Origin of the sequence: Mycobacterium sp. OTB74, assembly GCF_029892685.1 — a bacterium.
Lineage (GTDB): Bacteria > Actinomycetota > Actinomycetes > Mycobacteriales > Mycobacteriaceae > Mycobacterium.
This window is the reverse complement of sequence record NZ_JARXVD010000011.1, coordinates 57,672-115,342: the sequence shown is the minus strand read 5'-3', so window position 1 is coordinate 115,342 and position 57,671 is coordinate 57,672. Positions and strand designations below refer to the sequence as shown.

Annotated in this window: 50 protein-coding genes and 1 pseudogene (1 of these 51 only partly in view); 24 read left to right on the top strand and 27 right to left on the bottom strand. The window is 64.6% G+C overall.

Going from position 1 to position 57,671, the window contains the following annotated elements:
• Positions 1 to 50 precede the first annotated feature (50 nt).
• From M2432_RS16220 to M2432_RS16210, 3 genes are all read left to right on the top strand, one after another.
• Positions 51 to 893, top strand: a complete 843-nt coding sequence (locus M2432_RS16220) for an alpha/beta hydrolase (RefSeq protein WP_280827839.1) — start codon at positions 51 to 53, stop codon at positions 891 to 893.
• A 638-nt stretch (positions 894 to 1,531) separates the two neighbouring features.
• Positions 1,532 to 2,350, top strand: a complete 819-nt coding sequence (locus M2432_RS16215) for a cutinase family protein (protein ID WP_280827838.1) — start codon at positions 1,532 to 1,534, stop codon at positions 2,348 to 2,350.
• A gap of 165 nt (positions 2,351 to 2,515) precedes the next feature.
• Positions 2,516 to 3,544, top strand: a complete 1,029-nt coding sequence (locus M2432_RS16210; protein ID WP_280827837.1) for a D-cysteine desulfhydrase family protein — start codon at positions 2,516 to 2,518, stop codon at positions 3,542 to 3,544.
• Between the two features lie 24 nt (positions 3,545 to 3,568).
• On the opposite strand, the gene M2432_RS16205 is transcribed toward M2432_RS16210, so the two are convergent.
• Positions 3,569 to 4,219 (bottom strand): TetR/AcrR family transcriptional regulator, encoded by a 651-nt coding sequence (locus M2432_RS16205; protein WP_280827836.1) that lies wholly within the window; start codon positions 4,217 to 4,219, stop codon positions 3,569 to 3,571.
• Positions 4,220 to 4,389: 170 nt separating this feature from the next.
• On the opposite strand from M2432_RS16205, the gene M2432_RS16200 reads away from it, so the two are divergent.
• Positions 4,390 to 6,174 carry an alpha/beta fold hydrolase gene (locus M2432_RS16200; protein ID WP_280827835.1) on the top strand — a complete coding sequence of 595 codons (1,785 nt, stop codon included), beginning with the start codon at positions 4,390 to 4,392 and terminating at the stop codon, positions 6,172 to 6,174.
• Between the two features lie 33 nt (positions 6,175 to 6,207).
• Here M2432_RS16200 and M2432_RS16195 read toward each other — a convergent pair whose 3' ends face one another.
• The 11 genes from M2432_RS16195 to M2432_RS16145 form a co-directional block, all read right to left on the bottom strand.
• Positions 6,208 to 8,679, bottom strand: coding sequence for a phosphoketolase family protein (locus M2432_RS16195; RefSeq protein ID WP_280827834.1), 2,472 nt, complete (start codon positions 8,677 to 8,679; stop codon positions 6,208 to 6,210).
• 246 nt (positions 8,680 to 8,925) lie between these two features.
• Positions 8,926 to 10,605, bottom strand: a complete 1,680-nt coding sequence (locus M2432_RS16190; RefSeq protein ID WP_280827833.1) for a hypothetical protein — start codon at positions 10,603 to 10,605, stop codon at positions 8,926 to 8,928.
• 28 nt (positions 10,606 to 10,633) lie between these two features.
• On the bottom strand, positions 10,634 to 11,500 hold the full coding sequence (locus M2432_RS16185; RefSeq protein ID WP_280827832.1) for a hypothetical protein: 867 nt from the start codon (positions 11,498 to 11,500) through the stop codon (positions 10,634 to 10,636).
• Positions 11,493 to 12,533 (bottom strand): ABC transporter ATP-binding protein, encoded by a 1,041-nt coding sequence (locus tag M2432_RS16180; RefSeq protein ID WP_280827831.1) that lies wholly within the window; start codon positions 12,531 to 12,533, stop codon positions 11,493 to 11,495. The genes M2432_RS16185 and M2432_RS16180 overlap by 8 nt, the downstream gene beginning before the upstream one ends.
• Positions 12,534 to 12,634: 101 nt before the next feature.
• Positions 12,635 to 13,456: a TIGR03621 family F420-dependent LLM class oxidoreductase gene (locus M2432_RS16175; protein WP_280827830.1), complete on the bottom strand. Its 822-nt coding sequence runs from the start codon at positions 13,454 to 13,456 to the stop codon at positions 12,635 to 12,637.
• A gap of 26 nt (positions 13,457 to 13,482) precedes the next feature.
• Positions 13,483 to 14,721, bottom strand: coding sequence for an Nramp family divalent metal transporter (locus M2432_RS16170; RefSeq protein WP_280827829.1), 1,239 nt, complete (start codon positions 14,719 to 14,721; stop codon positions 13,483 to 13,485).
• Positions 14,722 to 14,815: 94 nt separating this feature from the next.
• Positions 14,816 to 15,574, bottom strand: a complete 759-nt coding sequence (locus M2432_RS16165; RefSeq protein WP_280827828.1) for an evbL — start codon at positions 15,572 to 15,574, stop codon at positions 14,816 to 14,818.
• Positions 15,575 to 15,894: 320 nt separating this feature from the next.
• Positions 15,895 to 16,659 (bottom strand): LuxR C-terminal-related transcriptional regulator, encoded by a 765-nt coding sequence (locus tag M2432_RS16160; RefSeq protein ID WP_280827827.1) that lies wholly within the window; start codon positions 16,657 to 16,659, stop codon positions 15,895 to 15,897.
• A gap of 418 nt (positions 16,660 to 17,077) precedes the next feature.
• A complete protein-coding gene (locus M2432_RS16155; RefSeq protein ID WP_280827826.1) occupies positions 17,078 to 18,154 on the bottom strand; it encodes a diacylglycerol kinase in 1,077 nt (358 codons plus the stop codon).
• An 8-nt stretch (positions 18,155 to 18,162) separates the two neighbouring features.
• The gene (locus tag M2432_RS16150) at positions 18,163 to 18,954 is read right to left on the bottom strand and encodes an SDR family oxidoreductase (RefSeq protein ID WP_280827931.1); all 792 of its coding nucleotides are present in this window, start codon (positions 18,952 to 18,954) and stop codon (positions 18,163 to 18,165) included.
• A 191-nt stretch (positions 18,955 to 19,145) separates the two neighbouring features.
• Positions 19,146 to 19,946 (bottom strand): Ku protein, encoded by an 801-nt coding sequence (locus M2432_RS16145; protein ID WP_280827930.1) that lies wholly within the window; start codon positions 19,944 to 19,946, stop codon positions 19,146 to 19,148.
• Positions 19,947 to 19,985: 39 nt separating this feature from the next.
• Here M2432_RS16145 and M2432_RS16140 point away from each other — a divergent pair, with 39 nt between their 5' ends.
• On the top strand, positions 19,986 to 22,235 hold the full coding sequence (locus M2432_RS16140; protein ID WP_280827825.1) for an ATP-dependent DNA ligase: 2,250 nt from the start codon (positions 19,986 to 19,988) through the stop codon (positions 22,233 to 22,235).
• A 1-nt stretch (position 22,236) separates the two neighbouring features.
• On the opposite strand, the gene rnhA is transcribed toward M2432_RS16140, so the two are convergent.
• The 3 genes from rnhA to M2432_RS16125 are packed head-to-tail and all read right to left on the bottom strand — an operon-like array spanning position 22,237 to position 23,896.
• Complete coding sequence (gene rnhA, locus M2432_RS16135; protein WP_280827824.1) at positions 22,237 to 22,692, bottom strand: ribonuclease HI; 456 nt, start codon at positions 22,690 to 22,692, stop codon at positions 22,237 to 22,239.
• Positions 22,689 to 23,321, bottom strand: a complete 633-nt coding sequence (locus M2432_RS16130; RefSeq protein ID WP_280827823.1) for a glyoxalase — start codon at positions 23,319 to 23,321, stop codon at positions 22,689 to 22,691. The genes rnhA and M2432_RS16130 overlap by 4 nt, the downstream gene beginning before the upstream one ends.
• Positions 23,318 to 23,896: a TetR/AcrR family transcriptional regulator gene (locus M2432_RS16125; protein ID WP_280827929.1), complete on the bottom strand. Its 579-nt coding sequence runs from the start codon at positions 23,894 to 23,896 to the stop codon at positions 23,318 to 23,320. The genes M2432_RS16130 and M2432_RS16125 overlap by 4 nt, the downstream gene beginning before the upstream one ends.
• A gap of 95 nt (positions 23,897 to 23,991) precedes the next feature.
• Here M2432_RS16125 and M2432_RS16120 point away from each other — a divergent pair, with 95 nt between their 5' ends.
• Both M2432_RS16120 and M2432_RS16115 read left to right on the top strand, forming a co-directional pair.
• Positions 23,992 to 25,152, top strand: a complete 1,161-nt coding sequence (locus tag M2432_RS16120) for an acyl-CoA dehydrogenase family protein (protein ID WP_280827822.1) — start codon at positions 23,992 to 23,994, stop codon at positions 25,150 to 25,152.
• A 117-nt stretch (positions 25,153 to 25,269) separates the two neighbouring features.
• Complete coding sequence (locus M2432_RS16115; RefSeq protein WP_280827821.1) at positions 25,270 to 25,623, top strand: DUF5709 domain-containing protein; 354 nt, start codon at positions 25,270 to 25,272, stop codon at positions 25,621 to 25,623.
• Here M2432_RS16115 and M2432_RS16110 read toward each other — a convergent pair.
• From M2432_RS16110 to M2432_RS16100, 3 genes are read right to left on the bottom strand one after another with little or no spacing between them, the layout of a single operon-like run.
• Positions 25,610 to 26,827 (bottom strand): MFS transporter, encoded by a 1,218-nt coding sequence (locus M2432_RS16110; protein ID WP_280827820.1) that lies wholly within the window; start codon positions 26,825 to 26,827, stop codon positions 25,610 to 25,612. The genes M2432_RS16115 and M2432_RS16110 overlap by 14 nt on opposite strands.
• Positions 26,828 to 26,863: 36 nt before the next feature.
• Positions 26,864 to 27,733, bottom strand: coding sequence for an LLM class flavin-dependent oxidoreductase (locus M2432_RS16105; protein WP_280827819.1), 870 nt, complete (start codon positions 27,731 to 27,733; stop codon positions 26,864 to 26,866).
• Positions 27,734 to 27,754: 21 nt separating this feature from the next.
• Positions 27,755 to 29,008 (bottom strand): diiron oxygenase, encoded by a 1,254-nt coding sequence (locus M2432_RS16100; protein WP_280827928.1) that lies wholly within the window; start codon positions 29,006 to 29,008, stop codon positions 27,755 to 27,757.
• 119 nt (positions 29,009 to 29,127) lie between these two features.
• Between M2432_RS16100 and cobF the strand changes: the two genes are divergently transcribed.
• Complete coding sequence (cobF, locus tag M2432_RS16095; protein ID WP_280827818.1) at positions 29,128 to 29,874, top strand: precorrin-6A synthase (deacetylating); 747 nt, start codon at positions 29,128 to 29,130, stop codon at positions 29,872 to 29,874.
• Positions 29,871 to 30,254, top strand: a complete 384-nt coding sequence (locus M2432_RS16090; protein ID WP_280827817.1) for a phage holin family protein — start codon at positions 29,871 to 29,873, stop codon at positions 30,252 to 30,254. Before cobF ends, M2432_RS16090 begins: the two co-directional genes overlap by 4 nt.
• A gap of 59 nt (positions 30,255 to 30,313) precedes the next feature.
• Here M2432_RS16090 and M2432_RS16085 read toward each other — a convergent pair whose 3' ends face one another.
• Positions 30,314 to 32,092 (bottom strand): FUSC family protein, encoded by a 1,779-nt coding sequence (locus M2432_RS16085; protein WP_280827816.1) that lies wholly within the window; start codon positions 32,090 to 32,092, stop codon positions 30,314 to 30,316.
• Between the two features lie 94 nt (positions 32,093 to 32,186).
• On the opposite strand from M2432_RS16085, the pseudogene M2432_RS16080 reads away from it, so the two are divergent.
• Positions 32,187 to 32,429: pseudogene (locus tag M2432_RS16080) on the top strand (DNA-formamidopyrimidine glycosylase family protein); the annotation flags it as partial.
• A 147-nt stretch (positions 32,430 to 32,576) separates the two neighbouring features.
• The gene (locus M2432_RS16075) at positions 32,577 to 33,050 is read left to right on the top strand and encodes a zinc finger domain-containing protein (protein WP_280827927.1); all 474 of its coding nucleotides are present in this window, start codon (positions 32,577 to 32,579) and stop codon (positions 33,048 to 33,050) included.
• A gap of 1 nt (position 33,051) precedes the next feature.
• Here the strand turns inward: M2432_RS16075 and M2432_RS16070 are convergent, their stop codons facing one another.
• Positions 33,052 to 33,612, bottom strand: coding sequence for a chorismate mutase (locus tag M2432_RS16070; RefSeq protein WP_280827926.1), 561 nt, complete (start codon positions 33,610 to 33,612; stop codon positions 33,052 to 33,054).
• 76 nt (positions 33,613 to 33,688) lie between these two features.
• Here M2432_RS16070 and M2432_RS16065 point away from each other — a divergent pair, with 76 nt between their 5' ends.
• Positions 33,689 to 34,438: an SDR family oxidoreductase gene (locus M2432_RS16065; RefSeq protein ID WP_280827815.1), complete on the top strand. Its 750-nt coding sequence runs from the start codon at positions 33,689 to 33,691 to the stop codon at positions 34,436 to 34,438.
• 50 nt (positions 34,439 to 34,488) lie between these two features.
• On the opposite strand, the gene pgi is transcribed toward M2432_RS16065, so the two are convergent.
• Positions 34,489 to 36,165, bottom strand: a complete 1,677-nt coding sequence (pgi, locus tag M2432_RS16060; RefSeq protein WP_280827814.1) for a glucose-6-phosphate isomerase — start codon at positions 36,163 to 36,165, stop codon at positions 34,489 to 34,491.
• A 49-nt stretch (positions 36,166 to 36,214) separates the two neighbouring features.
• Here pgi and M2432_RS16055 point away from each other — a divergent pair, with 49 nt between their 5' ends.
• The gene (locus M2432_RS16055; protein WP_280827813.1) at positions 36,215 to 37,663 is read left to right on the top strand and encodes an NAD-dependent succinate-semialdehyde dehydrogenase; all 1,449 of its coding nucleotides are present in this window, start codon (positions 36,215 to 36,217) and stop codon (positions 37,661 to 37,663) included.
• A gap of 85 nt (positions 37,664 to 37,748) precedes the next feature.
• Here M2432_RS16055 and M2432_RS16050 read toward each other — a convergent pair whose 3' ends face one another.
• Positions 37,749 to 38,054: a chorismate mutase gene (locus tag M2432_RS16050; RefSeq protein ID WP_280827812.1), complete on the bottom strand. Its 306-nt coding sequence runs from the start codon at positions 38,052 to 38,054 to the stop codon at positions 37,749 to 37,751.
• Positions 38,055 to 38,286: 232 nt separating this feature from the next.
• Here M2432_RS16050 and M2432_RS16045 point away from each other — a divergent pair, with 232 nt between their 5' ends.
• On the top strand, positions 38,287 to 40,611 hold the full coding sequence (locus M2432_RS16045; protein WP_280827811.1) for a UvrD-helicase domain-containing protein: 2,325 nt from the start codon (positions 38,287 to 38,289) through the stop codon (positions 40,609 to 40,611).
• A 182-nt stretch (positions 40,612 to 40,793) separates the two neighbouring features.
• Here M2432_RS16045 and M2432_RS16040 read toward each other — a convergent pair whose 3' ends face one another.
• Together M2432_RS16040 and M2432_RS16035 are read right to left on the bottom strand one after the other, a co-directional pair.
• Positions 40,794 to 41,552, bottom strand: a complete 759-nt coding sequence (locus M2432_RS16040) for a hypothetical protein (protein WP_280827925.1) — start codon at positions 41,550 to 41,552, stop codon at positions 40,794 to 40,796.
• Positions 41,553 to 41,606: 54 nt separating this feature from the next.
• The gene (locus M2432_RS16035; RefSeq protein WP_280827810.1) at positions 41,607 to 42,725 is read right to left on the bottom strand and encodes a M23 family metallopeptidase; all 1,119 of its coding nucleotides are present in this window, start codon (positions 42,723 to 42,725) and stop codon (positions 41,607 to 41,609) included.
• Positions 42,726 to 42,995: 270 nt separating this feature from the next.
• Between M2432_RS16035 and sucC the strand changes: the two genes are divergently transcribed.
• The 3 genes from sucC to M2432_RS16020 all read left to right on the top strand — a co-directional run bounded on the left by sucC (position 42,996) and on the right by M2432_RS16020 (position 46,975).
• On the top strand, positions 42,996 to 44,159 hold the full coding sequence (gene sucC / locus M2432_RS16030) for an ADP-forming succinate--CoA ligase subunit beta (protein WP_280827809.1): 1,164 nt from the start codon (positions 42,996 to 42,998) through the stop codon (positions 44,157 to 44,159).
• Positions 44,160 to 44,174: 15 nt separating this feature from the next.
• A complete protein-coding gene (gene sucD, locus M2432_RS16025; RefSeq protein WP_280827808.1) occupies positions 44,175 to 45,077 on the top strand; it encodes a succinate--CoA ligase subunit alpha in 903 nt (300 codons plus the stop codon).
• Between the two features lie 368 nt (positions 45,078 to 45,445).
• Positions 45,446 to 46,975, top strand: a complete 1,530-nt coding sequence (locus M2432_RS16020; RefSeq protein ID WP_280827807.1) for an acetyl-CoA acetyltransferase — start codon at positions 45,446 to 45,448, stop codon at positions 46,973 to 46,975.
• Here M2432_RS16020 and M2432_RS16015 read toward each other — a convergent pair whose 3' ends face one another.
• Together M2432_RS16015 and M2432_RS16010 are read right to left on the bottom strand one after the other, a co-directional pair.
• Positions 46,976 to 47,293, bottom strand: coding sequence for a hypothetical protein (locus M2432_RS16015; RefSeq protein ID WP_280827806.1), 318 nt, complete (start codon positions 47,291 to 47,293; stop codon positions 46,976 to 46,978).
• Positions 47,294 to 47,405: 112 nt separating this feature from the next.
• Positions 47,406 to 48,257 (bottom strand): LLM class F420-dependent oxidoreductase, encoded by an 852-nt coding sequence (locus M2432_RS16010; protein WP_280827805.1) that lies wholly within the window; start codon positions 48,255 to 48,257, stop codon positions 47,406 to 47,408.
• Between the two features lie 283 nt (positions 48,258 to 48,540).
• Here M2432_RS16010 and M2432_RS16005 point away from each other — a divergent pair, with 283 nt between their 5' ends.
• The 5 genes from M2432_RS16005 (at position 48,541) to M2432_RS15985 (ending at position 54,153) form a co-directional block, all read left to right on the top strand.
• Positions 48,541 to 49,464, top strand: a complete 924-nt coding sequence (locus M2432_RS16005; RefSeq protein ID WP_280827804.1) for a DUF5336 domain-containing protein — start codon at positions 48,541 to 48,543, stop codon at positions 49,462 to 49,464.
• A 57-nt stretch (positions 49,465 to 49,521) separates the two neighbouring features.
• Complete coding sequence (locus M2432_RS16000; protein ID WP_280827803.1) at positions 49,522 to 51,054, top strand: DUF6350 family protein; 1,533 nt, start codon at positions 49,522 to 49,524, stop codon at positions 51,052 to 51,054.
• Between the two features lie 48 nt (positions 51,055 to 51,102).
• Positions 51,103 to 51,732: a phosphoribosylglycinamide formyltransferase gene (purN, locus tag M2432_RS15995; protein WP_280827802.1), complete on the top strand. Its 630-nt coding sequence runs from the start codon at positions 51,103 to 51,105 to the stop codon at positions 51,730 to 51,732.
• Between the two features lie 19 nt (positions 51,733 to 51,751).
• Positions 51,752 to 53,317, top strand: a complete 1,566-nt coding sequence (gene purH, locus M2432_RS15990; protein WP_280827801.1) for a bifunctional phosphoribosylaminoimidazolecarboxamide formyltransferase/IMP cyclohydrolase — start codon at positions 51,752 to 51,754, stop codon at positions 53,315 to 53,317.
• 95 nt (positions 53,318 to 53,412) lie between these two features.
• The gene (locus M2432_RS15985) at positions 53,413 to 54,153 is read left to right on the top strand and encodes a hypothetical protein (protein ID WP_280827800.1); all 741 of its coding nucleotides are present in this window, start codon (positions 53,413 to 53,415) and stop codon (positions 54,151 to 54,153) included.
• Between the two features lie 5 nt (positions 54,154 to 54,158).
• Here M2432_RS15985 and M2432_RS15980 read toward each other — a convergent pair whose 3' ends face one another.
• Positions 54,159 to 55,172, bottom strand: coding sequence for an alpha/beta hydrolase (locus tag M2432_RS15980; RefSeq protein WP_280827799.1), 1,014 nt, complete (start codon positions 55,170 to 55,172; stop codon positions 54,159 to 54,161).
• Between the two features lie 76 nt (positions 55,173 to 55,248).
• Here M2432_RS15980 and M2432_RS15975 point away from each other — a divergent pair, with 76 nt between their 5' ends.
• Positions 55,249 to 56,631, top strand: coding sequence for an ATP-binding protein (locus M2432_RS15975; RefSeq protein ID WP_280827798.1), 1,383 nt, complete (start codon positions 55,249 to 55,251; stop codon positions 56,629 to 56,631).
• Positions 56,632 to 56,651: 20 nt separating this feature from the next.
• A protein-coding gene (locus tag M2432_RS15970; protein WP_280827797.1) for a VWA domain-containing protein crosses the window boundary here: on the top strand, positions 56,652 to 57,671 show its 5' portion. Its footprint extends 948 nt past the window's final position; 1,020 of the gene's 1,968 nt are visible here — the first part of the coding sequence; it begins with the start codon at positions 56,652 to 56,654; its stop codon lies off the right edge, out of view.

Genomic DNA, 57,671 nt, shown 5'->3' with positions numbered 1-57,671 from the left:
GATGGGTTACGTAGGTAGAACGACCGTTCTTTCTACTTAAGGAGACCATTATGACCACCACCATCACCACTCACGAACAGGCTGAGATCGATCGGGCTAACGCCTCCGGCGCTCAACCCGTCGTCTTCGTGCACGGGCTGTGGCTACTCGCGCAGAGCTGGGACGGCTGGCGCGCACTACTCGAAGAGCGCGGATACGTCACACTTGCGCCCGGCTGGCCCGATGACCCGCAGACCGTGAGCGAGGCACGCCGCGACCTGTCCGTCTTCGCCCACAAGAGCGTCGGACAGATCACCGCCCACTATGCGGAGGTCATCAGTGCGCTCGACCGCAAACCCATCGTCATCGGACACTCCTTCGGCGGCCTGATCAGCCAGAAACTCGCCGGCATGGGGCTCGCGAAGACATCAGTGGCCATTGATCCGGCGCCATTCCGCGGGGTTCTGCCGCTTCCGTTGTCGGCGCTGCGGGCCGCATTCCCGGTGATCGGCAACCCGCTCAACTACGGCCGCGCGGTGGCGTTGACCCGCAAGCAATTCCGGTTCGCGTTCGGTAACGCGGTGTCCGAGGAAGAGTCGAACCGGCTGTACGACGAGTACTCGGTCGCCGGGTCGGGAGTGCCGCTGTTTCAGGCCGCAATCGCCAACTTCAACCCCGGTTCGCAGACCAAGGTCAACACCAAGAACCCGGAGCGCGGGCCGCTGCTGGTCGTCTCCGGCGAGAATGACCACACCGTCCCGCCGGCCATCGCCAAGGCGTCCTACAAGCGGAACAAGAAGAACCCCAACGTCACCGAGATTGTCGAGATCCCGGGCCGCGGCCACTCGCTGGTGATCGACAGCGGTTGGCGTGAGGTCGCGGAAACCGTGCTGGACTTCATCAAGAAGCACTGAGTGCCAAAGACTCTCGCTGGAATACCTGGGCCGCCTCGCCGTACGCGAGGTGGCCCAGGCGTTTGTGGGCCCAGTGCGTCGCCAGTGAAGTTGGCACGCTAGATCAATCGCACTACAAGATAATTCGTGACATCACCCCGATTACAGCCGGTACATCTCGCGCGCCATGGCGGCTTCTTCGAACATCGGCAGACGGTGACCGGGATAGTACGGTTCCCTCGGTCGGTGGGCGGGAAGCCGCCAGTGTGCGACGGCGTGTGCTGCGGTATCCATGGCGTTTCGTAGTCGAGCGCCAATATTGCTGCGCGGGAGGGGAATTGCCCATCCCAGAACGTCGCCGGTCATCGCCGGCCTCCTCGTATTTCGATCATGATCAGACGTTACGAATCAAGACCTGGGTGACACATCGTGCCGGGGGCGAGTTCGGGCCTCCTACCGGGGTATGACGTCGCCTCCGACCAGGCGAGCAGAGCAAGCACATTGGCGCGGCAGGGCATTCCTGGCTAGGAAAGTTTTCCGAGTGGCGTACATCACAGGATGGCCGAGGAATCGCAGTCCGCGGCAACCGCTTATACCAGGCAGTTGCCAATTCGGCAGGGGCCCGGATGGCGAGTAGAGCTAGCGACGGGGAGCACACCATGAGCAGCATCAAAGTTCGGGCAGCAAAAACCGGCAGCGTCATCCAGATGACATTGGTCGCAATATTCACCGCGTTGGCTTTGGCTACTGTGGCCGTGCCCACCGCGACGGCCAATGCCGCAGATGATGCCTGTGCCAATATCGAAGTCGTCTTCGCTCGAGGTACTTTCGAGGCGCCGGGCGTCGGCGACACCGGTCAGGCATTCGTCGACGCGCTGGGCGCGCGACTGCCCGGTAAGAGCGTGGACACGTACGGGGTGAACTACCCGGCATCGTTGGACTTCGGCCAGGCGGCCGACGGAATTGCTGACGCCAGCAACAGGATTCAGTCCATCGCAGCCATGTGCCCGGCCACCAAGATCGTGCTGGGCGGTTACTCGCAGGGCGCAGCAGTCGCCGGGTACACCACGTCCAGCAGTGTCCCAGCCGGTGTCACGCTGCCTGCCGGTATCAGCGGACCGATGCCTCCGGCAATCGCATCGCACGTCGCGGCAGTCGTTCTGTTCGGTACCCCGGACAGCTGGTTCCTGAGCCTGGCCGATCACGCCGCCCCGCCCATCTCCGTCGGGCAGCCTTACGTGGCCAAGACCCTGCAACTGTGTGCCCAGGGCGATCCGGTTTGCTTTCCGGGCGGGTTTAACCGAGCCGCGCACAGCGCCTACAAGAACAACGGCATGGCCGATCAGGCAGCTGACTTCGTCGTGCAGAAGTTGGGGGCGGCCGCTCGGTCGGCAACGGTGCTGCAGGCCTCGGGCACAGTCGACGACAACCAGGGCGCCGGTCAGCTCGCCGCTCCGGTGGTTGACCATGCTAACTGAATAGATCACAGAGCGACGGCCGGAAGCTGGTCCCCGTGGACCCCTTCCGGCCGTCGCTCGGTTGGCTGGGCAACGAAGGACATCGCGCAGCCGGTCCGGGGCAGGTAACGTCGACCGGCCACGTGCTCTGGGATTGGAGTGCGCCACATAGAGATTGGCGGAATCGTGTCAGGCGAGGGCCAGTTAGCTCAACTCAATACATTTGCCCGGCATCAGCTGATCGAGGGTGCCACACACATCCAGCGTCTGGATGGCCTGGCCTCCAGGGCGCCTGAGTTGCTCAGCGGTGTGAACGTTTTCGTCAAACGTGACGACCACATGGCGCTCGGCGGTGGCGGCAATAAGCTGCGCAAGCTGGAATTCCACATTGGTCGCGCGTTGGCGGAAGGCTGCGACACGGTCGTCACTGTCGGCGGGCTGCAATCCAACCATGCCCGCCTCACGGCGGCGGTCGCCGCGAAGGTGGGCCTGCACTGTGAGCTGGTCTTGTCACGCATCGTGCCTCGTGCTGACACGGACTACGAGAACAACGGAAATATGCTGTTGGATAAGCTGTTCGGTGCGCGAATTCACGTGCTCGACGGTTCGCAAGATGCGCTGACTCATGTACAGGAACGTGCGCAGACATTGCGTACCGAAGGCCACCGCGTCCTCGTGATACCGACTGGCGGCTCCACTGGGCTTGGTGCATTGGGCTATGTCCGTTGCGCAGCGGAGGTCGCCATGCAGGAGGCCGAGCTGGGTCTGCAGTTCTCTGAGGTGATCGTGCCGAATGGCAGCGGTGGTACTCAGGCGGGACTGATCGCTGGTTTCGCTACATTGGGTCGCGCGATCAACGTACGGGGCTTCAGTGTGCTCGCCGCTCGCGAATATGCGCAGGCTACGACGGCAACGCTGGTTCGGGAGGCCTGCGGTCTGCTGGGTATTGATGCGCCGCCGGTCGAGGTCGACGTTGACGATGCACAACTCGGCCCCGGATATGGTGTGCCCACTCGCGAACTGATCGACGCGGTGCAACTGCTGGCCCGGATCGAAGGATTGATGCTTGATCCCGTCTACAGCGGGAAGGCATTCGCCGGTCTGCTGGCCGACATCAAGGCTGGGCGTCATCAGGCTGGCGTGAACGTCCTGTTCGTCATGACGGGCGGCCAACCCGGGTTGTATGCCTACCCGACGACCTTTGACGGGCCGTAGACGCGGGAATCCGGAGTTTTCCACTCATCCGGGAAATACCCGAGACGCCGGCGGCGGCAAAGTGACGATCGCCGGCAACACGAACGTCTCCAGGTAGCGCCGAGCCACCGCAGGATCGCCGCTGCCGGGCACCACTTCCAACAGCAGGCTCAGCGCCGTCGAGATGATGAACTGAGCCAGGTCGTGCGGGTGTAGTCCGGCCCGGAACTGGCTCGGAGCGCCATTGGCGACCAGGCCTTCAACCATCGACTGCACCAATTGGGTCAGCGAGCCGTCGTTGGCGATCAGCGCCGCCACGGTTCCATCGGGAGTCTGAGCGGCGATGGTCTTGAGCAGTGGGTCGTGAACCAGTTGCGTCGCGACGATTACCAGGCTGTCGATCAGGAGGTCGACTGGCGTCGCGTCACTCGGCACCTGCTGCAGCATCTCGATCATGTGCCGCTGAGTTGTGCGCTGTACCAGCGCGGCCAACAGCTCCTGGCGGTTCGCGAACTGCCGGTAGACGGCGCTGCGTGAATAGCCGGCCTCGGTGGCGATGACTTCCATCGTGAAGGTCTGGTTGCCGCCGTCGACGAAAAACTGTTCGGCCGCATCGAGCAGAACGTGCCTGGCCTGCTCGGTGTTGTTGCCACCGCCAACAGGCCGCCCTCGAGGCCTGCGCTGTGGTGTTGACACTCGATTGTCCTGCCGGTGAAGGGGCGTTCGGGTGACCAGTATGGCGCAGGCCGATGGTCGTTGTCGGGAATTAAAGATACAAAGCACCAATTTTGTTCAATATCATCCGATGATCGTGAATCGGCGCTAGCGTGCCGTTGGCGGTGACCTAACGACACGGGGGGTGCGCAATGAAGCGTCTGGCCAGTTCAGCTTGGGCGTTGGTGGGTGCGGGATTCGTTGCGCTGTGGTTGCCGGTGGCACCCGCGGTGGCCGACTCCGGACATGATGCGGGCAATTCCAGCGGACATTCGTCTGGATCGACCAGCGGTGCGCAGCAGGGTCATTCCGATTCTGCAGACCACTCTGCGGGGGATAAGTCGAAGCGCACGACCGGCGCAAAGGCCTCGGACGGCAAGGTGGCCAAAGCGAAATCGGACAAGTCGACGTCAGCGACGAGGTCAACGCAAACCACCCAAACGGCTCAAACCACTCAGGCCGCGGCGACCGACTCATCGACAACGAAGACCGTTGGTAGTTCGGCGTCGGGCGACGCGTCAGGCGCGGTCAATCATAAGTCGACTGCGACGACGAAAACTCGCAGTGCTCAGACGCCTGCCGCTGCTCTGAAGGCGGCCGTCGGCGCTCTGGCCGCCAAGCCCGTCAGCACCGCTGCCGCGCAGCCCGTCCTGGTTCAGCCCGATGCCCAACTTGTCACCAAGGCTGTCGACACCCTCTCGGCTGCGGCAAAATCGTTGGCCGACAACATGACTGCGGCGGTCAATTCTGTGGTTCAACAAATCGCTGCGGCAACACCGAAGGTCGTGACGGCAGCCGCCATCTCGCCGCAAACCCCCGCGACGACCACTACCACCACGCAAGCACCGCTGATCAACGTCGTCGGGTCGTTCGTGTTCAACGTGATCGGGGCGGCCATTGAGGCATTCGCGGGAGCGCCCGTGGTGCCGGCGGGCAGCACCGTCACCGTGAAGGTCTCCAGCCTCACCATGCCGGATACCGGTCAAACGGTGCAGGCCGATTGGTACTTCCCGGAGAACGCGGACTCGTCCACGCGCATCATCTACTTCCAGCACGGATTCATGGCAGTCGCGCCGATGTACAGCTACACCCTTGCGACGCTCGCCGAGGAGACCGACAGCATCGTGGTCGCTCCGACGTTGTCCTCCAACGCTTTCGACGTCAATGCGCAATGGCTTGGCGGTAGCGCGGACCAGCAGGCCGTCGCAGACCTGTTCGCCGGCGACCGGTCAGCACTCACCGCAAGTGCCCGGGCGGCCGGCTTCACGGGCACACTGCCCACCGCGTTTGTGTTGGCGGGCCATTCGCTCGGCGGGGCGCTGGTGACCGCCGCTGCAGGCGACATGGTGGACAACGGTGCGATCGCCGATCTGCAGGGCGTGGTGTTGATGGACTCCGTCGACCTCAACAACGTGGTGCCAACTGCGTTGGCCAAGCTCACCGGCGCCAATTACCGTCCGGTGTACGACATTTCGTCGGAGCCCTATGTATGGAACATCGACGGCTTGGTCGGCCAGGAACTGGAGGCGGCTCGACCCGACCAGTTCAACGGCGTGATGCTGGTCGGCGGTCGGCACATCGACGCGCTGCAGGGTGCCAACCCGATCCTGCAGTTCTCCGAGTACCTGGTGGCCGGCTTCTCTCAGCCGCAGAACATCGACGCCGAGCAGGAACTCGCCGTCGGGTGGATCAACGACATGTTCTCCGGCGTTAACCCCAGCAACGGCACCGGCATCTATGGCTTACCGCAGCAGACCATCGAAATCCTCACTGCCGCAGGCACTGCCACGGCGGTGGTGCTCCCGTTCGCCTCGACCACGGAGGTGCAGGCCACGCCTTGGGACGGTGTCGCACAGGTGGTCCTGGACTCGGTGCTGCAAGACGCGGTGTACACGCCGCTGGATTCGATGAGCTCGGCCTCCACCGAACTGGTATAGCCCAACCCGGCCGAATCTGCTTGTCGTACTGAGTTACTCGTTGTCCCCACCGGTCGTGGCGACCGCGTCGATGACCGCCGAGCCGGCGGTGGCACGCGCGGCGGGCCAGACCCAATCACGAATCTCGGGCATGTCCTCACCGTGCTCGCGCGTGTACTGGCGCGCGGCAAGGCGCTGGTCGACCATCTGCTGGCGCAGCGTCGCACAGGATGATCCGAGCGTGGGCACCCGGTCGATCACGTCCATCACCAGGTGGTAGCGGTCCAGGTCGTTGAGCATCACCATGTCGAACGGCGTGGTGGTGGTGCCCTCTTCCTTGTACCCGCGCACATGAAGGTTCGCATGCCCGGTCCGGCGGTAGGTCAATCGGTGGATCAGCCACGGATACCCGTGGTACGCAAAGATGATCGGCTTGACCGCCGTGAACAGCATGTCAAAAGCTTTGCTGGACAACCCGTGTGGATGCTCGGACTCATCTTGCAGGCGCATCAGGTCGACCACGTTGATGAACCGCACCTTCAGATCGGGCAGGTGGGTGCGCAGCAGATCGATGGCCGCCAGCGCTTCTAGGGTGGGAACGTCGCCGGCGGCGGCGAGCACCACGTCGGGATCGGTGCCGAGCACTTCGTTGCCCGCCCACTCCCAGATGCCGAGGCCCCGGGTGCAGTGCGCAATCGCCTCGGGCATGGTCAGGAAATTGGGGGCGGGTTGTTTGCCGGATACCACCACGTTCACGTACTGGCGCGAACGCAGGCAGTGCTCGTAGGTGCTCAGCAGGGTGTTGGTATCCGGCGGCAGGTACACCCGCACCACGTCGGCACTCTTGTTCACCACATGATCGATGAAGCCGGGATCCTGGTGCGAGAAGCCATTGTGGTCCTGACGCCAGACATGGCTGGACAGAAGGTAATTCAGGCTCGCGATTGGCCGGCGCCACGGGATGTCGTTGGTGACCTTGAGCCATTTGGCGTGTTGGTTGAACATCGAGTCGATGATGTGGATGAACGCCTCATAGCAATTGAACAGCCCGTGCCGCCCCGTGAGCAGATAACCTTCCAGCCAGCCCTGGCATTGATGCTCGGACAGCATTTCCACGACGCGGCCGAACCGGGCCAGATGGTCGTCGACCTCGGGGCTGATGAATTCGGCGTTCCACTGTTTGTCGGTCACTTCGAACACGGCCTGCAAGCGGTTGGACGCCGTCTCGTCCGGGCCGAAGATCCGGAAGTTGTCCGGGTTGCGCCGGATCACTTCGGTCAGCCACTCGCCGAGCACCCGCGGGGCCTCAGAGATGCTTCCACCGGGTACCGGCACATCGACTGCAAACTCCCGGAAATCGGGTAACCGCAGGTCTTTGAGCAACAGTCCGCCATTGGTGTGCGGGTTGTCGCTCATCCGCAGGTGGCCCTCAGGCGCCAGCTCGGCGATGGACGAGACCAGCCGGCCGTCGGCATCGAACAGTTCGTCGGCCCGGTAGGAAGCCAGCCAATCGGCAAGCACCTGCAGATGTTCGGGAGTGTCCCGGGCACTGGCCAGCGGGACCTGGTGGGCCCGCCACGATCCGGTGGTTTTCTTGTCGTCGATGTAGTCAGGCCCGGTCCAGCCTTTGGGGGTCCGGAACACGATCATCGGCCAGGCCGGCCGCTCGACCTCGAGCGGATCTGCGGCCAACGCAGCAGCCTTGATCTGGGCGATGTGGTTGAACACCTCATCGAGCAATTCCGCGAATCGCAGATGCGCAGCGGCCTGGTCGGTATCGCCGTTCTTGACCTCGAAGAAGTACGGCGTGTGACCGTAGCCGATCATCAGAGCCTGCAGCTCATCCTCGGGGATGCGCGCGAGCACTGTCGGATTGGCGATCTTGTATCCGTTGAGGTGAAGGATTGGCAGGACCACACCGTCTTTGGCCGGATGCAGCATCTTGTTGGAGTGCCAACTTGTGGCCAGCGCGCCCGTCTCGGCCTCACCGTCGCCCACCACGGCGGCCACCAGCAGATCGGGATTGTCGAACGCCGCGCCATAAGCGTGCGACAACGCGTAGCCCAGTTCGCCGCCCTCGTGCAGAGAGCCAGGCGTTTCCGGAGCGACGTGCGAGGGAATGCCCCCTGGGAAAGAGAATTGCCGGAACAGCCGGCGCATGCCCTCGGCGTCGGCCGTGATGTCGGGGTAGGTCTCGGTGTACGTGCCATCCAGATAGGTGTTGGCGACCAGACCGGGTCCGCCGTGCCCCGGCCCAGCGACGTAGATGGTGGATTGGCTGCGAGCCTTGATGATTCGGTTGAGGTGGGCGTAGATGAAGTTGAGGCCCGGTGTGGTGCCCCAGTGCCCGAGCAGCCGCGGCTTCACGTCATCACGCGTCAGGGGCGTGCGCAGCAGCGGATTGTTCAGCAGATAGATCTGGCCCACTGAAAGGTAGTTGGCGGCTCGCCACCAGCCATCGAGCCGTGCCAGGGTTTCGTCATCGAGTGGTGCGTTGTCGGAGTGCTGCCAAGAGTTCGGTGTCATCGCCAGGATGCTCCTACTGCGTCGAGAACAAGCATCGAACAAATGTCAACGGGGTGTTGATCGGTGATGAATCTCCCGTTGCCCCCGCCCTGCACGATCGTACGCGCACCATGCCCCGTGGACCTCGGCGTGCATGATCCAGGTGCTATGGCGAATGTGTCCTCTCATTGTGTCGGAATTCGATTCTCGGCATGGCAAGCGACGCACTTGTCATAGCAGGTACTACCCGAGTGATGCCGTGGACAATCAGCGCGCAAGTGACACCGAGACCGAACTCTCGTATCGACTGATCAGAACCAATTTCGCCGTCTCGTCGTTCGGCGCGGTGAATGACGACGCGTTCGATGAGTACAGGTGGCCATGATCGAGTTCACCGGACTTGCCCACGATGAACCAATCCCCGCTCCTCGGCCCGCTCAGCCTCGCGGTGTAACGTCCGCCCGAACGCACGGGAAGATCGACGACGGCCATGTACTGGCGAGCTGTGTTCGGCATTGCCTTGAGGTCGACTGTGGTGGAGCTCCCAGGCATAACCGACGCCTGCCCGTCCAGTCGCAAGAATGCCCGCGGAGAATCGAATACTCGGGAGATCAGCAGTGCCACTTCCTCTTTCGTGGCGTGACCGAGATAGTCGGCAGCCACGTTGAAGTAGCTGGCGAACAGGTTGACATGCCAGCCCGCCCCGTCTTGCATCACGACGAAGCCGTGCCGATTCACTTCGGCGAGGCCGGGGAGTCGTCTTGTCGACGGCAGCGCGATGTTGTTGCGACACCACGAAGCGTCGCTCGTGGCGCACTCCGGGAAATGGATTTCACGTGACGCTCGGCTGCCAGCGGGTGTGTACTCGAAGGTCAGATTGGTGACGCTGACAGTGGTGAAGTTGCCGGTGGTCTTGACGTCGTACTTGGGTGTACTCGTCACTTCGAGGTTGTCGATGGCGTTCCGCATCTTGAAGAACTGCCGATACGTCGACAGCATGCCACCTTCGCTAGGGGACAAGACTGTAGCAAGTTTTGTGATATCGGCGGTCTCGAACATGGCCATCAAACCGTCGACAAGCCCTTTGGCCGCCTCCTCGGGTGAGGCGAACGATCGGGTCTGGAGTGGCTGTGGATCTGCCTGAATTCCCGCATGACGCGCGGCCTCGTCGAAATACGTATACAGCAAGCTGACGTACCACTTGCCGGACCGCTTTACCGCCATCGCTGCCGGCGGAACTTTGGCGCCGGCCTTGCGCGCGCGCGTGGTGAGTTTATCGGTGTTCCAGGTGCGTTCTGTTTCATTCTTGTCGGCCAGCAAGTCGCGCAGGCCCTCGTTGGTCCGGGCCGGATCGAATGAGTAGCTGATCTGGCCTCCGGTCATCGTTACCCGGGCCATATCATTGCCAACCTGGGTGACACTGGTTTGCAGACCGTCGGCGGTGAACTTGATGCCGTCGAAGAGTCCGTTGCCCCCGCCACCGTGCTGATACCCGGTGTTGGAGGCTGCGCGACTGGCGTTTTCCAGGACGCTGCGCACACCTGCGCGCTCCGTTGGTTCGAGTAGATCAGCGGCAGCGAGTACGTCATTGCGCTCGATGGCGGACAAGAAGCCTTGCACTGCGGCAGTCGGGCTGTCGGCACCCGTGTCATCGCCGCGCGAAAAGGTCCAGGTGACACCGGCGACGACGAGAGCGACGACGACGCCAACTGCGCCCCAGATCCACCAGCTGCGTCGTGATGGTCGGGGCGGCACCGGGCTGCCGGCCCAGGCGTCGCCGCCGGCCAGAGGGTGCTGGCTGGGTGAATAGGGCTGCGGTGAATAAGGCTGCGGTGAATAGGGCTGTGGCGGATAGTTATTCGGCGGATAGGGCTGGCCAGGTGGATACGGCTGCGCCGGTGGGAAATGTCCGGCGGCGGGCTGCTGCCACCCTTGCTGATCGCTCATCGGTACTTCTCCATCGTGACGGTTGGGGCTAACTGTTGGATCGAATGTCTTTGGTTGCGAACGAGCCATAGGTGGCAAGGGCCAAGGCTGTTGCGTAGAGCACGGACAGGAAGGTTCCCCAATTCACCCGGATCAAATCGATCGGGGTGTCGGCCAAGTCCGTCCAGGCATCGAAGTTTCGGGTCGGCAGGAAGCCGCGTGATCGGCCGAGCGTAGCCAGCCCGCCGAACAGGTGTGAGACCAAGATGATGGCCATGGTGCCGCCGACCGAGACAGCGGTATTGGCACCTGCGAGCACCGACAAGAGCATTGCGAGCGCCGCTATCCAGGTCAGGTAGCACGCTATGTACGCGAGCATCGCGGCGAACCGCCAGAGCATCTGCGACAGCGGGATGTGCGGCCCGCTGATCGGGATCAATGGACCGGTGCCGAAGCATGCCAGGCCGAACACCGCGCTGACCGCCGAGAACAGCAGCAGGCCGATCAGACACACCACTGCGCACGCAATAGCCTTCTGCTGCAACAGTTGTCCACGTCCAACCGGAGTGGTCAGCAGCACTGGCAGGAACGACCACTGTGCTTCGCGCGCGATCGATTCGCCGAATACGTAGGCGACCAGCAGCGGCATGGCCAATTGGCTGCCGGTGTACAGGGCGAACACGACGAAGTTCGCGCCGCTGGCGGTGGCAACGCCACCGATGTATTCGGCGGCAAGCGTCATTTCGAATTTACCGCGAGCTACCGACGCTGCCAGCCCGATCGGAAGCAGTGCGATCGCGACCAATACAAGCCGAATCGACGGACGTGAGAATTGGCGCCGGATCTCGACCGACACCTTCAGCGCATGGCCAGGTGAAAAGCCCGGAGCGGCACCGTTGTTCGCGACCTCAGTCATCCGCGACCGCAACGTAGTACACCTTCTCGAAGGTATTCTTCGAATCGATTCCGCTGATGTCACAGCCTGTTTCGAGCACGGCACGCAGTACCACTGTGATCGATTTCTCGTCGGTGACTGCGACCTCGATATGGCCATCGGCCGCGGGGCAGACCGTGAAGCCGCGTTCGGTGAGCGAAGCCGTCGCAAGTTCGACGTCGTGCGCGGCGCCGAGGTCCAGGCGCAGGACGGTCGGTCGGGCGATGTCCGCCATGGCCGAACTCAGGGTGAGTTGACCGCTGCGCAGGACCAGGATGTCGTCGCAGATCTTCTCGACTTCGGTCAGCACATGGCTGGACAGCACCACGGTGCGCCCGCTTGCGGCGTAGTCGCGCAATGTCTTTCGGAGCTGACGTACCTGTGCGGGGTCAAGTCCGTTGGCCGGCTCGTCGAGCAGCAGCACATCGGGCAGGCCCAGCATGGCTTGGGCCAGTGCCAGTCGTTGACGCATGCCTAGGCTGTATCCAGAAACCTTGCACTCCAAGGCTTTATCTAAACCGGTCAGATCGCATACGGTCGCCAGGTGCGCATCGGCCTCGGGGCGTCCGGTGATGGCCCACGTGGTCTGCAACATCTGCATCCCGGTCAGGTGCGGAATGATGGCGGGTTGTTCAAGGGACATCCCCAGTCGGCTGAGCACGGGCGCCCCGGGCTGGACCAGGTGGCCGAATAGGTAGACCTCGCCGCAGGTCGGCGTTACCAGGCCCGTGATCATGCCGAGCAACGTGGTCTTGCCCGCTCCGTTGGGGCCCAGCAGGCCGACGACCCGGCCGGGTGTGATTTGGAAGCTGACATCAGCGATCGCGCGTTGCCCCTTGACATAGCTCTTGGTCAACCGGCGGGCGGCAATTGCGACTGCTCTGAGTTGTCCAATCTGGGCCGGCTGTCGGCCGCGTCGTAGGTGATGGCCAACGGTCAAGGATGCGATGAGGGCGAAAAGCGCAGCAGTTCCGACCGCTGGGACGACCGGTCCCAGCGGGTCGAATGCACTCACACCCGCAAGCCTTGCAGCTCTTCTGGCTGATTGCTATCGAATCGAGCCGATATCGGTCGAACGGCGGACATTGCCGCTGCATCGACCCACGGTGAGGTGCGTCAGCGCAGTTCTGCGATCACCTTTGCGAAAGCTTCCGAATGTTGTTGCTGCACTATGATGTAGCTAATTCCGTATTGGTCCCGCAATTGCCGCACCCGGTCGGCGATGTCGGCTGTACTGCCGGTGAACACTCCTGGAGTCTTGAGCAGTTCTTCGTCGGTGAGGTCCGGCAGGAAGCGACGGGTGATCGATAGCCTGGGGATGCCCGACCCGTCGGTCGGCACCGCGGTGATCGCCAGATTCAGTTCCAGTTCATCGAAGCGGGCGCCTGCGGCGTTGCGTACGAACGAGACTCGTTCGGCCAGCGGATCGGGATTCTCCGGCGTCGGCCTACCTCCGGTCAGCCCGATGATCTGCGCCTGCTGCGCAGCTGTCGTCAGCAGCTTGTCACCCGCACCCGCGATCATCACCGGCACATCCGGCAGATGGGTGCGCAGGTACGTGGTGACGTGTGCCATGTACTCGACCCGCTTGCCGGCGCTGGGGAAGGGTAATTCGGCGGCTTCGAATTCCTCGCGGACGTAGCCGGCGCCAAGGCCGGGCTCGAATCGCCCGCCGCTCAGGTCGCGCATCGCGGCAACGTCCCTGGCCAGCAGCGCCGGCTTGTAGAAGCAGGCGTTGAACACAAAAGTGCCCATGTGCATGGTTGAGGTCGCTGCGGCGGCCGTTGCCAGTACCGGAAAGGGGGCGGGTGCACCGAGATGGTCGGGCACCAGCAGTACGTTGTAGCCCAACGCCTCGCCGCGGCGGGCGGCCTCCTGTACAGCTGCCTGACTGTCGGTGGCGCGCAGGCTCAGTCCGAACCGGAAATCTCTTGCCATGCCCCCGACATTACGGGCTTGTGGTGTCAGCCCTTGATGGTCAGGCAGATCAGCACCACATTCAGCACCGAAATTGCCACGGCCACAGCCCAACCCAGAGCGCTGACCACCCGATGGTTGACGTTGTCGCCCATCAGCGCGCGACTACTGGTCAGTCGGATCAGTGGAATCAGTGCCAGCGGTATGCCGAAGGACAGCACCACCTGCGACAGCACGAGAGCACGGGTGGGGTCGAACCCGATGGCCAGTACCACCAGTGCGGGCAGCAGCGTGACCACGCGGCGTACCAGCAGCGGATAGCTGCGATTGAGCAAGCCCTGCATGATCATCGCACCGGCGTACGCGCCGACCGAGGTGGACGCCAACCCCGAGGCAAGCAAGCCGACGGCGAAGCACAGTGCGACGCCAGGACCGAGTGCATGACCGACTGCGGCGTAGGCGCCTTCGATGGTGTCCGTACCGTCGACGCCCTGCAAGTTGTTCGCGGCGACCAGCAGCATGGCCATGTTCACGGCTCCGGCGACCAGCATGGCCAACCCGACGTCGTACCGCGTGACACGCAGCATCCGCTGTAGTGGGGCACCGGCCTCGGGCTGTCCGTGCCGGTCCCGGGCCAACCCGGAATGCAGGTAGACCACGTGTGGCATCACGGTCGCACCCAGGATCGCGGTGGCCAACAGCAGACTCCCGGTGCCGGTGAAGCGCGGAACCAGGCCACCGAGCACGTCGCGGGCCGACGGAGGGTCGACGAACAGACTGGCCAGGAAGCCAATGGTGATGATCAGCAGCAGTCCGCCGATGACGCGCTCGAAGGTGCGCTGGCCCTGATGGTTCTGTACCGCCAACAGACCCAGCGACACCACCCCGGTGATGAGCCCGCCCAGCAGCATCGGCAGATCGAATAGCAAGCGCAGCGCGATGGCACCACCGATCACCTCAGCGAGATCTGTTGCGATGGCGACCAATTCGGCTTGAACCCAATAGGCGACCCGGGTCGGTGTGCGGCAGTTGTCCGCCACCAACTCGGGCAGCGAGCGGCCGGTCACCAGGCCGAGCTTGGCCGACAGGTACTGCACCAGGCCGGCCATGACGTTGGCCATCACGATGACCCAGACCAGAAGGAAGCCGAATCGTGAGCCGGCGCTGACGTTGGCGGCGACGTTGCCAGGGTCGACGTAAGCGATCGCCGCGACGAACGCGGGGCCCAGCAGGGACCAGGCCGGTCGCGACGGCGCTCGGGTGTCGGTTAGTAGCAACGCTCTCATTCTGTATCCGGTATAACGAATAGAAAGTTTAGGGTAGCCGAAATCTCAAGGTTATGACAACGTCGGGCCGCGGTGGAGACCGCGCTCGCTGGGATCAACCTGCAGCGTGGGCCTTCAGTGACGTCAGCGCGGCGGTGCTCAACCGTGCGAGCTCGTCGGCTTCGTCGGGATCGAGCGCGGCCGCGAACAGCTCCGCCATCCGATGATTGGTTACCTGCTCTACCTCGTCGTACCGAGCCTTCTTATCGAGACAGTCGGGGTAGGGCTCGGGCCAGCCGAACATCGCGGCGTACTCGGGCCCTTTGTTGAGCAGGTGCGCTTCGATGGGGCAGATGTCCGACACCGTCAGCGCGTTGAAGTGCACCGCGGCCCGCAACTCGCGCAGCACGAACATCACCTGCAGCGCCCGCGCCGGGGCATCGTCGGCGAGCGGCATCTCACGCCAACCGGCGAACAACGGAGCACCCCCGGTCGGTGCCGTCGCGATGATCTTCTCGCCGAGTGCGGCGATCCGGTCCAACCCGTCGGCACCGGCCAGGTGTTTGCGAGCGAACTCGGCGGCCTGCTGCCAATAGACTTCGGCTGCGCCGGCGGCCCCGCGCACGGCGACACCCTGATCCCACAGTGCGGCCAATCCCGTCGGCTCGAACACCACGAAGACTGAACTGACGGCTACGCCGGTGGCGTCGCCCAGCACGCCGCCCCGGCCCGCGACGTACCCCGCCAAGGGGTTCTCATAGCCGGCCGCGATGCTGCTGCTGAAGGTCTCGGGATGCAGCATGAACAATGCGACGGCCTGCTCGATGGGTACACCGGCGTCGTGGGCTGACTCCGGCATGGTGTGTTCGGTCATGAAGTCCTCCAGGTGGTTTGGGGTGTCAGTGGTGGAATGGGTGGAGGCCGCCGCCTCCACCCCCACCGCCGTTGTTGATCACCAGGGCCGGCGGGGCGGCCACCGCCAGCGCGCTGACCACGTTGCGCATATCGGGTCCTTACCTATGGCGCCGAAACTGCATTCCAACGGTCGGCTCCTCGAACTTTCTGTGCCGCAATGCAGTTTCGGTCGTGGCTGGGATAGCGACTAGGGCGTAGCGTACAGCGCCTTCTCGGCAATCAAAGTCAAGTCCAGCGAACTCCGGGTGCGGAGCGCCTGGATGGTCGGCGATCCGGGCATCAGCCGGCAGTGGATTGCCAGTCCGGGGGTGGTGGGACGTCACGGATCTGGTGGCGGCTGGTTACCCCTAATTTCGGGAAGGACCGATACAGGTATCCGGATACCGTGCGGGGCGAAAGATGAAGGCGTGCAGCGATTTGCGGATTGGTCAGACCCTCGCTGACCAGGTAAACGACCTGGTGCTCCTGGGGACTCAATTGCGCGGTGGTCGGAGTTGCCGCCGGTGCTGCACGCACACCCGATGCGCGCAGTTCCCTGGTGCAGACATCGAGCCACGGTTTGGCCCCCAACTTCTCGAAGAGCGCCAAGGCGGAAGAGAGTTGGTGTTGGGCCTCTTTGCGCCGCCGGTTGCGCCGCAGCCAGCCCGCGTAGCTGAGCCGCAGTCGGGCGCGTTCGAACGGCCACTGCTCGCCGGCGGGGTCGTCGAGCATGCTGGCGAAGGTATCGTCGACGTTCCCGAGGCCGAGCAGCGCCGATGCGTGATTGACCAATTGGCTGACTCTCGCGGAATGCTGACGCGGTAGGTGCGCCGATATTGCGGGCAGTCGGCGCCTGGCCTCGTCGTCCATGTCGGCCAGTACTGCCGCTTGGGCGTAATCAGCAAGAGCACGGACGGACGCGTGGCGGTGCAGGGGCGCGCCGGCATAGGAGAACAATTCGGCGAGATGGCCATAGGCCGCTAGTTCGTTGTTCTCAACGAGGTTGATCAGACCCAGGACGTGATGCACCCGTGCCGCGTGTAGCCGATTGTCCTTGAAATCCACGGTGCCGATGGCTGAGGTGACGTGGTCGCGGGCTGTTTTGGTGTCGCCGCGACCAGTTGGGTGTATGCGGCGAGAGGGTCGGCGGCGGCCGTCAAATGTACTGCGGCCTGCTCGATCTGAGCTCCAATGCGATGAATCTGGGTGCTGACGGCCGGGGCCATGACCGGGGTCACGGCGATGGCCGTGGCCCCGACCAGGGAAACGCCGACAGAAGCGAACGGTCGAACGGCGGTGTGCATAGCGGTACTTTCTCCAGGCTCAGAAGTGGACGATCCGTGAACTGACCGTGAGATGAGTTCACGCCGATTCTGGCGCTGAAGGGTGGGTCACCCGCTAGCGACGAATGACTCTATTTCTGGTGCGGCGAGTCGGGCCTTTCTGCTGCTGGGCAGCTCAGAGGGTGAGATTCCGCGGCACGTCAACCCGCTGCGTACAGCCCCTTCCCGGTGATCAACGGCAAGTCCAGTGAAGTCCGGATGCCGGGCGCCGCCGCAACCACCGCGGGTATTGCATTGACCACCCGCGCCGCGGTGGCGACCAGTCCGGCGTGGTTGTGATCGCCCTTGCGGCTGCTGAGGCAGAGGTCCAAGGCGTACGACGGTTCACCGGTCACCTCAACCCGGTACGAGCCGCCTTCTTGAGCAGGTTGCGGCCAGTCCGGGCACAGGTCCGCACGGAGCCTGGTCACGTGCTCGAGCACCACGGCCGGATTGCCGTCCTTCATCCCGCGGACCTCGAAACGCATTGCCGCCGTTGTGCCCTCGGGAATATGGCCCGACGCGATCTCGAAATCCTCCGGTGCCGGGACCCGGACGTGGGTCTCGGTGACCTCGTCGAGCTCGAGGCCCAGGCCGGCCGCCAACTGGCGAACTACCGAACCCCAGGCCAGGCTCAGTACGCCGGGCTGCAGTAGCATAGGCAGCTCGTCGAGCGGCTTGCCGAAGCCCATCACATCGAACATCACCGTGGCGCTGTCGTAGGTGGCGTAGTCGACGATCTCCATGCATCGGATCTGCTCGATGCTCTGGCACGTGCCGGCAAGGGCAAGGGGCAAAAGGTCATTGGCGAACCCGGGGTCGATGCCATTGACGAAAATGCTGGCCTGACCTGCCTGCGCCGCCTCCTCGATCGGGGCGATCAGCTCGGCGGGCAGTACCTGCCACGGGTACTGCAGGAAGACTGCCGAGCTGCCCACCACGTTGATTCCGGCGGCCAGGATGCGGCGGTAGTCCTCGAGGGCATCGGGCAGGCGGTTGTCGGCCATGGCGGTGTAGACCACACAGTCCGGCTTGGCGGAGAGAATCTCGTCGAGGTCGTTGGTGGCCTTGATGCCGGTCGAAACCTCAAGTCCGGCAAGCTCTCCGGTGTCCTTGCCAGCCTTTGCCGACGAGGACACCCAGACCCCGGTGAGTTGATAGGCAGGGTCGTTGATCAACTGGGTCAGGGCGTGGCGGCCGACGTTTCCGGTACCGACGGCGGCGACTTTGATGGGCATACTGTTCCTCACAGATCGGGCAGGGGCAGGTCGAGGTTGGGGAAGGTGATGCCGCCGTCGACCTCGAGCACCTTGCCGGTCAGGTAGGCGCCGGCCGGGGACGCCAGGTAGACGGCGGCGGCCGCGATGTCCTGCGGGTCGCCCAGTCGGCGCATCGGGGTGACCTTCTCCATCGGTTCGCGCAGCGCGTCGTTGGACGCGACGATGTCCAGGGCAGAAGTCAGGATCGAACCCGGCGCGATAGCGTTGACCCGGATCTTCGGGCACAGGTCCAGCGCAGCCAGTCGGGTGTACTGCGCCAGGGCGGCCTTCGCCGTGCCGTAGGCGAGGAACCCGCGGCCCGCCAGCCGGCCCATGGTCGAGGTGATGTTGATGACGCTGCCCCCGCCGGAATGCTCCAGCATCAGCGGGACCGCGGCCTGGGTCAACGCGTGCGCGGTCGCTACGTTGAAGGTGAACGCGTCCTTGAGATCCTTGGGCGAGGTGTTCATCAGCGGGCCGGGCATGGTGCCGCCGACGTTGTTGACGACGATGTCTAGTCTGCCGAAGGCTTTCGACGCCTCTCCGGCGAGCTTGGCGGTTTCGTCGGGGTGAGCAAGGTCTGCGACCACGATGTGGGCTTTGCGGCCGGTCTGCTCGATTTGCTTGGCGACATCCTGCAGCTGGGCCTCGGTGCGAGCCGCGATCACCACGTCGGCACCGGCTTCTGCGAATGCCAGCGCTATGGCGGCGCCTAGGCCGCGGCCGGCTCCCGTCACCACCGCAACCTGATTGTCGAGCCGGAATCTGTCCAGAATCACGTGCACCCCTTTGTCGTCTTTGGGGGCCACGGTAGCAAGGCGAAGGCGCCGTGTGGGCCGCTTTCTAGAACACGTTCTAATTTGTTCTCGGTTTCGCCCAAACGGACAAACGCGCCGCAATATGCGAGTAGCTACGACCAGAGCGTCGATCTCTTAGTCCGGTGCTTGCCGCAGGCGCGGCGACGTCGGCGCTAGTCAGTGCCGTGCCGGGCTTTCACACTGGCTTCGAGCTTGGCCAGCAGATCGGACACGTCATCGGTCGCATCCAGTTCGGCTGGCTCATCGGAGGTGGTGAATGCTTCTCCGCCATCGATCTTCGCCTGGATCAACTCGTACATCTGATCCCGGTAGGTGTCATGGAACTCTTCGGGATGGAAATCCGAGGTCATGGAGTCGACCACCTGGCCGGCCATGGTCAGCTCAGCCTTCTTGATCTCAACTTCCCTGTCCAGTACCGGGAAATCGGGATCGCGAACCTCGTCGGGCCACAGCAGAGTGTGCACCACCATCACGTTGCGTTTGCCGAAGTCCTTGACCCGCAACGCCGCAAGTCGGGTCTTGTTGCGCAGGGCGAAGTGCACGATGGCCACCCGGTCGGTCTGCGCCAGCGTCTGGGCCAGTAGGACATACGACTTCGACGACTTGGAATCGGGCTCCAGGAAATAACTCCGGTCGTACATCAGCGGATCGATCTGATCGGCCGGGACGAACTCGACCACCTCGATCTCGCGGCTGCGTTCTTCGGGCAGCGTCGCGATGTCGTCGTCGGTGATCACCACGGTCTGGCCGTCATCGGACTCGAATGAACGCGCGATATCGCGGAACTCGACCACCTCACCGCAGATTTCGCACACGCGCTTGTAGCGGATGCGCCCGTTGTCCTTGGCGTGCACCTGATGGAACTTGATGTCATGGTCCTCGGTGGCGCTGTACACCTTGACCGGCACATTGACCAGCCCGAAGGCGACTGACCCCTTCCAGATGGACCGCATAACCCCCAGTATGGCCCACATCGGCGTGATACTGGAACGGTGCTGCAATTCGGGCGGGTGCGACTGACCAACCCCGACAAGGTGCTGTACCCAGTGATCGGTACAACGAAAGCCGAGGTCTTCGACTACTACCTTGCCGTCGCCGAAGCCATGCTGCCGCACATTGCGGGGCGCCCGGTCACTCGCACACGTTGGCCCAATGGTGTTGCGCAGGAACCGTTCTTCGAAAAGCACCTCGCGACGTCGGCACCGGACTGGCTGGACCGAGTCACCATCTCCCATAAAGGCGGCGCGACCGTCTATCCCATCATCGACACCGCAGAGGGGCTGGCCTGGGTAGCACAGCAGGCCGCGCTGGAAGTTCATGTGCCGCAATGGCGTCTGGTGGCTACAGGCGGGCGAAGCGGGGCGGGCGATGCCCTAGTACCTGGATCGGCTACCCGCATTGTGTTCGACCTGGATCCGGGTGAGGGCGTCAGCACGGCGCAGCTGTGTCAGGTGGCGCGTGCGGTGCGCACGCTGATCAGTGCAATGGACCTGATCGCCTACCCGTTGACCAGTGGTAGCAAGGGGTTGCATCTGTACGTTCCGTTGGCCCAACCGGTTTCGTCTCGCGGCGCGGCGACGGTGGCCAAACGTGTTGCCCAACAACTTGAATCAACCATGGGGGAGCTGGTCACAGCGACCATGACCCGGAGCTTGCGCGCAGGCAAGGTGTTCCTGGACTGGAGTCAGAACAATGCTGCCAAAACCACCGTCGCGCCCTATTCGTTGAGAGGACGTGACGAGCCGACGGTGGCCGCACCGCGCACCTGGGACGAACTCGACGACCCCGATCTGCGGCAGCTACGGTTCGACGAAGTGCTGGCGAGGTTGACCCGCGACGGTGACCTGCTGGCAGGCCTCGATGAAAACGAGCCTGTACCAGACCGACTCACCGCGTACCGGAGCATGCGTGACCCGGACCGGACACCCGAACCAATACCGGCCGCAGCCCCGGCGCTTGGCAGCAACAACCAATTCGTCATCCAGGAACACCATGCCCGTCGGCTGCACTACGACTTTCGGCTGGAACGCGACGGCGTGTTGGTGAGTTGGGCGGTGCCCAAGAACTTGCCGGATGAGCCGTCAGTCAACCATCTGGCCGTCCACACCGAGGATCATCCGCTGGACTACGCGACTTTCGAAGGTGAGATTCCCAAGGGGGAGTACGGCGGTGGGCACGTGTCCATTTGGGACTCCGGTACCTACGACACCGAAAAGTTCAGGGACTCAGGAGAACACGGCGAGGTGATTGTCACCTTGCACGGAGCGAAAGTTTCGGGCCGGTACGCGCTGATCCAGACCGACGGCAAGAACTGGTTGGTGCACCGGATGAAAGCGCAAGGCATCCAACCGATGCTGGCCACGGCCGGTTCGGTGCAGGGACTGACTGCCGATCAGTGGGCGTTCGAAGGCAAGTGGGATGGCTACCGGTTGTTGGTGGAGGCCGACCACGGCCGGATGCGGCTGAAGGCTCGTAGTGGGCGTGACGTCACCGCGGAGTTTCCTCAATTGCATTCGTTGGCAGCAGATCTCGCCGACCATCACGTGGTGCTCGACGGGGAGGTGGTGGCTCCGGTCACCGGCGTATCGAGTTTCGGGGCGATGCAGAATCGAGGTCCGGACACCCACGTCGAGTTCTGGGCTTTCGACATTCTGGAGTTGGATGGCAGGTCGTTGGCGCGAGCGTCATACCGAGATCGACGAAAGTTGCTGGAAATTCTGGCTATTGATGGTGCACCAGTAGTTCCGCCGCTGCTGGAAGGTGACGGTGCGCAAGCCTTGGCGGCGGCTGCCGAGCAGGGGTTGGAAGGGGTCGTCGCCAAGAAGTGGAACTCCACCTATCGGGGCGGACGGGGCGCTTCGTGGATCAAGGACAAGTTCTGGCGCACGCAGGAGGTGGTGATCGGCGGCTGGCGGGCCGGTGAAGGACGCACAAGTGGAATCGGTGCGCTGTTGATGGGTGTTCCGGTTGCCGGTGCACTGCACTTTGCGGGGCGGGTGGGCACCGGCTTCACCGATGCTGAACTGGCCCGGCTCCGGAACCTCCTGACCCCGCTGGTGGTCGACGAATCACCTTTCAGCACAGCGCTTCCGGCACTCGATGCCCGTGGCGCGACCTATGTCCGGCCGGAGTTGGTGGCGGAGGTGCGCTACAGCGAGCGCACGGCTGATGGCCGGTTGCGCCAACCCAGCTGGCGGGGGCTGCGGCCGGACAAGAAACCTGGCGACGTCACCTGGGAGTGAGTCAGCCTGCGGCGGCGATGGCTTCTTCGAGCCCTCGGGTCGCCAGCGCGTCGGCCAGTTCGTTGTCGGCGACACCCGCGTGCCCCTTGACCCAGAACCACTCGACCTGGTGCCGCGCGCACGCGGCCTGAAGCCGCTTCCAGAGGTCGACGTTCTTCACCGGCTGCTTCGCCGCGGTCTGCCATCCGTTGCGTTCCCAGCCGTGCACCCACTTGGTGATGCCGTTGCGGACGTAGGTGCTGTCAGTGTGAAGGTGCACCACGACGGGCCTGGTCAGCGCTTCCAGCGCCATGATGGGCGCGGTCAACTCCATGCGGTTGTTGCTCGTCTCGCCGGATTCGCCGCCGCACATCTCGCGGACATGGTGCCGCTGTCGCAACACCGCCCCCCAACCGCCGGGACCGGGGTTGGGCCGGCACCCGCCGTCGGTGTGGATCACCACCACGTCGTCGCTCATGGGCCGAGGATAGGTGCCGAGATCACTGCCGTCGGGACCGACATCCCGAAGGCCTGGTGACGCAGCGTGGTGATCCGGCGCCCCGGCTGCACCGCCGGCTTGACTGGTGTCGTCCGATCGCCGAAGAACGCGGCGGCCGCGTCGATGTCCGTGACGACGTAGGTCAGGCCCCAGAGCGTCGACGGTCCTTCGCCCGATGCCCCTGGTGAGCCGACGACCTCGACGATGACCTCCCCGAACCGAAAGAAGATCTGCCGGACCGGCCGTCCGGCGAGCTGGCCGTCCCGTTCCCGTCGTGGCTCCACATCGATGGCAGCCAGTGATGCGACGGTCCTGCCCAGGTTGGGCGACAGCAAAACGACGTGGTCGATAGAGGTGACGCCGTTGGCGTGTTCGGCCGGCGCTGGAGCAGTTGCGTCCGAGCGTGTGGTGGCAATGCCGTCGACGGGACAGGCTGCCGGCAGGCCGCGCAGCGACCACCCGACGATGCCCGTGCCGCGGTCCCGTCCGACCAATCGGATGCGAACGCTGCCGATCCGGCAGACGCCGTCGTTGTCTACGGTGAATCCGGCTCGTGTCCAAGCGTCTGCGGGGTCCGCGACCTCGAATTCGTCGATGTCGACCATCATGGCCGGGCCTCGTCGACCATGACCCGCAGCCGCGGCGGTTTCGCGCGCGGTGCCACCCGTTCCCACACTGCGTCCACCATGGGTGCCAGCAGCAGTTCGCCCATCTGTCGGGCCAGGACGGCGACCACCTGAGTGCTCTCGCCGCGGGTGGTGGAGGCGCGCCCGGCTTTACGCGCAGTCCGGACTTCGCGCTGTGTCAATTCGACGAGCACATCGAGCAGGTGACTGTCGGTGGCGCCGGGCTCCAGTAGCGCCCGGCGTACGTAATTCACCACCGCTGGGTTGGCGCGGAGCATGTTCCGGACCGCCTCGTCTCGTACCGCGGTGGAGGCGGTGGCGGGTATCTGGGCCAGGGCATTGGCGAAATGGTCGACCACGGACTGGTCCACCGCGTCGCGCAGCCCGGCCTTGGTCTTGAAGTGGTGCTGCACCAGGCCCACTGCGACGCCGGCTTCGGATGCTATGGCGCGCAGCGAGATTCGGTCCTGACCGTGCATGGCATACAGGTTCAGTGCGGCGTTGCGGATACGCGCCTTTGCGGTGAGGTCATCGGGTGCCGCAGCTGGGTTGACCATCTCACCGCCCCGTTCGTCCTCGGATGTGTGTACTATACACACGACCAGCTCACTATACATTTGTATAGTGACAGCGATTTCAGCGAGGTAGATCAATGTCAGAACTCTTCCCTACCTACCGGGCCAGCTGGGAAACCGACCAGCACCGGGAACTGCGGCAGCATGGGGCGGCATTCCTGCGCAAGGAGGCCACGCCCAATCAGGAGCGCTGGGCCAAGAACCATCAGGTCGATCGGCAATTCTGGAACAAACTCGGCGATGCCGGGCTGCTGGGCCTGGACCTGCCCGAGGAATACGGCGGCGCGGGCGGCGACTTCGGCATGTCCGCAGTAGTCGCCGAAGAGCTTGCCCTGGCTCATGATTCTGCATCGGGCTGGTCGGTGCACTCACCGATCGTCGCGCACTACATCAACAGGTATGCCAGTGCCGAACAGAAGGCCCGCTGGATGCCGAAGATCATCAGCGGTGAGACGGTGCTGGCCATCGCGATGACCGAACCAGGCACCGGGTCGGATCTGCAGGCCGTCCGCACCACGGCCATCAAGGACGGCGACCACTACGTCATCAATGGATCAAAGACGTTCATCTCCAACGGTTCTCACTGCGACATCGTGGTGATCGTGGCCAAGACCGACCCGACCCAGGGCGCGGCCGGCGTGTCACTGATCGTCGCCGAAGTCAATGATCTGCCGGGCTTCGAGCGCGGCCGGGTGCTGGAGAAGGTAGGCCAGCACGGCCAGGACACGCGCGAGCTGTTCTTCACCGACATGCGAGTGCCGGTCGCCAACCTGCTGGGCGATAAGGAAGGGTTGGGCTTCTATCAACTGATGGAGCAGCTGGCCCGGGAACGCCTTGTCATTGCATCGATCTGCGCCGGCATGGCCGAGGCTGCCGTGTTGGAGGCCATCAAGTACACCAAGGAGCGAGAGGCGTTCGGCAAGCGGTTGATCCAATTCCAGCACAACCGATTCCAGCTCGCCGAACTCAAAGCCGAGGTGCTATCCGTCAAGACCACCGTCGACTATTGCATCCAGGCCTACATCGACGGCCAAAACGACCCGGCGCTGGCATCGATGGGCAAACTGATTGCCGCCGACAAGGCTGTGGCGATCGTGGACCGGTGCGTGCAGTTCTTCGGCGGCTACGGCTACATGATGGAATACCCCATCGGCCGGGCCTACGCCGCTGCCCGGGTCAACAAGATCTATGGCGGCACAAGCGAAATCATGAAAGAGATCATCAGCCGCTCGCTGTGAGCGCACTTCCCGCCCAAACGGACAAACGGGCCGCAAAGTCCGAGTAAAAGCGGCCAAAACGTCGATCTCGGCGTGACTATGGCTGCGGTTCGGGGCGTTCGGTGGCAAGGTGAGCTTATGACCAGCTCAGGCGAGTACAGCGTCGATGATGACAATCAATTGACGCAGGAGGACATGCTGATCGACAGCGGTGTCGATGACTTGCTGGACGAGGGATATGAGCCGCCGGAATCCTGGATCGAGCCGCGCGACAACGAGACACTTGATGAATTGCTCGCCGAAGAAGAACCTGATCCCACAATGCAGTTCGATGATCCCGACGAACAAGCCGGCGACGACGAGGTAGGCGACGAGCGCGCGGGTCGGCTGATAGCGGTGGATCAGGACGGTGAACTGCTCGGCGGTGATGTCGGTATCGATGGCGGCGCGGCCTCGGCGGAGGAAGCCGCCGTGCACATCATCGACCCGTAGCATTCCGCCGCTGCAGGAACACCGACACCGTGAGCAGCCCGAGGCCGGCCACCGCCAGAACCGCGCCGGCTGCCGCAGGGGCGGTGTAGCCGTATCCGGCGGTGATCACCAGGCCGCCGACCCACGCGCCGGTGGCGTTGGCGATGTTCAGCGCCGAATGGTTGAGCGCCGCGGCCAGGGTCTGCGCATCGTGGGAGACGTCCATCAGCCGGGTCTGCAACGCCGGTGCGATGGCCGAGCCGGCCGCGCCGATCAGAAACAGTCCGCCCAGGGCAGTCCACGGATGGTGGGCAGCTGCGACAAACCCGGTGAGTACCACGGCCAGGGCACCGATCGACAGATACAGCGCGCGCACCACCGAGGCGTCCGCCATCCGGCCACCGACCAAGTTGCCGACCACCATGCCCAGCCCGTACGTCATCAGCCCCACCGGAATCAGAGCGCGGGACAGCCCGGACACATCGGTGAGGGTGGTTGACACATAGGTGTAGACGGCGAACATCCCGCCGAAGCCGACCATGCCGACCAGCAGCGCCAGCCACACTTGCACCCGGCGCAATGCGCCGAGCTCAATCATCGGGCTGGTGGCGGCCATCGAATCCAGCCCGGGCATCCACCTCCAGATAGCGGCGGTGGTGAGCAGTCCGACTAGGACGACCAGGGAGAACGCGGCGCGCCAGCCGAGATGCTGGCCCATCCAGGACGCCAGCGGGACGCCCACTACGGTGGCGACAGTCAGCCCCGTCATCACCTGCGACGTGGCCTTGGCCCGATTCTGCGGGCCCATCAGATGCGCGGCCACCAGCACAGCAATGCCGAAGAACGCACCGTGCGGGACGCCGGCAACGAAGCGAGCGGTCACCAGCGTGCCGTAAGTGGGAGCCAGCACGGCGGCCAGGTTGCCGACGCAGAACATCACCATCAGCCCCACCAGCAGGACCTTGCGGTTCATCCGGGCAGTCAGTGCCGCGATCAGCGGAGCGCCGACGACCACGCCGAGGGCATACGCGGAGATGACGTGCCCGGCCTGCGGCTCGGTGATGTGCAGGCCAGAAGCGATATCGGGGAGCAGCCCCATGGCGACGAACTCGGTGGTGCCGATGCCGAAACCGCCCAGGGCCAGAGCGAGCACAGCGAGCCGACGGCGTGGTGGACGGGGTGGGGCGACTGGCGGTGCTGCGGTCTGGCTGAGGCTGCTGGTCACCGGCAAAGCTTAATGGCCTGGTTGCCGGCCGACCCGCTAGACCTTGGCGATGACGTTCTCCGCGAACATCTCCAGGTGCTTGATCTTCTTGTCCAGCGGCTGCGTGTCCTGCCCCATGATGTAAGGCACCCGGAAGCCGACGATGACGTCGGTTACGCCCTTGTCCTCCAAGCGTTTCACGCCATCGATGGTGAACCCGTCGATCGAGATGACGTGGATTTGGAAGGGCTCGTTCTCCCGCCCCTCTTCCTTGCGCAACTGCTGCAGCCGGGCGATCAATCCGTCGAGCTCGGCCGGATCCCCACCGCCGTGCATCCAGCCGTCGTTGCAGGCGGCGCGCTTGAGTGCGGCCTCGGCGTGCCCACCGACCAGGATCGGCACCGGCTTGGTCGGCGCCGGACACATCTTGGTCTTGGGGATGTCGTAGAACTCGCCGTGGTATTCGAAATACTCACCCGAGGTCAGGCCTTTGATGATGTCGATGCACTCGTCCATCCGCTTGCCCCGCCGGGCGAACGGCACGCCCATGATCTCGTAGTCCTCCGGCCACGGGCTGGTACCGACACCCAATCCGAGCCGGTTGTCGAACAGTGCGGCCAGCGACCCGGCCTGCTTGGCCACCAGGGCCGGCGGGCGGATCGGCAGCTTGAGCACAAAGATGTTGAAGTGCAGCTTGGTGGTCACCGCTGACAGCGCGCCGATCAGGGAGAACGACTCGATGAACGCCTTGCCGTCCAGGAATTCCCGGTTGCCGTCCGGCGTGTACGGATATTTGGAGTCTGACTCGTAGGGGTAGGCGATGCTGTCCGGGATGGTCATGGCGTGATACCCAGCGGCGTCCGCAGCCTTGGCCAGCGGAATGTAGTAGGTCGGATCGGTCATTGCCTCGGCGTAGGTGAACCTCATGGACCGATATTAGAACGTGTTCTAGTTTTGGGTTCGCGGAACCGTGAATGGCGGCGCGCCCACGCCGGCGATCGAATGTCCGCCCTGAGGGGTGCGTTCGGTGATCCGGGCCGGTGCTGTCTGCTCGCCGACGGTCAGTGTCACCGCCGGTGTTTTCAGGGCGTCATCTCGAAGCGGTCCGAAAAGTGTTCCACGCCAATGGTATTGGCCGTCGTGGGGGTCCAGGTGGCCGATCAGCCGCGCACGTACCGGCACCTCGGTGCCCCCGGACTTCAGCACCGCAGGTCCGTCGTACACCTCGTCCTCGGTGACGTGGGCGCTTTCGGTACCGCTGTTCGTGGCCGTCGGGCTGGGTGTGGCAGGCAGGAAGTGGGTGCGCGTCCACAACCGCCGTGCGATCCGGCCCATCAGCCCGACTTCTTCGAGGAAGGCGGCCAGCGGCGCGAAGCCCATGATCTGGGTGTCGTGTCGGTGCGGGCTACGCCGTGCCATCTGGCGCGCGACGCGCGGGTCCAGGCCGACACGTCGATACTGCACCGGGTGGGTGAACAGGAACTGGAAGAACACCCCGCCCAGGCCGTTGAGGTTGCCCACCCAGGTCCGTCCGAGCCAGCCCATGTCCCGCACCCGCCGACGCACTCCGTCGCGGGCGAACTGGATGTGCCGGGCCTCTTCGGTGACGTGAATTCGCATGAGCCGCTGCACCATTGGCTGCAACTCGGGGTCGTCCATCATCTGTCGCTGCAGCGAGTCGAAGATTTCCTCGCCGATCAGCGCGGCCATCCACAGCACCGAACCCTTGAATGCCAGCGGCAGGGCATTGATGATCACCCGCTGATACCACTTGGGCTGCACCGGGTTGGCGCCGACGCGCTCGATGGCCCGACCGAACATCACCATGTGCCGGGTCTCGTCGCCGAGTTCGGTCAGTGCGTAATGCGTAGAGCGGGCCGTCGGGTCCTTGTGCATGACCGTGCGCAGCAGGGCCTGGTTGAGGATGTTCTCGAACCAGATGCCCGCCGACAGGGTGTTCACCAACTCCTGGCGGGACAGCTCGATCTGCTGCTCGCGGGTCATGCTGTCCCACAACGGCGTTCCGTATAGCGACACCACCTTGGGTGGCAGATAGAACTTATCGGGGTCCAGCGGGGCGTCCCAGTCGATGTCCACCACGGGCTCGTACGACTTGCGCACGGAGCCGCCGATCAAGCGCGCGGAAAACTCTTCGCGCGACGTGTTGGCCCGGGCGGTACCGGCCTTCATCGAAGCAGTCATCATTGACGTCCCTTCGCTGACGCTATGCTCCGCCAACGTAAGTGCGTTACACGCATCATGTCAATACCCCGGGTACCGGGTACTTGCGGTCTTATGGTGCTGCGCTGAGAGGTGGACGTTTGACCAGGCACATTCATGTCATCGGTATCGGCGCCGGCGATCCCGATTACGTAACGGCGCAGGCCGTGGCGGCGCTCAACGACACTCAGGTGTTCTTCGCCTCCGATAAAGGGGAGTCCAAGTCCGACCTTGTCGGTCTGCGAAAACTGGTGTGCGACCGTTTCATCGAACACTCCGACTACCGCTTCGTCGAACTGCCGGATCCAAAGCGCGCAAAAGACGGTGACTACCGTCAGGCAGTGGCCGAGTGGCATGAAGCCCGGGCCGATCTGTGGGCCGAGGCGCTGCGTACCGAACTGGCCGACGGCGGCACCGGGGCCTTCCTGGCCTGGGGTGACCCATCGCTGTACGACAGCACCTTGCGCATCCTGGACCTGGTCGCGGCACGTATCGACATCGAGTACGACGTCATCCCGGGCATCACCGCCATCCAGGCACTGACCGCACGGCATCGCATCCCGCTCAACGACATTGGTGAGCCGGTGCTGATCACCACGGGCCGCCGCCTGCGCACCGACGGACTCAGCGGCGCGGCGGTCGTCATGCTCGATGGCGACTGTTCGTTCCTGACCTGTCCGCCCGAAACCCGGATTTGGTGGGGCGCCTATCTGGGCACTCCCGACGAACTACTGGCCACCGGTACCGTGGGCGAGATGGGTGAACGAATAATGCAGCAGCGCAACGAGGCTCGTGCGCAGCACGGCTGGATCATGGATATCTACCTGCTGCGGGGGGCGGGCGCATGACGTCGTTCCTGGTACGCGCCGCAGTGACAGGGTTCGCACTGTGGTTGGTGACCCGGGTGGTGCCCGGCATCGCGATCGTCGGCGGCGAGACAACGTTGCAGCGGGTCGGCATCATCTTCGTGGTCGGGGTGGTGTTCGGGCTGGTCAACGCGATCATCAAACCGATCGTCCAGCTGCTGTCGCTCCCGCTGTACATCGTCACCCTGGGGTTGATCCATATAGTCATCAATGCGCTGATGCTGTGGATCACCGCGAGCATCACCCAAAACACCACGCATTGGGGCCTGTACATCGACCAATTCTGGTTCACCGCAATCTGGGCGGCCATCGTGTTGTCGGTGGTCAGTTGGGCACTGAGTCTGGTCCAGCGCGCCGCCTAATGAGTCCTATGCGATCTCGGCGCGCTCCGTCACAGTGACCGACACGGAGCCCGCCCAAATCACCGGGACAGCGACGTCTGCACCGCACGTACCTCGGCGGCCCCGAATATCGGCAGTGCGCCGAATTCTTCCGGAGGCCGATCGGCGCGCACCGCGGCAGCCAGTTCGGTGACGGCTCCGGCCAATTGGCCGGCTTCATCCGGGGTGATCGGCGACTCGGCGCGCTCGGCAGCCCAGCATGCGGCGAGAGTTCGGTACGCCAACTGTTCGGTCGCCGCGATCGTTGGCCAAAGCCGTTCGGCGGCAAGGCGATGTCGGGCCGATCCGCGGACCGCGGTGTCGTACGCCGGCAGCATCGCCATGGCGCGCAGTTGCAGATCGCGGCGGTCGGTGCGGGCCGGGGCCGTGGTGACCGCACCGGAACCCAGGTGACCGATCACTACTCCGACGGCCTCCAACGTCGCGGCGACGGTGGACGACGGGTCGGCGATGCCACGACTGCGGTGGGTCACCCACAGCACGGCCAGTGCCACCGCACAGCCGATGACCGTGTCTATTCCTCGGGCCAGCAGCAACCCGGGCACGTCGGGCACCCGATGGCCGCCCGACGCGATGGTCAGTGCCGCGGGCGTGATGAACACGACGGCCAGCGTGTAATTGCGTACGACGAACATCTCGATGATGAACTGCAGCGTGCCGATGATGAGCGCCAGCCACGGCCCACCGGGTTGTGCGGCCAGGATGGCACCGGCCAGTGCCAGCCCCAGCCAGGTGCCAAAGGTGCGTTCGATACCCCTTTGCACGGTGCGCTGCCAGTCGAAACCCTGATGCAGCATCAGGACGGCCGCGGCCATAGCCCAGTAAGCATGGTCGACGTTGAAGGCACCGGCGATCGCGCCGGATATCGCCACCGCCACCGCGGTCCGCGCCGCCAATCGCACCGCTGGCGACCCCGGCGTCAGCGCGCGCCGCAGCAGCGTTGCGACGGTGGGACGGCCCAACGGGATCAACCCTTCGGTGCCGCCGAAATCGTCGGGCACGGTGGCCAGATGCCGGGCCAGTGCGACGCCGTCGAACGGCAATGGCCGGTCGTGGTCGGCGGCCGTCATCGCCTCGGCGAACAGCACATGCAACCGGCGGTTTGTCATGCGTAGTCGATAGAGGGTGTCGTCGGCCTTGGGGCGTACGGGCTGGAACGACACCAAGGCGACCCACGCTTCGTGCAGCAGTTGCGCGGCGCGGTGTCTCGTGGCGGCCGTGGGCTTCCCGATGTATTCGGCGACCGCAGAGCCCGCCGCAGCGATCGCCGAACGTTCCGGTCCGCGCGGCCGCACCAGAGCCCCTGCCATGTGCGCGACCCAGGCGAATGCGCCGCCCGCCAAAACCAGCGCGCCGATATACCACGGACTCAAATGTGTTGCTGCCACACCGGTTCCGGCGGCGCAGGCCAGTACCGGCATGTATGCGCCTGGCGGGCCGATGCTCAGCGCGTTGCAGAGCAGCACGGCGACCAGCGCGATCGCCGTCACCACCAATACGCCGGACCACGGTGCGGCTGCGGCCAAATCGCCGATGGTCACCACCACGGCGAACGACACCGCAACGGCACCCAGATATATCGCGCGGTTCAAGTAGGGGCGGCCACTGCCATACAACGAGGTGAAGCCTCCGATGGTGGCGAGCAATCCAGCCGAGGTGTCACCGGCAGCCCAGCCGACCAGCACCGGCACAGCCATACAGATCGCGGCACGCAGCGCGAACGGCCAGCGGCGCGGCACGCTGTTCACCACGAAGATTCGGCGCAGGAGATCGGTCGCCTGGTTGGGGCGTTCTGCCATGCCAACAGCATGCGGCACCGCGTGATTTCGGCGCGCTCCGTTGCGGTCAACGTGACTGAACGCGCCGAAATCGCCGGGAGGTTAGCCTGAATTCATGCCGGAACTCCCCGAGGTCGAGGCGCTGGCCGACCACCTGCGTCGGCACGCCGTCGGCTTGCCCGTGGGCCGTATCGACGTTTCTGCGTTGTCGGTGCTCAAGACGTTCGATCCACCGCTGACTGCGCTGTACGGATCTGAGGTGACCGGAGCCAACCGGTGGGGCAAGTATCTGGGTCTGCAGGTGGGGGAGCTGCACCTGATCACCCACCTGTCCCGGGCGGGCTGGTTGCGTTGGTCGGAGAAACTGGCCGCCGCGCCGCTCAAACCCGGTAAAGGGCCGATCGCGTTGCGGGTGCACCTGGGCACGCCCGGCGACGCACCCGGATTCGACTTGACCGAGGCCGGTACGCAGAAGCGGTTGGCGGTCTGGCTGGTCGCTGATCCGATCGCGGTGCCGCAGATCGAGTCCCTGGGTCCGGACGCGTTGTCGCTGGGGCCTGCCGAGCTGGGAAACGTGCTGGCCGGCAATTCCGGGCGGATCAAGAACGTCATCACCGATCAGCGGGTCATCGCCGGAATCGGTAACGCCTACAGCGACGAAATCCTTCATGTGGCAAAGCTTTCCCCGTTCGCCACCGCGGGCAAGCTCACCGGGGAACAACTCGGCGCGCTGCACGACGCGATGATTTCGGTTTTGAGCGATGCGGTGACCCGGTCGGTCGGGCAGCAGGCAGCAACCCTCAAAGGGGAGAAGCGGTCCGGTCTGCGCGTGCACGGTCGAACCGGTCTGCCGTGCCCGGTGTGTGGTGACACCGTGCGGGAAGTGTCGTTCGCCGACAAGTCTTTTCAGTATTGTGCGACCTGTCAGACCGGTGGCAAGGTGCTGGCCGATCGACGAATGTCCAAGCTGCTCAAGTGATTCAGCTGCAGTAGGAGTGGGTGGCGACGGTGAGCGCCTGCCGCATCAGGTCGTCGAATGCGCGGCTTGCGGCCACGGCGGCGCGCGCGTCGTCAAGTACGGCCGGGCAGTCCGGGGCGTGCAGGATGTCCTGATCTGCGGCGAGTTGAGCGACCATCTGGCGGTTGAACCCGTCGATAGCGCTGCGTGACGCGGACAGGTCCGGGGCCGATGTCGGTGCAGTGGCGGGGTCCAGCTTCCACTGCGCGAACCGGGCATGCTCGACACCTTCGGTGGCGCGGATCTGGTCGGCGAAAACCTGACGTACGAACGCAGGATCCAGTCGTTGGGTCCTCGCGTCGGCCGCGACGGCATTGAGCACCTTGTCGCTGCGGGCCCGGTCTTCGATCGACTCACCGTTGACCCACTTGAATGCCGCTACCGGGTCGGCGGTCTGTAGTCGCTGCGCGGCGGTATCGATCAACGGGTACAGCGGGTTTGGTATGTCGGCGCGGGCGGCCGAGGGCGCTGCAGTGCTCAGCGTCATCAACAGGACGGTCCACAGCGCGACGAGTTTCACGATGCATGATCCTTGTCGATCAGGCTGCCGGTGGCCACCGTCGATATTGACAGTTGTCTAACTTGGTTATGCTGCACGCATGACCCGCCAGAAGATCCTGATCACCGGGGCGAGTTCCGGTCTGGGCGCCGGAATGGCCCGTGCGTTCGCTGCCAAGGGCCGTGACCTCGCCCTGTGCGCCCGTCGCGTGGACAACCTCGACGAGCTGAAGGCCGAACTGACCGCCCGGCACCCGAACATCACAGTGGCTGTCGCGGCCCTGGACGTCAACGACCACGAGGCGGTGCCGAAGGTCTTCGCTGAACTGGCCGACGAACTCGGCGGTATCGATTGTGTCATCGTGAACGCCGGCATCGGCAAGGGTTATCCACTTGGTGGCGGCAAGTTGTGGGCCAACAAGGCCACCATCGAGACCAACCTGGTTTCCGCGCTGGTGCAGATCGAGACCGCACTGGAGATGTTCAAGGCAGCCGACCACGGCCATCTGGTGCTGGTGTCGTCGGTACTCGGCAACGTCGGTGTGCCGGGGTTCAAGGCGGCCTACGCCGCGAGCAAGGCGGGCGTCACCTCGCTGGGCGAGTCGCTGCGCGCCGAGTACCCGTCCGGCCCCATCAAGATCACCTGTTTGGAGCCCGGCTACATCGAGTCGGAGATGACGGCCAAGACCAGCTCCACCATGCTCATGGTCGACAACGAGACCGGTGTGCGTGCGATGGTCGAGGCCATCGAAAAGGAGAAGGGCCGCGCAGTTGTCCCCGGTTGGCCGTGGTGGCCGATCGTCGAGGTGATGAAGTTGCTGCCGCCGCGTTTCACCAAGTTTTTCGCGTGATTTGTGCACGAAGAGGGGCGTTTAGCGCCCCTCTTTCGTATACAGATCACTCAGGCTGAGCGACCGCGCTCGGCTCGGTAGCGGCGCACCAGGGCGTCGGTCGAGCTGTCGGACTGAGCAGCCGGTGACGCGTCGGAGGTGATCACCGGCAGCAGTGCCTTGGCCTGGGTCTTGCCCAGTTCCACGCCCCACTGGTCGAACGAGTCGATACCCCAGATCACACCCTCGGTGAACACCTGGTGCTCGTACAGCGCGATCAGCTGGCCCACCGCCGACGGCGTCAGCTTGGTCGCCAAAATCGAAGTGCTGGGCCGGTTTCCGGGCATCACCTTGTGTGGGACGACGTCGGCGGGTGTGCCCACCGGGAGTTCCCGGGCGATCTCCGCTGCATTCTTACCGAAGGCCAACACCTGAGTCTGGGCGAAGAAATTACTCATCAACAGGTCATGCATGCTGCCGGTGCCGTCAGCGGTCGGCAGGTCATCGGTCGGTTCGCTGAAGCCGATGAAGTCGGCCGGCACCAATCGGGTGCCCTGGTGCAGCAGTTGGTAAAAAGCGTGCTGGCCGTTGGTTCCCGGCTCGCCCCAGAAGATTTCGCCCGTATCGGTACTCACAGGTGAACCGTCGGCCCGCACCGACTTGCCGTTCGATTCCATGGTCAGCTGCTGCAGATACGCGGCGAACCGGGCCAGGTCGTTGGAGTACGGCAGCACCGCACGGGACTGGGCGCCAAAGAAATTCGAGTACCACAAGCCGATAAGACCAAGCAGTGCAGGTGCATTCGCCTCCAGCGGTGCGGTGCGGAAGTGCTCGTCGACCAGATGGAAGCCGGCCAGGAACTCATTGAATCGCTCGCGTCCGATGACGGCCATGACGCTCAGGCCGATGGCGCTGTCCACCGAGTACCGGCCGCCCACCCAGTCCCAGAATCCGAACATGTTGGCGGTGTCGATTCCGAACTCGGACACCAGCTTTGCGTTGGTCGAAACGGCCACAAAGTGCTTGGCGACGGCGTCTTCACCCAGCGCGGCAACCAGCCAGCGGCGTGCGGCCGTGGCGTTGGTCAGTGTTTCCAGGGTGGTGAAAGTCTTCGATGCGATGATGAAAAGTGTTGTGGCAGGGTCGAGTCCGTCCAGTTTGGCCACCAGGTCGGCTGGGTCGACGTTGGACACGAAGCGCGCGAGGATGCCGGCGTCGGCGTAGTGCCGCAGTGCCTGGTCGACCATCACCGGACCCAGATCCGAGCCGCCGATGCCGATGTTGACCACAGTGGTGATGCGCTGGCCAGTGGCACCCGTCCACTCACCGGAGCGCAACCGATCGGTGAACGTACCCATCGAATCGAGCACCGAATGCACATCGGCCACCACGTCCTGACCGTCGACGGTCAACTGAGCATCGCGGGGCAGCCGCAGCGCGGTGTGCAGCACCGCCCGGTCCTCGGAGGTGTTGATGTGCCGCCCGCTGAACATTGCGTCGCGGCGAGCCTCCAGCCCGGCGGCACGCGCCACGTCGACCAGCAGCCCAAGGGTTTCGCGGGTCACCCGATGCTTGCTGTAGTCGATGTACAGATCGCCGACCGACAGGGTCAGCTCCCGCCCGCGTTCCGGGTCCGCGTCGAACAGTTCGCGTAGCGTCGCAGCCGCGACCGACTGATGGTGTGCGCGCAGAGCTTCCCACTCGGGCGTCGTCGAGATGTCGGGAATCTGAACTTGTTCGGCAGGCATTCCCAAACCCTAGTGCGGCGCGGTCGTCGAAGGTGTAGATGATGGATGTATGGACGCTGCCAAGCTGTTGTCATCTGTCCCAACCGGTCTGTGGATCGGCGGCGAGGAGCGGGCCGCCGCCAAGACATTCGAGGTGCACAACCCGGCTAACGAGGAAGTGCTCGCCACCGTCGCCGATGCCAGCCCAGCCGACGGCATAGCCGCACTGGATGCTGCTGCCGCGGTAGAGAAGGACTGGGCCGCTACCCCGGCCCGCGAGCGCGGGGAGATCCTGCGGTCGGTGTTCGAGACCATCACTGACCGGGCCGAGGAACTCGCGACGCTGATGACCCTCGAGATGGGCAAGGTGCTCGCCGAGAGTCGCGGTGAGGTGAAGTACGGCGCGGAGTTCTTCCGCTGGTTCGCCGAGGAAGCCGTGCGGATCGGTGGACGCTTCACCCCGAGCCCGGCGGGTACCGGGCGCATCGTGGTCACCAAGGCGCCGGTGGGTCAGTGTTATGCGGTGACGCCGTGGAACTTCCCGCTGGCGATGGGCACCCGTAAGATCGGTCCGGCGCTGGCCGCCGGCTGCACCATGGTGGTCAAACCGGCCGGCGAGACCCCGCTGACCATGCTGCTGCTGGCCAAGATGATGGACGACGCGGGCTTACCCAAGGGCGTGCTGTCGGTGCTGCCGACCACCAGTCCCGGCGAGCTGACCACCGCGCTGATGGACGACGGTCGTCTGCGCAAGCTGACGTTCACCGGGTCCACCGGGGTGGGGCGGGCACTGGTCAAGCAAGGCGGCGAGAAGCTGCTCCGGATGTCCATGGAACTCGGCGGGAACGCGCCCTTCCTGGTGTTCGACGATGCTGACATCGACGCGGCGGTCGACGGCGCGATCCTGGCCAAGATGCGCAACGGCGGTGAGGCCTGCACCGCAGCCAACCGGTTCCACGTCGCCAATTCGGTGCGCGAGGAGTTCACCGACAAGCTGGTGAAGCGGATGACCGAATTCAACCTGGGCAACGGCCTCGATGCCGCGTCCACGCTGGGTCCGCTGATCAGCCCCAAGCAGGTGGGCACTGTGGCTGACCTGGTGTCTGACGCGGTGTCGCGCGGCGCTTCGGTGGCGGTCGGTGGGGTGGCCCCGGGCGGGCCCGGTTACTTCTACCCGGCGACGGTGCTGGCCGACGTGCCGGCCGACGCGCGCATTCTCAAAGAGGAGGTTTTCGGGCCGGTAGCCCCGGTTACCGGGTTCGACACCGAGGACGAGGCGATCGCCGCTGCCAACGACACGGAGTACGGCCTGGCCGCGTACATCTACACCCAGTCTCTGGACCGGGCGCTGCGGGTATCCGAAGCGCTGGAAGCCGGGATGGTCGGCGTCAACCGTGGGGTGATTTCGGACCCGGCCGCGCCGTTCGGTGGGGTCAAGGCCTCGGGCTTCGGCCGCGAAGGCGGCATCGAGGGCATCGAGGAGTACCTGGAGACCAAGTACATCGCGCTGACCCCGTAGCTCCTAGCGCGCCGAGATGGACGTTTGGGCCGGTTTTACTCGTACTTTCCAGCCCATTTGTCCGCCTCGGTGTACTGGGCGGCAGTTAGTGGCCGAGGCGGCCGCGGCCCATCTGCAGCAGCAGCATGGCCAGGTTCTTGCCCTCGGGGCCCAGTTCGCTGTAGCGCTCGATGACCTTCATCTCGCGGCTGTGCACCAGCCGGGTGCCGCCGGAGGCCATCCGGGCCTTGCCGATCAGCTTGGACACCTCGGTGCGGCGCTGGACGGCCGCCAGGATGGTGGCGTCGAGATGGTCGATCTCCTGCCGCAACTCTTCGATGTTGGGCAGTTCGGTTTCGATGGTGGTTTCGGTAGACATCATTTCCTCGCTGTTGGTGGGTTCAGGTGTCATCCGAATTCAGGCCTCACACAACAAACGAGCCCCGGATCCGGATGCGGACCGCGGGGCTGAAGACAGGCAGCTAAACCACGGGCACCGCTGGCCGGTACCCGTAGGTAAATCGCTGCTGCGCATTGAGCACGTAGCCAGTGTGCCACCATGGCCCGTGCCTGCGCAAAGTGGCGAGCGGAGCGACGGGGAATGCGCAAAGCTGTCGCCTTCCGGCGGTAGGTTGGGAGCCGAGATGATCATGAGTGCAGCACCCGATACAGACCAGCTTCTTGAAGGCCTCAACCCGCAGCAGCGTCAGGCAGTGCTGCAGGAAGGCACGCCGCTGCTGATCGTGGCCGGTGCCGGTTCGGGCAAGACCGCGGTGCTGACCCGGCGCATCGCGTACCTGCTGGCCAACCGTGACGTCGGGGTCGGCCAGGTGCTGGCCATCACCTTCACCAACAAGGCCGCCGCCGAGATGCGTGAGCGTGTGGTGGACCTCGTCGGGCCGCGCGCCAAGTCCATGTGGGTGTCGACGTTCCATTCGACGTGCGTCCGCATCCTGCGCAACCAGGCCTCGCTGGTGCCGGGGCTGAACTCCAACTTCTCGATCTATGACGCTGACGACTCGCGCCGACTGCTGATGATGATCGGCAAGGATATGGGGCTGGACGTCAAGCGGCACTCGCCGCGGATGTTGGCCACGGCGATCTCCAATCTGAAGAACGAACTTATCGACCCGCAGCAGGCCGCTGCCGAAGCGTCCGAAGCCGATGAAGAGCTGCCGCGCATCGTCGCCGAGGTCTACGGCGAGTACCAGCGCCGGTTGCGCGCGGCCAACGCGATGGACTTCGACGATCTGATCGGCGAGACAGTGGCTGTGCTGCAAAGCTTCCCGCAAATCGCGCAGTACTACCGCCGGCGCTTCCGGCACATCCTGGTCGACGAATATCAGGATACGAACCACGCCCAGTACGTGCTGGTGCGCGAGCTCGTCGGTCACCACGCCGCCGAGGGTGCCAATGACGTGCCGCCCGCCGAACTGTGCGTGGTGGGTGACGCGGACCAGTCCATCTATGCCTTCCGCGGCGCGACCATCCGCAACATCGAGGATTTCGAACGCGACTTCCCGAACGCGACAACCATTCTGCTGGAACAGAATTACCGTTCCACGCAGAACATCTTGACTGCCGCCAACGCGGTGATCAGCCGCAACGCCGGGCGTCGGGAAAAGAAGCTGTGGACGGACGCCGGCGAGGGCGAGCTGATCGTCGGCTACGTCGCGGACAACGAACACGACGAGGCCCGGTTCATCGCCGAAGAGATCGACGGGCTCGTCGGGACGGACGGCGTCACCTACAATGACGTCGCGGTGTTCTACCGCACCAACAACTCGTCCCGCGCGGTGGAAGACGTCTTCATCCGAGCTGGGATTCCGTACAAAGTCGTTGGGGGAATGCGCTTTTACGAGCGCAGGGAGATCCGCGACATCGTCGCGTACCTGCGGGTGCTGGACAACCCGGGCGACGCGGTGAGCATGCGACGCATCCTGAACACGCCGCGCCGCGGCATCGGCGACCGTGCCGAAGCGTGCGTGGCGGTCTACGCCGAGAACACCGGCGCCAGTTTCAACGACGCGCTGCAGGCTGCCGCTGAAGGCAGGGTGCCGATGCTGAACACTCGCTCGGAGAAGGCGATTGCCGGTTTTGTCGAGCTGCTGGACAGCCTCCGCGGCGGACTGGACGGCGAGCTGGGTGACCTGGTGGAGACCGTGCTGGACCGCACCGGCTACCGCCGCGAATTGGAAGCCTCCAGCGACCCGCAGGACCAGGCGCGCCTGGACAACCTCAATGAATTGGTCAGCGTCGCACACGAATTCAGCATCGATCTGGCCAACGCTCAGGCGCTGCGCGAAGAGGAAGTCGACGACGACGTGCCCGACACCGGCGCGCTGGCCGCATTCCTGGAGCGGGTCTCGCTGGTGGCCGATGCGGACGAACTGCCCGAGCACGGCGATGGCGTGGTCACCATGATGACGCTGCACACCGCCAAAGGTCTTGAATTCCCAGTGGTTTTCGTGACCGGCTGGGAAGACGGCATGTTCCCGCATATGCGGGCCCTGGGCGACCCGACCGAGCTGTCCGAGGAACGACGGTTGGCCTATGTCGGCCTCACCCGGGCCCGTCATCGGTTGTACCTGAGCCGGGCCAAGGTCCGGTCGTCCTGGGGCCAGCCCATGCTGAATCCGGAATCGCGCTTCCTGCAAGAGATTCCGCAGGAGCTGATCGACTGGCGTCGGGTCGAACCGCCGCCACCGATGTCTGCCCCGAGTCGTTACGGGTCAGGTGGTTCGAGCGGTTTCGGCGGTGGTCGGCCGTCGCCCATGCGTCCGGCCCCCAATCGCAACAAGCCTCTGGTGGTGCTGCAACCCGGCGACCGGGTCACTCACGACAAGTACGGCCTGGGCCGCGTTGAGGAAGTGTCAGGCGTGGGGGAGTCGGCCATGTCGCTGATCGACTTCGGCAGCGCCGGTCGGGTCAAACTGATGCACAACCACGCGCCGGTGCAGAAGCTCTGACGTTGCCCGGCGTGTAGGCTCTGTTGTGGCACTTGCGATTTGGAGTGGTCAACTTACCCTGACTGGTCAGGGAAACTTGACCGTTCCGGGTGAAATATGTTCGAAGACAGGGCCGACCCTCACGCGAAGGTGAAGTAGATGGCCACGCCGAGTTTCTGGGCTCTCCTTCACGTTGGACGCGTTTAAGTCTTAGTGCACCAACGGCCGGTCACCGGCAGCGTCGCGAGCACGATGCTGGCGATCGGCAGTAGCGGGATGCCGTAGACAATCGGTGGCAGTTTGGCGCCCGCGACGAACAAGCTGGCGAAAATCATCAGTGCCACAACGGATCCCACCACGACCAGCACTCGTCCGGTTCGGCGGCGCAGCAACACCGCGATCTGGCCGCCGATGGTTGCCGCGGCCGCAACCGCAGCGAGGAAACCGACAGCGACGCAGAACAGTGGGTCGGTGCGCCACCAGCCGGCGATCAGTGAGGTGGCGATGACCGCGGTGGCCCAGCCGCTCAGCACGGATGCGGTTGCGGTGGCACACGCGGCGGCAGGCCCGGGGAGTTGTTTTGGCCCAGCGTCCTTGCTGCGCCCGGGGACTGCGATGTGGGTGGTCGCCGGAGTGTCGGGTTCAGTCAGACCGGGCAGCATCAGGCCGGTGGCCGCATCCGCTCCAGTGTCGATAAGACTCGTCGCGGTCGCGTCGCCATTGGTCGGAGCGACCGGGATAGGGATCGCGCCGGTCGGGGTGCGCCGGATGATGTCCCCCGCGGGCGGGAGGTGCCCCCAGGTGGCAGGGGCTTCCGACGCGCTAGAGGAGGCATCTGAAGTGACATCCGGATGTGCCACGGGTATCGCGCCGCTAGGCGTGCGTCGGATGATGCCGGTCGCGGGGGGATCAGATTCTGTGGGCGCAGGTGGCTCAGGTGCGGCGTGTCGGGCCGGCCGCATGATCTGAGTCGGATCGGACAACGGCCCGCCGGCCTGGTTGTCGTCCGTCACGAATCAGCCGACGTAGGCGCCCGGGCTCAGGCCACGTTCGGCCAGCCACGGCACCGGGTCGATCCGGTGGGTGCCACCCAGCAGCACCTCGAAATGGCAGTGCGGCCCGGTCGAATTTCCACGGTTGCCGACGGTGGCGATCTGATCGCCGGCCATGACTCGCTGACCGACCGAGACCGTCCAGGTGTTGACGTGGCCGTACAGCGTGACGGTGCCGTCGCTGTGACGGACCTTGACCCACGCGCCGTAACCGGCAGTCGGGCCGACGTCGACGACGACGCCGTCGGAGATCGAGACGATGGGGGTGCCGATCGGCGCGGCCAAGTCGATACCGCCGTGCAGGGCGCCCCAGCGGTAACCGAAGCCGGAGGTGAAAACACCCTTGGTCGGCATGACGAAGAGCGGACGTGCCAGGCGGGCCTCCCGCTCGGCGCGCTCCTGCGCGAAGGCCGCGGCATTGGCGAGTTCTTGAGCGTGCACCGAGGTGTTGGACGCAACCGGTGTCACGTTGACGATCTGGATGCCGTCGGTGGCGCCCGTGGCCCCGTCCACGGTGGTGCCAGGCGAGTGCTCGGCGGCGAGCTTGGTGTCGGTGGGCTGGTCGGCGCTGGTGGCCATCGAGTACGCGGCAGCGGCAGTGGCGCCTGCGGCCACGGCGGCCGCGACGAGCCGGCCCTTGACGCCGCCGACGGTGGGCTCTGCCTTGCGGTGTGAACCGCGGCGGTTCCGCAGATCGATAACATCGGTGTCGGCGAACCCGTTACTGGTGTCGGTGTGGCTCTCGCGGTACGCGCCCGAGGACAGCCGCCGGGCGTCGGCCGGCAGTTGGAACTCGGCGGGGATGGTCAGTTCGAATGGCGTCTGATCATCGGTCTCGTCGAGGTCGTCCAGCTCAGGAGCCGCGTTGACCTGGGAATCCCGGTCGAAAGCCTTGTCAGACAGGTCCAGGTCGTGCAGGCTGCCGAACTCATTGAAGGGAATGATGTCGGTGACTTCAGCGGGGCTGAGTTCCTTACCGACGGGTGCCCGATTGACTTTGACGGTGTCGGGCGAGGCGCTGCCAGCCTTGCGACCCTTCGTCATCTCCCCCTGGGGAGGTGCGGACGAATCGTGCTCAGCCAACCGAAAAATCCTTTGCGCCGTAACCGTACCGTTATCGAGTGCCGCAACGACGGTAACGAAAATCGCAGCGCGGTGGCAACCGAACGGTTGCCATCTGGCGGGAATGTGATTTGTCTCACTCAGTGGTGTCGGGTGAGATGTACCACATGGGTGGTAGGCGGTGCAGGCTACTCATGCGTACATAGTTAAAGTGCCCAGCGAGCCAGTGCGGCCCAATGCTGAAGTGAATTCAAATCGTCAACGCAGACAGAACGGGATTTCTCAGAGCTCATGGATCTCTTCGAGTACCAGGCGAAAGAGCTGTTCGCCAAGCACAACGTTCCTACTACTCCAGGCCGAGTGACCGACTCCGCCGAGGACGCCAAGGCCATCGCCGAGGAGATCGGCAAGCCCGTCATGATCAAGGCGCAGGTCAAGGTCGGCGGCCGTGGCAAGGCCGGTGGCGTCAAGTACGCCGCCACCCCGGATGACGCCCTTACTCACGCGCAGAACATCCTGGGCCTGGACATCAAGGGCCATATCGTCAAGAAGCTGCTGGTTGCCGAGGCAAGTGACATTGCTGAGGAGTACTACATCTCCTTCCTGCTGGATCGTTCCAACCGCACCTACCTGGCCATGTGCTCGGTCGAGGGCGGCATGGAGATCGAAGAGGTCGCCGCCACCAAGCCCGACCGGCTGGCAAAGGTGCCCGTCGACGCGGTCAAGGGTGTCGACTTGGCCTTCGCCCGCGAGATCGCAGAGAAGGGCCACCTGCCCGCCGAGGTGCTCGACGCTGCCGCTGTGACCATCCAGAAGCTGTGGGAGGTCTTCGTCGGCGAGGACGCCACCCTGGTCGAGGTCAACCCGCTGGTGCGTACCCCCGACGACCAGATCCTGGCGCTGGACGGCAAGGTCACCCTGGACGCCAACGCCGACTTCCGTCAGCCCGGCCACGCCGAGTTCGAGGACAAGGACGCCACCGATCCTCTGGAGCTCAAGGCCAAGGAGAACGACCTCAACTACGTCAAGCTGGACGGCTCGGTCGGCATTATCGGTAACGGTGCCGGTCTGGTCATGTCGACCCTGGACGTCGTCGCCTATGCCGGCGAGAACCACGGCGGCGTGAAGCCCGCCAACTTCCTGGACATCGGTGGTGGCGCCTCGGCCGAGGTAATGGCCGCCGGTCTGGACGTCATCCTCAACGACAGCCAGGTCAAGAGCGTGTTCGTGAACGTGTTCGGTGGCATCACCGCGTGTGACGCGGTGGCCAACGGCATCGTCAAGGCTCTGGAGATGCTGGGCGACGAGGCCAACAAGCCGCTGGTCGTCCGTCTCGACGGCAACAACGTCGAGGAAGGCCGCCGCATCCTGGCCGAGGCCAACCACCCGCTGGTGATCCAGGCCGAGACCATGGATTCCGGTGCCGACAAAGCCGCCGAGCTGGCGAACAAGTAAGGGAGCCAACAACTTATGTCTATCTTCCTGAACAAGGATTCCAAGGTCATCGTCCAGGGCATCACCGGCGGTGAGGGCACCAAGCACACCAAGCTGATGCTGAAGGCCGGCACCCAGGTGGTCGGCGGCGTGAACGCCCGCAAGGCCGGCACCAAGGTGTCGCACGTCGACAAGGACGGCAACGACATCGAGTTGCCGGTGTTCGCTTCAGTGGCCGAGGCCATGAAGGAGACCGGCGCCGACGTGTCGATCGCCTTTGTGCCGCCGGCCTTCTCGAAGGACGCCATCATCGAGGCCATCGATGCCGAGATCCCGTTGCTGGTGGTCATCACCGAGGGCATCCCGGTGCAGGACAGCGCCTACGCGTGGGCCTACAACGTCGAGAAGGGTGAGAAGACCCGGATCATCGGCCCCAACTGCCCGGGCATCATCACTCCCGGTGAGTCGCTGGTCGGCATCACGCCGAACAACATCACCGGCAAGGGCCCGATCGGCCTGGTGTCCAAGTCCGGCACGCTGACCTACCAGATGATGTATGAGCTGCGTGACCTCGGCTTCTCCACCGCCATCGGCATCGGCGGCGACCCGGTCATCGGGACCACCCACATCGACGCCATCGAGGCATTCGAGAAGGACCCCGAGACCAAGATCATCGTGATGATCGGTGAAATCGGCGGCGACGCCGAGGAGAAGGCCGGCGCCTACATCAAGGCCAACGTCTCCAAGCCGGTCGTCGGCTATGTCGCGGGCTTCACCGCTCCCGAGGGCAAGACCATGGGCCACGCCGGCGCCATCGTCTCCGACGGTGCAGGCACCGCGCAGGGCAAGAAGGAGGCCCTGGAGGCCGCGGGCGTGAAGGTCGGCAAAACCCCGTCCGAGACCGCCAAGCTGGCTCGCGAGATCCTGCAAAGCCTGTAGGTCTCAAGCAGTTTCGATAATGCCCCGCGCCTTCACGGCGCGGGGCATTGTTATTTCGCCCGTTCGGTCTGTCAGAAAGTCCAACTGCCTGACTGTTGGAGGACGAATCCGTTGTGACACGTCAGGAAATCCAGGGGGCGCCGCGTTCGCCGCCGGCATCCAGGTCAGGCCTATGGCTGCTCACACAAGACTTAAAGTCCTGGTACTCAACGAGATCAGCGTTCTGCTTGTGATACCCAAGGCCGTCACTGTTCAACCGTACTTCGCCGGGGGAGTGTCTCCCGACGCAAATCCGCAGCTACCCGCAATTATGCCCGCAGATACCGGTCAGTTAGCCTGTCGAATTAACAGATGTCAGGAGGTTTGTAATGGGTGTCGATCCGCGTACCCCGGTGATCGTCGGCATCGGTCAGTTCACCGAGCGCCTGGAGGACCCTGACTATCGGGGCATGTCCTCGGTGGACCTCGCTACCGAAGCCGCACAGGCCGCGCTGCAGGACACCGGGGCCGACGTTGCCGCCGTCGCTGCGGCTATCGACACCGTCGCCGGGACCCGGCAATTCGAAATCTCCGGCCGCACACCGGCACCGTTGGGCAAGTCCAACAACTACCCGCGCTCAGTGGCGCGCCGCATCGGCGCAGACCCGGCTCGCGCTGTGCTGGAGGTCATTGGCGGACAAAGCCCGCAGCACCTGATCACCGAATTCTGCGGTGAGATCGTGGCCGGCAACGCCGACGTCGTGATGATCATGGGATCTGAAAATACTTCCAGTCTCAGGTATTTCGATGGCCGCGAGGACAAGCCGGATCACGCTGAGACGGTCGACGGTCAACTCGAAGACCGCGGCTACGGCTATGACGGCATCTTCGACGAGTACACCGTTCGGCATGGGCTGATCGGCGCCCCGGTGCAGTACGGCCTGCTGGACAACGCCCGTCGTGCCCGAATCGGGTTGTCGGTGCAGGACTATCGGCGCGCAATGGCAGAGCTGTTCTCCCCGATGTCGAAAGTCGCTGCCAAGAACCCGTATTCATCGGCTCCGGTAGAGCGGACCGTCGATGAGCTGGTCACCGTGACCGACAAGAACCGGATGATCTGCGACCCGTATCCGCGCCTGATGGTGGCTCGCGATCAGGTCAACATGGGTGCGGCGGCGCTGTTGATGTCGGTCGAGGCTGCGCGCAAACTCGGTGTGCCGGAATCAAAGTGGGTATATCTGCGCGGGCATGCGGACATGAAGGAACAGAAGCTGCTCGACCGCCCTGATGTCGGTGCCAGCCCGGCCTCGGTGCTGGCGGTGCAGGAAGCGTTGCGGGTGGCCGGAATTGGGCTCGACGACCTCTCGGCTTTCGATCTCTACAGCTGCTTCCCGTTCCCGGTGTTCAACATCTGCGACGGTGTCGACCTTGCGGTCTGCGACCCGCGCGGCCTGACGTTGACCGGTGGCCTGCCGTACTTCGGCGGGCCGGGAAACAACTACTCGCTGCACGGTATTGCCGAAGCAGTCGCTCGAATGCGCGAAGCTCCAGGCGAATTCGCGTTGATCGGAGCGAATGGCGGTATCGCAAGCAAGTTCTCGGTCGGTATCTATTCGACAGAACCCGCGGACTGGGTGCCGGACAACAGCGCCGAACTGTGCGCCGAGGTGTTGACGTGGCCGACGGTTGCGGTCACCGAACACGCCAACGGCCCGGCGACCATCGAGACGTACACCGTGCGGTACGACTGGACGCCGAACACCGGCATCATTATCGGGCGGCTGGACGCAGACGGCAGCCGCTTCCTGGCGACCACCACCGACGCCGATCTGATGTCGCTGCTGTGTGATGGGGAGCCCTTCGGCGCCAAGATCGTGGTGACCGCGACCGACGAGGGAAACCGGGCTGTGCTGGGCTGATCAGTCGTGTGGCTGATTACGGAATCGCTTGTGCAGCAACTGCCTTGACACTCCTAGCACGCGGGCGATCTCGGCCCGGTTCCATCCGTTGGCCCGAGCCTGCCGCGCGGCCTGCTCGTATTGCTTTCTGACCTCGGCCAGGTTGTCGCGGGCCCCGGCCAGTGCTCGGCGACTGATGACGTGCAGGTCCGCTAGCACCGGGTCCGGGTCAGGCGCCGGTTCGGCTTCGGAAAATATGCGCAGCAGCACCGACATCGACGGCTGCTCGATGTCGTGCGCACCTCTGTCCAGCCGCGACTCTCGGCTGGCGCCCGTCAACTTCTGTTGACAGTGTCAACAGAAGTTGACGAGCCGAGCTCGACAGGTTGCTAGGGAGAGGTCGGCCGACGCGCCCAGCCGAAACCGGGGCGCCCAGCCGAAACCGCTCGCCTCAGATCGCGAAGTCGCGCAGCTTCCCGGCCAACCGCTCCACGTAGGCGGCCACGGTGGCTTCGTCCTTGTCCGGCAGCCCGAACAGAACCTCGGTCACGCCAAGCGATTTCCAGTGCGCCAGCTTGTCGGCGTCCGGCTTGAAGTCCAGCGCGACGATCTGCGGCGCGCCGGAACGGCCGGCCGCGGCCCAGGTGTCCTGCAGCAGCTTCACCGGCTCGTCGATGTCCAAGTCGCGCGGCGTGGTGATCCAGCCATCGGCCGACCGGGCGATCCACTTGAAATTCTTCTCGGTACCTGCCGCGCCCACCAACACAGGAATGTGCGATTGCACAGGCTTCGGCCAGGCCCACGACGGACCGAACTTCACGAATTCGCCGTCGTACTCGGCCTCTTCCTCGGTCCACAGCGCGCGCATCGCCTCGATGTACTCGCGCAGCATGGTGCGACGCCGGGCCGGCGGCACGTTGTGGTCCATCAGTTCGTCGGTGTTCCAACCGAACCCGACACCGACCGACACTCGTCCGCCGGACAGATGATCAAGGGTGGCAATGGATTTCGCCAGAGTGATGGGGTCGTGCTCGACGGGCAGCGCCACCGCGGTGGACAGCCGCACCCGCGAGGTGACTGATGCTGCCGAACCCAGTGACACCCACGGATCGAGGGTGCGCATGTAGCGATCGTCAGGCAGAGTCTCGTCGCCGGTGGTGGGGTGAGCGGCCTGCCGTTTGACCGGGATGTGAGTGTGCTCGGGCACGTAGAAGGTGGTGAAGCCGTGGTCGTCGGCGAGTTTGGCGGCTGGCGCCGGGGCGATGCCGCGGTCGCTGGTGAAAAGTACGAGCCCGTAGTCCATACCCAGAATTAGAACGTGTTGCAGTATCGGGGCGCAAGACTGGGGTGCAAAAATCCTCAGTGTCTACGTCTACCTGCAGTTTTTGCGTTACGCGAGGTCGGCCAGCCGCGGGTGAACACGCGCCAAGGCCGTAGCTCAACAATCTTCCGCCACCTGACGCGCTCGCAAATTTTCTTTGCGGTGCTGGGCCGGGTGTCAGGTGTCCGGTGCCACACGAAGATGCGTGGCGCAGTCAGCGCGGTGCGCTAGCGTTGTTTCGAGTCGCCAAGGATCAGGAGAGGTCATGACGTACCCGCCCGGCAACCCCGGCTACCAACCTGTACATCAGCCCAGCCAGTTCGGTGGGCCGCCCCAGCAGTTCAATCGTCTACCCGAGCAGATTCCGCCGGCCCCTCCCGCGCCGGCCGGCCCGAGCAAGCTGCCCATGTACCTGACGACCGCTGTCGTGGCGCTCGGTCTGCTGGTTTTCGGCTTCAATTTCGCGCCACAGTTCACCGGCGGCGGTGAACCCGGGCATGCCGATGTCATCGCCGTCCTGCCTGTCCTGCTCGCGGTTCTGGCTGCGCTGCTGGCCGGCGTCAGCCTGCTGCCCAAGCAGAAGCCTTTCAAAGCTTGGGTCGCCATCCTCGCCGTGTTGGCGCTGCTCTTGGCCATCACTGAACTGATCCAGGCACCGAGCAACACCCCGGCGGCCTGGGGCCTGTACTCCGTCCTGGCTTTCTCGGCATTGCAGGCCGGCTGCGCGGTGGCCGCATTGCTTCTCGACGCCGGCGTCATCACGGCGCCCGCACCGCGGCCGGCTGATCCGTATTACAACGCGCCCGGCCAGCTACACGGCCAGTTCTACGGGCAGGGTGGCCCGCAGCAATTTGGACCGCGCGGTCCGCAGCCGCGCCCGGAATACGGCCAGCAGGGCGGGCAGTACTACGGTCAGCAGGGCGGATTCCCCGGACAGGGGCCGGGCGGTTACTCCGATCTCGGCCGTCAGCAGGGCAATCCGCAGCACAGCGTCGATTCGGGCCCGCCGACGCCGCCGACCGGTTTCCCGGCGTTCGGTCAGCCACACGCGCCGTCATCAGCCGGTTCCGAGGCGGGCTCAACGTACTCGCCGGCCGCGGAAACATCGGCCGAGTCGGCCGGGACAGAGCCGACGACGACTTTCCCGCAGCACCAGGCTCCCCAGCAATCCGGTTCGACGTCGTCATAATCGCAGGGGCAACTCGCGATGGGCGGGTGAATGCCTTTGCGAGGAGTGACCCAGCCAGTGGATAAGCGGCCAGTCGGCACACGTCAGGCACGTGACCTGCTCAGGGTTGCGTTCGGCCCGTCGGGCATTGCCCTGGTGGCCATCGCGGCACTGACGTTGCTGCAGCTGGTCATCGCCAATAGCGACCTGACGGGTGCGTTCGGTGCGATGGCCAGCATGTGGCTGGGCGTGCACGGCGTGCCGGTGTCGATCGGTGGCGCAGAGCTGGGCGTGATGCCCCTGATGCCGATGCTGGCCATGGTCTGGGGCTCGGCGCGAGTTACCGCCGCGGCAACCAGGCCGGGCTCGTCATGGTTCGTGGTCCGCTGGACCGTGGCGTCGGCCCTCGGTGGCCCGCTGCTCATCGCGGCGATCTCGCTTGCGGTGATTCACGACGCCTCATCGGTGCTCACCGACCTGCAGACCCCCAGCGCGTTGCGCGCATTCGGCGCAGTTCTGACGGTGCACCTGGTGGGTGCAGCGATCGGCGTCGGGTCACGGATGCAAGGCCGCTTGCTGACCGATGCACATCTTCCGCAGTGGTTGCCCGAGGCGTTCCGCGGAGCCGCAGCCGGGGTGTTGGCATTGCTCGGCTTGTCCGGTGCGGCCGCAACCTGCTCCATGGTCGTGCACTGGGCCACCATGCATGACCTGTACGCGGTCACCGACTCTGTGTTCGGGCAGCTCAGTCTGACGCTGCTCTCGATCCTGTACATACCCAACGTGATGGTCGGTGCCGCGGCGGTGGCGACGGGCTCGAGCGCACACATCGGATTGGCGACGTTCAGCGCGTTCACCGTGCTCGGCGGCGACATTCCGGCCGTCCCGGTGCTGGCCGCAGTGCCGACCCCGCCCTTGGGGCCGGTATGGGTGGTGCTGCTGGTCATCGCTGCAGCCTCGGCTGTCGCGGTGGGCCAGCAATGTGCACGACGGCCGGCACCCTGGCCGACGGCCGCGGCCAAGCTCGTCGTCGCCTCGACGCTGGCCGCGGCGGTCATGGTGTTGTTGGCCTGTGCCGGCAGCGGTCGCCTGGGAAACTTCGGCGACGTAGGGGTGGATCAGACGACGTTCGGTCCGTCGGTGTTCCTGTGGTTCGTGTCGATCGGTGGGTTGACGGTGGCAATGGCCGGTGGTCTGACCCGTCGGCCGCCGCGTGCGGTGGTACCCAAGCCGGCGGTGGCCAGCCAGCAGCCTTTGGCCGAAACCGCGACAGACGACGACGCTGTGACCGAGGTGATTTCCGAGGAGACGGCGGAAGGACCGTTCGGAGAAGTGCTGGCAGACGATACGGACGACGCCGGCAGCTCACACTTCGCCGGTGGTCCGGCCTTTGAATCAGAACAGGCACAAGAGCCGGTGCCAGCGTCTGAGCCGGTGTCGAGTGATGAGCCGTCAGACTCTGATCGGCGCCCGGAACCCGAGATGACACCGGCGCCGGACGAGGCATATCACACGGTAGCTACCGATCACTTCGGCGAACCGGTCGCGTTTGATCCTGATGAAGACCCGGAAGCACATTTCGTCGTAGATGACGATGATCACGCTCGTTAGCGGCGTACCAGGGACAGAGCACGCGTCCGGGCCGATTAGGCTGTTTGCGTGCAGAAACCGCTCCGGGTGCCCCCGTGTGCGCCGGCGCGGCTCGTGGTCTTGGCGTCGGGGGCCGGCTCCTTGTTGCAGGCCGTGCTGGACGCCGCGGCCGCCGACTACCCGGCTCGGGTGGTAGCTGTCGGTACCGATCGGGACTGCGCCGCCGTGGACATTGCCACGGCAGCCGGCGCACCGGTCTTCACCACCCGCTTGCGCGATCACGCCGACCGCTCCTCCTGGGATGCGGCGCTGACCGAGGCCACAGCGGCTCATGAACCCGATCTGGTGGTGTCCGCAGGCTTCATGAAAATCCTTGGCCCGACCTTTCTTTCCCGCTTCGGCGGTCGGGTCCTGAACACCCACCCGGCGCTGCTGCCGGCTTTCCCTGGCGCGCACGCGGTGCCTGATGCACTGGACTACGGGGTACGCGTAACCGGCAGCACTGTGCACCTGGTGGATGCCGGCACCGACACCGGGCCGATCCTGGCGCAGGAGGCGGTGCCGGTGCTCGACGACGATGACGAAGCGTCATTGCATGAACGGATCAAGGTCGTCGAACGGCGACTGTTGGTGGATGTGATCGCCGCGGTGGTCCTCCGCGGCGTGACCTGGAGTGGACGAAAGGCAGTAATAGGATGACGCGGACGCGAGGAGCAAGATGACTGGCGATACCCGACGCCCGATTCGGCGCGCGCTGATCAGCGTGTATGACAAGACCGGTTTGGTGGACTTGGCCCGCGGCTTGCACCAAGCTGGGGTGACCCTGGTGTCCACTGGATCGACTGCGAAAACTATTGCTGCCGAGGGTATTCCGGTGACTCCAGTGGAAGAGGTCACGGGTTTTCCGGAGGTGCTGGACGGCCGGGTCAAGACCCTGCATCCGCGGGTGCATGCCGGCCTGCTGGCCGACACGCGCAAGGCCGAGCACCTGGCTGCCCTCTCTGAACTCGGCGTTGAGGCGTTCGAGTTGGTGGTGGTGAACCTGTACCCGTTCACGGAGACCGTGGCATCGGGTGCCACCGAGGACGAGTGCGTCGAGCAGATCGACATCGGCGGCCCGTCGATGGTGCGTGCTGCGGCCAAGAACCACCCGAGCGTGGCTGTGGTGGTGGACCCGCTGGGTTACGACGGTGTGCTGGCCGCGGTGCGGGCCGGCGGTTTCACCTTGGACGAGCGAAAGAAGCTGGCGTCGTTGGCATTCCGGCACACTGCCGAGTACGACGTGGCGGTGGCTTCCTGGATGGGTTCGGTGCTTTCGCCAGAGGAGGGGGCCTCATTCCCGGCGTGGACCGGTGCGACGTGGCGGCGCTCCAATGTACTGCGCTATGGCGAGAACCCGCACCAGCAGGCCGCGCTCTACCGTGACGACGCCGGCTGGCCGGGACTGGCTCAGGCCGAGCAGCTGCACGGAAAAGAGATGTCCTACAACAACTTCACCGATGCCGATGCTGCCTGGCGGGCCGCGTTCGACCACGAGGACATCTGCGTTGCGATCATCAAGCACGCCAACCCGTGCGGCATTGCGGTGTCGTCGATTTCGGTCGCCGATGCGCACCGTAAGGCGCACGAGTGCGACCCGCTCAGTGCCTTCGGTGGCGTGATCGCCACCAACACCGCGGTCAGTGAAGAGATGGCGCAGACCGTTGCGGACATCTTCACCGAGGTGATCGTCGCTCCGGCATTCGAGCCGGGTGCGGTGGAAATTCTGAGCCGTAAGAAGAACATTCGCATCCTTGTCGCTTCGGAGCCGCAGGTTGGTGGCACTGAGTTCCGGCAGATCAGCGGTGGGGTGCTGGTGCAGCAGCGTGACGCGCTGGACGCCGCCGGTGACGATCCGGCCAACTGGACGCTGGCGACCGGGGCACCGGCCGACCCAGGAACCCTGGCCGATCTGGTGTTCGCATGGCGGGCCTGTCGCGCGGTCAAGTCCAACGCCATCGTCGTTGCTGCCGGCGGTGCGACCGTCGGTGTCGGCATGGGCCAGGTGAACCGGGTTGACGCCGCCCGCCTTGCAGTTGAGCGGGGCGGCGATCGGGTGCGCGGCGCTGTAGCGGCCTCCGATGCCTTCTTCCCGTTCCCCGACGGGCTGGAAACTCTGACCAATGCCGGACTGAAAGCCGTTGTGCACCCAGGGGGTTCGGTCCGCGATGCGGAAGTCACCGAGGCTGCTGCCAAAGCCGGGATCACGCTGTACCTCACCGGTGCCCGCCACTTCGCACATTAGGTTCCGCCGCCGAATGGCCAGTTAAGACACGCAAAAGCCAAAATCCGTGTCATAACTGGCCTCTGGACGCAGATGTCCACAATTAGACTCCGGCCATGGTTACGAGTGAGCATCGCGTTTGGTTGGCCGGATTGATGGCGTTGACCATGGCGGTGTGCCCGGCTTGCGACCAGTTCGTCAAGTACGGCGACGATCATGCGGTGGCCAGTGACAGGCCAACGGGAACAGGCAAGGCCAAGCCGGGTACACCGGGGTCATCCACTGCGAAGGCATCGCCAGGCGGCGGCGCCTCGGGTGCGCCGTCGGCTGATGCCTGTACCAAAGTCAGTGCCCCACTGGTCGACGTCCCGCTCGCGGCGGGCGTCAGCACAGGTTCGGAGCCGCAGATCCGCGTGCCCAAACCGGCTGGCTGGAATCGGCTCACCTCGTTGGATTCCAAGTTGATCCGTTACACGATGCGCAATGAGGCGCTGGCCGCCAACGGATTTACCCCGACGGCAGTGGTAACCCTGGATTCGCGCCCCGGCGCGGTCTCGGCTGACGACGTCTTCGAGCAGGAGCTACACGAGGTGACCTCGCAGTTGGGTGCCACCGACCTGCACATGACCGATATCAAGGTGTGTGGGCTGCCCGGCAAGCGGGCGACCTACATGGCGCCGGCCATGGGCCAGCTGCCACCGCGTCCGGTCAAGGTGGTCAGTGCGGTGATCACGGCGAATGGCCAAACCTTCGACGTGTCGGTCACCATTCAGACAACTGAGCCGGACAACCCGACCTACAAAGCCGATTCCGAAGACATTCTGAACGGCCTGCAGGTGTTGCCGCCGCCCAGTTGAGATACCTACGAGGCGGCTTCGTCGCGGGCGGCAGAAGTCACGTAGGAGACGAACGACGCGATCTCCGCGGTTGCCTTACGCGCGTCGGGGTTGATGTCGAAGAAGAGCTGGAACAGGTGCATTGCCTTGTCCCACGCCTGAACCCACACCGGTACGCCGGCCGCGCGCAACCGTTCGGCCAGGATGAACGAATCATTGCGCAGCATCTCGTCGGTCCCGACCTGAATCAGGAACGGTCCCAACCCGTGCAGCTCGGCGTCCGGCGGCATGACCGGCACCTCTCGGGTGCCGTTGACCGTGGCGAACACGTCGTAGAGGAATTTGACCGACATGAAGGGGAACAGCACGTCGCGGTGCTCGAGCATGGCGTTGTACTTCAGGTTCATGTCCGACGACGTCAGCGGTGACAGCAGCACCTGTCCCGCGGGTACCCGCAGGCCGGCGTCACGCGCGGCCAGGGCGGTGTCGGCGGCGATCAGCCCACCTGCCGAGTCTCCCGCGATCACGATGTTGTGCGGGGCGACTCCGGAAGCCAGTACAGAGCGGTAGGCATCCAAACCGTCGGCGATTGCGTCATCGATGGTTGCGTGCGGCGCCAGGCGGTAGCCGACGTTGAGGACTTGAGCGCCGGTGTCGGCGGACAGCTTGCTGGCCCAGCGGCGATGTGAATTGAGACCGAGCGAGATCAAGGCCGACCCGTGGAAGTAGACGATCACGCGGTCGGAGTTCCGCGCCGACGGCGCGACGACCCATTCGGCAGGGCAGTTAGGCAGAGTGACGCTCGTCACGGTGGTTTGCGGGAGCGGCCGCACGACCCGCAGCGGACGGTCGACGAAGTCGTACCGGCCGCGCTGCAGTAGATCGGGCCATACGCGGTTGACAGCCAGGCCGATCAGCGTGAACAGCGCAATTCCCGTGCGGATGAACACCGCAGTCACGGCTCCGAGCAGGTGGCTCTGCCAGGCTGCCGGGCCGAACTCGATGTCGGTGGGGCGGTGCGTCCAGTCATGCCAATTCACGGTACCGATGGTACCGGGTAGGTGGGGGTACCCCAACGTGCTGCCAGCGAGGTCACACCGTCGTAGCGTGGAGGTCGTGACATCACCTAACGACCTCCCGACAACTCTTGGCGCACTGAAGGCCACGGGCCACCGTGAGCGGGGCATCAAGACCGAGATTCGGGAGAACCTGCTGGCCGCGCTGGCCGAGGGCCGCGACGTCTGGCCGGGCATCTTCGGCTTCGAGGACACCGTTCTGCCGCAGCTGGAGCGGGCACTGATCGCCGGACATGACGTTGTGCTGCTGGGCGAGCGCGGTCAGGGCAAGACCCGCCTGTTGCGGGCCCTGGTCGGCCTGCTGGACGAGTGGACGCCGGTCATCGAGGGTTCGGAGTTGGGCGAGCACCCCTACAGCCCGATCACCCCCGAGTCGATTCGCAAGGTGGCCGATTCTGGTGACGACACCCCGGTGACTTGGAAGCACCGCAGCGAGCGCTACACCGAGAAGCTGGCTACCCCGGACACCAGCGTCGCCGACCTGGTCGGTGATATCGACCCGATCAAGGTGGCCGAGGGACGCAGTCTGGGCGATCCCGAGACCATCGCCTACGGCCTGATCCCGAGGGCGCACCGCGGCGTCGTGGCCATCAACGAGCTGCCCGACCTGGCTGAGCGGATTCAGGTGGCGATGCTCAACGTGATGGAGGAACGGGACATCCAGGTTCGCGGCTACACCCTGCGACTGCCCCTGGACGTCCTGGTGGTGGCCAGTGCCAACCCGGAGGATTACACCAACCGTGGACGTATCATCACGCCACTGAAAGACCGCTTCGGCGCCGAGATCCGGACCCACTACCCGCTGGAACTCGACGCCGAGGTCGGCGTCATCAAGCAGGAAGCCCACCTGGCCGCCGAGGTCCCCGAGTATCTGCTGCAGATTCTGGCCCGCTTCGCCCGCTATCTGCGTGAGTCGCAGTCCGTTGACCAACGCTCCGGTGTGTCAGCACGTTTCGCCATTGCGGCGGCGGAAACCGTCGGGGCCGCGGCCCAGCACCGGTCAGCGATCCTGGGCGAGCAGGACCCGGTGGCTCGCGTGGTCGACCTCCAGACCGTGATCGGGGTGCTGCGCGGCAAGCTGGAATTCGAGTCCGGAGAAGAGGGACGCGAGCAGGCGGTGCTGGAGCATCTGCTGCGCCGGGCCACGGCGGATACCGCACAGCGGCTGCTCGGCGGTATCGACGTCGGCCCGCTGGTTGCGGCAGTCGAAGGGGATTCGCCGGTGACGACGGGCGAGCGGGTATCGGCCAAGGACGTGCTGGCGGCGCTGCCGGACCTGCCGGTGGTTGACGCCGTTTCCGAGCGGCTGGGTGCTTCGACCGACGGCGAGCGGGCTGCTGCCGTCGAATTGGCTTTGGAAGCACTGTATTTGGCGAAGCGCATAGACAAGACGTCGGGCGAGGGTGAAACGGTTTATGGCTAGACAAGTGGTGGGTGTAGCTCATGAGTAAGCACACCTCCCGGTATTCGCGGTACACCGGCGGCCCCGATCCATTGGCTCCGCCGGTCGACCTGCGCGACGCGCTGGAGCGGATCGGCCAGGACGTCATGGAGGGGGCATCGCCCCGGCGGGCATTGTCAGAGTTGTTGCGGCGCGGCACAGAAAACATGCGTGGCGCCGATCGACTGGCCGCCGAGGCCAACCGCCGACGTCGGGAACTGTTGTCCCGCAACAATCTTGACGGCACGTTGCAAGAAATCAAGAAGCTGCTCGACGAGGCGGTACTGGCCGAGCGTAAGGAACTGGCTCGGGCTTTGGACGACGATGCCCGGTTCGGTGAGTTGCAGCTGGAGTCTCTTTCCCCGTCACCGGCCAAGGCTGTGCAAGAGCTGTCCGAATACGACTGGCGCTCAACCGAAGCCCGAGAGAAGTACGAGCAGATCAAAGATCTGCTCGGTCGGGAGATGCTGGACCAGCGTTTTGCCGGCATGAAGGAGGCACTGGAAAACGCCACCGACGAGGACCGTCAAGCTGTCAACGACATGCTGGACGACCTGAACAACCTGCTGGACAAGCACTCCCGTGGCGAGGACACCCAGCAGGATTTTCAGGAATTCATGGCCAAACACGGCCAGTACTTCCCGGAGAACCCGCAGAACATCGATGAACTGCTGGACTCGCTGGCCAAGCGTGCTGCCGCTGCTCAGCGCTTTCGCAACAGTCTGTCGGCCGATCAGCGTGCCGAGCTGGATGCGTTGGCGCAGCAGGCATTCGGTTCGCCGTCACTGATCAACGCGTTGGATCGGCTGGATCAGCATTTGCAGGCCGCACGCCCGGGCGAGGACTGGACCGGCGAGCAGAGTTTCACCGGAAACAACCCGCTGGGCATGGGGGAGGCTGCGCGGGCCCTGGAAGACGTCGCAGAGCTTGAGCAGCTGGCCGAACAGCTTTCGCAGAGCTATGCCGGTGCCCAGATGGACGACGTTGACCTGGACATGCTGGCCCGTCAGCTCGGCGACGAG

What these genes read in the sequence shown, in the direction of transcription:
- purH (WP_280827801.1), top strand. Translation starts at nt 51,752, where the DNA reads ATGACTGGCGATACCCGACGCCCGATTCGGCGCGCGCTGATCAGCGTG.
- M2432_RS16175 (WP_280827830.1), bottom strand. Translation starts at nt 13,456, where the DNA reads ATGGCAAGAGATTTCCGGTTCGGACTGAGCCTGCGCGCCACCGACAGT.
- M2432_RS16145 (WP_280827930.1), bottom strand. Translation starts at nt 19,946, where the DNA reads ATGCGGTCCATCTGGAAGGGGTCAGTCGCCTTCGGGCTGGTCAATGTG.
- M2432_RS16215 (WP_280827838.1), top strand. Translation starts at nt 1,532, where the DNA reads ATGAGCAGCATCAAAGTTCGGGCAGCAAAAACCGGCAGCGTCATCCAG.
- pgi (WP_280827814.1), bottom strand. Translation starts at nt 36,165, where the DNA reads ATGCCTGCCGAACAAGTTCAGATTCCCGACATCTCGACGACGCCCGAG.
- M2432_RS16010 (WP_280827805.1), bottom strand. Translation starts at nt 48,257, where the DNA reads ATGGACTACGGGCTCGTACTTTTCACCAGCGACCGCGGCATCGCCCCG.
- M2432_RS16185 (WP_280827832.1), bottom strand. Translation starts at nt 11,500, where the DNA reads ATGACTGAGGTCGCGAACAACGGTGCCGCTCCGGGCTTTTCACCTGGC.
- M2432_RS16220 (WP_280827839.1), top strand. Translation starts at nt 51, where the DNA reads ATGACCACCACCATCACCACTCACGAACAGGCTGAGATCGATCGGGCT.
- M2432_RS15985 (WP_280827800.1), top strand. Translation starts at nt 53,413, where the DNA reads ATGGTTACGAGTGAGCATCGCGTTTGGTTGGCCGGATTGATGGCGTTG.
- M2432_RS16120 (WP_280827822.1), top strand. Translation starts at nt 23,992, where the DNA reads ATGTCAGAACTCTTCCCTACCTACCGGGCCAGCTGGGAAACCGACCAG.
- M2432_RS16155 (WP_280827826.1), bottom strand. Translation starts at nt 18,154, where the DNA reads ATGCCCATCAAAGTCGCCGCCGTCGGTACCGGAAACGTCGGCCGCCAC.
- M2432_RS16050 (WP_280827812.1), bottom strand. Translation starts at nt 38,054, where the DNA reads ATGACACCTGAACCCACCAACAGCGAGGAAATGATGTCTACCGAAACC.
- M2432_RS16055 (WP_280827813.1), top strand. Translation starts at nt 36,215, where the DNA reads ATGGACGCTGCCAAGCTGTTGTCATCTGTCCCAACCGGTCTGTGGATC.
- M2432_RS16040 (WP_280827925.1), bottom strand. Translation starts at nt 41,552, where the DNA reads ATGCGGCCGGCCCGACACGCCGCACCTGAGCCACCTGCGCCCACAGAA.
- M2432_RS16125 (WP_280827929.1), bottom strand. Translation starts at nt 23,896, where the DNA reads ATGGTCAACCCAGCTGCGGCACCCGATGACCTCACCGCAAAGGCGCGT.
- sucD (WP_280827808.1), top strand. Translation starts at nt 44,175, where the DNA reads ATGTCTATCTTCCTGAACAAGGATTCCAAGGTCATCGTCCAGGGCATC.
- M2432_RS16065 (WP_280827815.1), top strand. Translation starts at nt 33,689, where the DNA reads ATGACCCGCCAGAAGATCCTGATCACCGGGGCGAGTTCCGGTCTGGGC.
- M2432_RS16090 (WP_280827817.1), top strand. Translation starts at nt 29,871, where the DNA reads ATGACGTCGTTCCTGGTACGCGCCGCAGTGACAGGGTTCGCACTGTGG.
- M2432_RS16085 (WP_280827816.1), bottom strand. Translation starts at nt 32,092, where the DNA reads ATGGCAGAACGCCCCAACCAGGCGACCGATCTCCTGCGCCGAATCTTC.
- M2432_RS16165 (WP_280827828.1), bottom strand. Translation starts at nt 15,574, where the DNA reads ATGACCGAACACACCATGCCGGAGTCAGCCCACGACGCCGGTGTACCC.
- M2432_RS16130 (WP_280827823.1), bottom strand. Translation starts at nt 23,321, where the DNA reads ATGATGGTCGACATCGACGAATTCGAGGTCGCGGACCCCGCAGACGCT.
- M2432_RS16195 (WP_280827834.1), bottom strand. Translation starts at nt 8,679, where the DNA reads ATGACACCGAACTCTTGGCAGCACTCCGACAACGCACCACTCGATGAC.
- M2432_RS16100 (WP_280827928.1), bottom strand. Translation starts at nt 29,008, where the DNA reads ATGACTGCTTCGATGAAGGCCGGTACCGCCCGGGCCAACACGTCGCGC.
- M2432_RS16020 (WP_280827807.1), top strand. Translation starts at nt 45,446, where the DNA reads ATGGGTGTCGATCCGCGTACCCCGGTGATCGTCGGCATCGGTCAGTTC.
- rnhA (WP_280827824.1), bottom strand. Translation starts at nt 22,692, where the DNA reads ATGAGCGACGACGTGGTGGTGATCCACACCGACGGCGGGTGCCGGCCC.
- M2432_RS16200 (WP_280827835.1), top strand. Translation starts at nt 4,390, where the DNA reads ATGAAGCGTCTGGCCAGTTCAGCTTGGGCGTTGGTGGGTGCGGGATTC.
- M2432_RS16170 (WP_280827829.1), bottom strand. Translation starts at nt 14,721, where the DNA reads ATGAGAGCGTTGCTACTAACCGACACCCGAGCGCCGTCGCGACCGGCC.
- M2432_RS16005 (WP_280827804.1), top strand. Translation starts at nt 48,541, where the DNA reads ATGACGTACCCGCCCGGCAACCCCGGCTACCAACCTGTACATCAGCCC.
- M2432_RS16190 (WP_280827833.1), bottom strand. Translation starts at nt 10,605, where the DNA reads ATGAGCGATCAGCAAGGGTGGCAGCAGCCCGCCGCCGGACATTTCCCA.
- M2432_RS16045 (WP_280827811.1), top strand. Translation starts at nt 38,287, where the DNA reads ATGATCATGAGTGCAGCACCCGATACAGACCAGCTTCTTGAAGGCCTC.
- sucC (WP_280827809.1), top strand. Translation starts at nt 42,996, where the DNA reads ATGGATCTCTTCGAGTACCAGGCGAAAGAGCTGTTCGCCAAGCACAAC.
- M2432_RS16105 (WP_280827819.1), bottom strand. Translation starts at nt 27,733, where the DNA reads ATGAGGTTCACCTACGCCGAGGCAATGACCGATCCGACCTACTACATT.
- M2432_RS16115 (WP_280827821.1), top strand. Translation starts at nt 25,270, where the DNA reads ATGACCAGCTCAGGCGAGTACAGCGTCGATGATGACAATCAATTGACG.